The following is a 57671-nucleotide window of genomic DNA, read 5'->3' on the forward strand; positions in this document are numbered from 1 at the left end:
TAACTCAGTTTTGGGCTCAAAATAACTGCAAATGAAATAATAGCCGGGCTCAGATTATCTGCAATCACATTGACTCGCAATCCGTTTCCGTGAACTCGCTTTAATTGCAAATGAAAGTCAGAATAAGCTTTGAAAGACAGCGCAATGCTGAAACAGTTTAGCCTAGTCGGCTTTTGTCTTGGTTTTGGCCATCAGGTTTGGCGGCGGACCGATAGGATCGAAATTTTTCAGTAATGACACATCGTCTTTATTAACCCACAGCACATCCATCTTGTAAGAGTCTTGAGGTCTCCAACCGCCGAAGAATTTCTTGCCGTCCGGACTGATGTCCTGGGTCAGGCCCGGTTGCTGGTAACTGAAATAGATCAGATTGTCCAAGGCGATGATCGGGCAATGAATGCAAGCTCATTTGCATTTAATCTGAGTCGAACGGAATTTTCAGTTGCAATTAATTCAAGCCGAAATCGGCGATAAATGCGAGTCCGGCCGCTTTCAAATGCAAGCCGCTAAACTTAAGCCGACGCTTCAATGCATTCTTCCGAATCGTTCTTCGGACTGTTGACCTTCGTGCTCACTGGCCAGGCCGTCATTTCTTCGTCGGGATAGGGTTGCAGTAGATCCAGCAGACGGTCGGCATTGCTAAGGTGCGGCGCCAGCCAGATATTCCAGTCGTCCGGCGCCAGAATCACAGGCATGCGCTCGTGGATCGGCTGCATGAGGTTGTTCGCGGCGGTGACGATGATCGAGCAGGATTCCACTGCCCTGCCCTCCGGACTGTTCCAGCGCTCCCACAGGCCGGCGAAGGCCATGGGCTCCCGATTCCTGAGCGAGATGAACCACGGCTGCTTGGTTTTGGCGCCCGGAAGCGCCTGCCACTCGTAAAAGCCGTCCGCCGGAATCAGGCAGCGGCGCTGTTTGAACGAGGTGCGAAACGCCGGCTTTTCGGCCACCGTCTCGGCCCGGGCGTTGATCATGCTATAGCCGATCCTGGCGTCCTTGGCCCAGAACGGAATGAGGCCCCAGTGGGCCGTCGCGAAGCGGCGCCGGTCGCCTTCGGTCCGAATGATGAAAATGCTTTGAGAAGGCGCAATGTTATAGCGTGCCTCCATTCCCGGTATCGTATCGGTCCCGAAACGCCGGGCCAGCGTCGAAGGGAGGCTGAATAAAGCGAAGCGTCCGCACATGGGATTGACCTGTCGATAAGAAAATAGCCCGGCTACCAAGCCGAAGAATTCAGTTGTCACACCGGTTTTAAAAAATTGGACATTTACTTATTCTTAGGAATTCCGGCTTTTCAGAAATGGAATTATGAAATGATTCTCATGTCCTAATTTTGATTGTTTTTTGCATTGTAACGGAGAAGTCGAAATGAAAACATCAGTCATCGATAAAGTCATGGTCGGCGAAGCCCTGGTCGGAGAAGGCAAGGAAATGGCTCACATTGATCTATTGATGGGACCTCGCGGCAGCGCCGCGGAAATCGCCTTTTGTATTACCCTGACCAACCAGAAAAAAGGCGACAACGCCTTGCTGGCGCTGGTGGCTCCCAATCTGATGGCCAAACCCAACACCGTCCTGTTCAATAAAGTCGAAATCAAAAACGCGGAGCAGGTCAAGCAAATGTTTGGGCCGGCCGAGCGCGGCGTGGCCAAGGCCGTGGCCGACAGCGTCAAGGAAGGGGTCATACCGATTGCGGAAGCGAACGACGTATTCATTTGCGTCGGGGTTTATATTCACTGGGAGGCCAGGGATAACGATAAAATTCAGGACTGGAATTACGAAGCCACCAAGTTGGCGATCCGCCGGGCGGTCGAAGGCAAGCCGACGCCCGAAGAAGTCATCGCCCAGGAAGACGTATCGCATCATCCTCTGGCCGCGCACGATTAAGGCGCAGGATCCGGCCCGCTGCCCTTGCGGCAACCCGGCCCGCACAGCATGCTTCGACCCCCCGTCGCGGGAATGACCTGAATCTGCGTGCCGATTCTTTCTTTCAGTGCCGGCACGTGCGAAATGATGCCGATCAGCTTGCCGTCCTGCCGCAGGCCGGCCAGCGTTTCCAGCGCCGTCTCCAGGGCTTCTTCATCGAGCGTGCCGAAGCCTTCGTCCAGAAACAGGGAATCGACCCGGACGTTTTTGCTGGCCATTTGCGAAAGCCCCAGCGCCAGCGCCAGACTGACGATGAAACTTTCTCCGCCGGACAGATTTTTGGTCGAGCGAATCTCGCCTGCCTGATAATTGTCGACGACGTTGAGTTCCAGAGGCTGAGCCGCATCCCGGATCAACAGATAACGGTCGGTCATTTTCCGCAATTGCCGGTTGGCGTGTCCGACCATGAGGTCGAAGGTCAATCCTTGCGCGAAGTTACGGTATTTCTTGCCGTCGGCCGAGCCGATCAACTCGTGCAATAAATCCCACCGGGAACATTCCCGTTTTTGCGCCTCGACGGCCTCGGCGCGCTCCCGGTGCTTTTGCTTCAACTCCTCGTTGTCCTTGAGTTTCTGGCGAAGGCCGCCGATTTCCTGCTGAAGAGCCTTCTGTTCGGCAACCCGTGCGGACAGCTCTTCGGCAAGCTCGCCAAGGCCTTGCTGCGTAATTTCCTTCCGCTTTTCCTGTTCCAGTTGGACTGCTTTATCGCGCTCCCGAGTGATTAACCCCGTTTGTTCCTTATCCAGCGCCTCGGCCTGCTGCTGCAACGCTTTGCGTTCGTGCTCCTGCAGATTCGCGGCCGAGAAACCTTGTTCATCGGCAAAGCCCAGCCCTTGGAGGCGCGACTGAAAAACCGCTTCGTCGTTCTGCAATTGCCCGGCTCTGGCGGCCATCGACCGGACCAGTCCTTCCATTCGGGCGTTCAGGTTGTTCAGTTCCCGGCTCGATCGATGCCACGACTCTCGGAGCGTATCGAGAGCCTTTTCGGCAGTTTCAATCCTTTCGGCAAGGCGCGCTTCTTCTTCGTCCGGATCCAGATCGCCGAATAATTCCCGGCGCGTGCCGGTCAGGGTTTCCTGTTCGCCGAGCAGGTTTTTTTCAATGGCCCGCTGTTTTTCAAGGTCATTCCCGCAGGCCTGGATTTGTTCCGCCTGATGACGCGTCCGAAGCTCCAGTTCGGCGATCGCCCGTTCCAGATCCGATCTTGCCTGTTGTCTTTGCAGCCAGCCTTCGCGCCGGGTGGTCAACTCGGCCAGAACGGGATCGATCGCTCCGAATTCGACGCCATAGCCGGCAATCTCCTGGGTCAGGCCGCTCAACAATCGCAGTTTTTCGGACTCGATATCCTGCGCTTCCCTGGTCAGGCGTTCCAACAATTGAACGGACGCGTCTTTGTTATGAACGGCGGCCTGTGTTTCGCGCGATGCCTCTGCGGCCGTTTCCTTGATGCCGTCCAGCGACTCGCGCAGACCGGCCATTTCCTTTTCCAGGGCCTCGGCGGCCTGTACAATCCCTGCCTCCTGCGCCAGTTTTGTCACCGTCTCGTCCTGAAGCTGCCGGAGCCGTTCGCTCAAATCCCGGCCGTTACCGTCCAGGGACAGTTCCGAATACAACCGATCGAGCTCCGCCGCCAGGGCGGCGCCCTTCCCTCCATACTCCTCGCGGCTTCGGGTGATTTGTGCGAGATCCTTGTTCGCTTCGGCCAGCGCAATCTTCGAATCGTTCAATTGGTCGTTGGCCGATTTGACGTCCGCCCTCGCCTGCCGCAATGTCTTTGCCGTTTCGTCGGCCAACGGCAGATTTCCCTCTGCGAAAGGATGTTCCAGAGCCCCGCACAAAGGACAAGGCTCCCCGTCCCGAAGCTGATGGCGCGCTTCCTCGAAGCCCTGGATTTTTTTCAGCAGTATAAACTGGGTTTCGAGAAGGCCCGTCTCCCGCTCCAGCGAAGCGCATCGGGCGAATTGGCTTTCGATCCGCTCGGCAAGGGCCGTTTGCTCGGCGAGAAGATCGTCCGTCCGCTTTTCGAGCCCGGCCAGCGCATTTTTCGTCTCCGACAGGGAATGACTCGTTTCGACGGCCTGATCGAGCCTCGATTTTCTTTCGCCGAGGCTTGACCGGCTCTGCCGCCAGTCCGCCAGTTCCCTGCCTTCGAGCAGGCTGTTCAATTCGTTGCGCTTTTGGTTCAAGGCGTCCTGGCGGATTTGAAGTTCGCGTTGCCTGTTTTCCAGGTATTCCATCCGCTCTTGCCAAAGACGCAGGGATTCGGCCTGCTGCCGCTCGGCGGCTTTGAGTTCCGCCACTTTGGCGCTGTGCAGACCGTCGTGTTTCTTCAGGGCTTCGCCTCTTTCCCGAATGCCGGCCAGGTGTTCCACCAGACGTTCGTCGCCCCCGGTTTCGCCGATGGCTTTGAGTAGATCGTCCAGCGCTTGGGTTTGATTGCGAAGATGCGCCCCATTTTGCCGGTGTTCGGAATCGATCGATGCCAGCGATTTTTCCAGGTCGGCGATTTCGGCTGCTACTTTCTGGATGAGCTTCTCTTTTTCCCGTATCTGCAAGTCCAGTTCGCGCGTTTTGCGCAGGATCGGCAAGGTCTTTTTCTGCCCGCTTTTCTTCGCTTCGAGCTCCTCGACAGCCTGATGTACGGCGGTCTCGGCCGTTTGGACCTCGGTCTCGCGTTGCGGCAATTGTTCGAGGCATTGCCGATGGTTTTGCCGGTCCGTTTCCTGTTCGCGCCGGACGGATTCAAGCGCGGCATGGACGCCGGCCAGTTCCATAGCCTTCAGCCCTTGTTCGAGTTTTTCGCGTTCCGGGGCAAATGCTTCCTGACGTTTCTGCCAGTCTTCTTTCTGCAGCGCGATACTTTTCAATTCCTGCTCCAGCCTGGACATGCCTTCGAGCCATCCGACGGCCCGGTTTTTTTCTGCAACTTGCGCGGCCCATTCCGTGTCCTGTTGAATTTTTCGGGTCAAAGCGGCGTTCAGTTGCTCCTCTTCTTCCGGACTCAACAACTGCATGCCGGCCAGTTCGGACAGCAGCGACTCCAGCTTTTTGCGTTCCCAGGACCTGCGTTCGTGAACGCGCATCGAGATCCGGCTGTAAATATGGGTGCCGGTGATCTGTTCCAGAATCGGTGCCCTTTCGTCGGCCGAAGCCTGAAGGAACGCCGCAAAACCGCCCTGTGCCAGCAGCATGGAGCGGGTAAAGCGGTCGAAATCCATGCCGGTTGCGGCTTCAATCTGCTCGGCGACGCCACGCGCCTTGGTTTCGACGATCTGCCCGGAATCGGCGTGGGCGATTTCATGCCGGGGAGATTGCAGTTCACCATCCGGCTTTTTGTGCGCGCGGCGCTGGCTCCAGTGGCAGCGGTAGCGGCCGGCTTGGGTTTCAAAGGTCACTTCTGCGAAACATTCGCCGGTCTGGCGCGACATGATTTCGTTCCAGCCTTTGTTGACTTTGCTCAGGCGCGGCGTGCGTCCGTACAGCGCGAGACAGACGGCATCGAGCAGTGTGGTTTTGCCGGCGCCGGTCGGACCGGTGATGGCGAAAAGGCCGTCGGCCGCGAAAGCGGGATGAGTCAGATCGATCGTCCATTCGCCGGCCAGCGAGTTTAAATTCTTGAAGCGGATCTGGAGTATGCGCATCGGCGGTGCCCTGTTCTATTCCGCACGCAAATCGTCGTTATGAAGCGAGGCGAGAGTCTCCTGGTAGGCGAGCGTCAAGACCGCCCGCTGCTCTTCGGGAACTTCGTGAACCGCGAGGCATCGGGCGAATACGTCGTTCTCGTCGAGATCGTCCAGGGTTTCCTCCGGATGGCTCCGGCTCAAAAGGCGGTCAAAGAGCCGGTTGTTTTTAATCCGCAGGATTTCCAGTCCCGAACCGGCTGCGGCCGTTTCCAGGCGCTCGCGCAAATCGCCGATCACTTCGTCGCCTTCGTAGACCACTTCGAGCCAGGCATCGGACCGCATTGCCGAAAGCTCGAGAATTCGGGCGGCGAGTGTTGCCCAGTTGCCGGCGATGCGTTCCAGCTTCTGAAAGACCGGCACCCGGATCAACTTGACTTCGGCTACGGACCCGGCCATTTCGATTAAGCATACGCTTTTTTCCTGGGTCGCCTCGCCGAAGCCCATCGCCAATGGAGAGCCGCTGTAACGCATCCATTCCATTCCGTTCACTGTCTGCGCCACATGAAGATGGCCCAACGCCAGATAATTCAGATTGCTTGGAAAAATTCCGGCGGAAACATGGGCCAGGGAACCGACATACAGCTCCCGGACGCCGTCGCCGTCGACCGTTTGCCCGCCGGCGGTAAAAAGATGGCCCATGCCGATAATCGGAACGTCGCTGTTCAGCTCGCGGCGTTTCCGCTCCGCCAGATCGGCGGTCTCGGAATAATGCCGCCGGATGCCTTCGACGAGCTTCCGCTCTTTGTCCTCGATGCTCTCGCCGGCTTCGACAATGCGAATGTCGCGGTCCCGAAGATACGGAACGGCGCAGACGATGAGTTCCGGAGTACCGTCGGCCCGGACGAGAACCAGAACCTCATCTTCCCGCCGGTCCGAGACGGCGCCGATCACGTGCACGTCCAGGGCTTTGAGCAGTTCCCTGGGAGCATTCAGAAACGACGGCGAATCGTGATTGCCGGCGATCACCACAACGTGACGGCAGCAGGAGCCGGCGACCCGGCAGAGAAAACGATAGTACAGTTGCTGCGCGCGATGACTGGGCGCCGTGGTATCGAACACATCGCCCGCAATCAGGAGAACGTCGACCCGTTCCTGCCCGATCGTTGCTGCCAGCCAATCGAGAAAGGCTTCGAATTCCTCGTAACGCTTGCGACCGTAGAGGGTGCGTCCGATATGCCAGTCGGAGGTGTGAAGAATTTTCATGCCGGCCACGCCGCGCCGCCGAAAGACGCGGGGGACCGTTTACCGGCCTTTGCCGCCCAATGTTGTAAAAATAATTCTCGGTTCATCTTGGGTTCAAACGAAGGTCTTTCTATTTGTTATCGATTCGACGGGTGTCCGTTATTCCGGGCTGTGAGCGGCGTCTGGGCGCCGCTCCCGATGCGGAGTCGAAATTGTAAACCAATGTCCGGTCCGAGAAACAGCGTTTCGTTGTCAAAACGCCTGTAACGTAAGAAACGACGGCGTCGCAACCTTGATAACCTGGCTTCGCCGGCAGTCAGTCCACAGGATGCGCATGAATGGCAGAAAATACCGCGTCTCGTTGAACGCCGTATTGAAAAGGTGTGCGAGGCCGTTAAAATCTCGCAGATCGGTCCTGTTTTTCGTTTTTATTTAAACGTCGGAAAACTCAAACTCCGCAATGACCGGCGCATGATCCGACTCCGGAAATTTCACGTCGGTTCCGAAAGCGACCGATTCGTCGTGCAGCAATTCGTTGTGAATCTCCGATCCCAGATAATGTCTCAGAAGAGACCGGGAGACCAGCAAATGATCGATCATTTCGCCTCGCCCGTGATGAATCAGGGAGAATCGGGCCGGTTCGGGAATGGTGCGCTCGCAAGGCACCAGAACGCGCCCGGTCAGCCGATCGTTGCCGTTATTTTCCACGTCGCCCCGAATGGCCTCCACCGGAACCTCATCCAGATCGGCGTTGAAATCGCCGCACACCGCGATCAGAGCATTTTCATTTTCATCGAACAGCTTGTCGATCAGCATCCGCGTCTCCAGCGCCTGCCCGACCCGCTTGATTGAAGAAAGAAAGAAGCCTTCGGCCCAACCCGAAGGTGTTTTCCAGGTGAACGCATCCGATTTCTGGCCGACCACGTCCGACGGCAAGCGCGACTTCAGGTGGACATTGACGACGTCCAGAACCCGTGCATCGTCGATAGGAATTCTCGCGTGCAGGATCGGCCGTTCCCAGGTGACGGGCCTGGCTTCGGTTTCTTTCGGATGGGCGGTTACTTTTTGATAGCGCGGGGCGGCGGCGAAATCGTGCAGATATTGATGATGCTCGGCGATTTCGAAGCGGCTCAGGATAACCAGATTGCGCTCATCGTAAACTTGCAGGCTGTCTTTAGTCAGCGTGGAAACATGGTGGTATTCGGCGTAGGACGTGTTGGCCAGGAGTTTTTCCAGAGCCGAAAGAAGGCGAGGATGCCCTTCCCTCTCCTGTCCGTTGACTTCCTGCAGACAGAGAATGTCGGCATTCAGCCTCAGCAATTGCGGCTGCATCAGGGCGATGCGCTCGTCGAGCGACGGCTTTAGCCCCGGCTTGTCGTCCAGATTTTCCAGATTGAACGTGGCGATACGGATCTTGTGTGACATGGCTCGTTACCTCTTCAGATTTTCCGGAGTTCCAAAAAAACCTCATCCGATGGCAGGCATTGCTCCTGGCATAACTCGCACAACTATAAAACAGGCGACTTTCAAGCGTGTTCGGCATTCTCTGCTCCCGGATAAAGCCCCTTAGCCCGGAGCACAAGAATCGGGCTGCCCCGGAATCGTTCCGCTGGACGGCGTAAGCCGCTTGGTGCACCGCTGCTGTTCGAGAATCCGGGCGAGCCTCTGCTGTTGTTCCGTATGAACCCCGTCATTATAAAGATTATTCAGCTCCATGGGGTCGAGGCTCACGTTATACATCTCGAACTCCTCGGTAACGGGAGTATGTTTGACAGTGACCTGAAAGGGCACTTCGTATGTTCCGTCTTCCGTGGGCAGGGGCACTTTATTCAGAGAAACGACGTCGTCGACATTCGGATAATTGGGATCGTCGGGATCGTTGGGCGTTCCCGGCGTCGTCCAGAACTGCGGATTGTCGAAATAGCGGGAGTATTTCCAGATTTCTCCGTTCAGCCTTGCAATCACCGTTTCGATATGGTTCGGTTGAATAACCGAGTTATATTCGATGCCTGTCCAGTTGTTTTGATTCAGGCCGCGACTGGGGTCGTCGTCGGTCATGAAATACAAAGGGTCGTTGACGCTGCGGGGATCGGCGCTGCCCAGGATTAACGAACTAAGGTCCCGCCCCACCAGCGGCAGCGCGTCGGAATGGGTTTCGGCCAGGCTTGCGCGAACCGGTTCCTGCGCAATGCCGGCAAGTCCCAGCAGAGTCGGCAGCATATCGATATGACTCGTCAACGTCCTGATCGAACGGGGGGCGGAAATCTGCCCTCCGTGCCAGACGATCAAGGGCACGCGGATCGCTTCGTCGTAGGCCGTATACCACTTCTGGTGCATATTGTGATGCGAGCCAAGAAAGTCGCCGTGATCGGAAAGGAAAACGACATACGTATTATCCTTGAACCTGGAAGCCAGCAGAGCCTGCAACACCGTGCCCATCTGCTCGTCGACGTTTTTGTGGAGCTGATAATAATAGCGGTAATAGCGTTCCAGAGTAGCCGGGTCATCGAGGATCGGCTGCATCCATTTGGCATAGCTGGTCTGGTAGCTGGCCTGAGCGCTCGGTTTCGTGCCGAGATCGTCGTTCATGGTCCGGTTGAACAGGACGGGATCGAACAACTCAAGCGGTACGACATCTTCCTCGATGTCGAACTCGAATCCCAGGTTTGCAACGTTGGTGTACAAGCCCCACAAAGTGATGTCGTGCGGATTCACAAACGAAGAGACGATGAGCCACGGACTGGCGCTATTGTCGTGATCGAGCTGCCGGATAAGACTCTGAGCTTGTTGGGCAAAGCCTACGTCCCGGCCTTGCTGCCCTGCCGGAACCGAGGACCCGCTGTTGAGCGGCGCTCTTCCGTGCGGTTCGGGGCCTATCCAGCCGGAAAAGCCGAAGCCGCCCAGCCGGTCGGCGCTCTGATACAAAGCTTCTTTGACAGGATCCGGATTACCGTCCTCATCGTAACTGACCAACTGGCTTTTGGTGCCGGGAATGATCATGTCGGCATCGGACGCATGCCATTTGCCCCGCCAATAAGTCGAATAGCCGGCGGCGCGAAAATAGTCGCCCATCGTCGGCACGCTGTTCGGATCGAGCCAGAACACGTCGGGGTCGAAAGCGTCCTTGGCGGCGCCGGTAGTTTGAGTAACGCCGTGCAGCGAAGGGTATTGACCGGTATAAAGCGACGCACGGCTCGGCGAACAGGCCACCGAGGCCGCGTAATGGCGATGGAATTCCACCCCGTTCCGACGCAGGAAATTTTGCGTTTTCAAATACTGACGCCGGAATGCCTTGGTCGACGCCGACTCGTAGAAGGGCGGATAACGCATTTCATCGCACATCAGAATCAGAAAATTCGGCCGATTCCGTCCGTCCCCCGGAACGGCGGCAGATTGCGGCGAATCGGTCAGGCCGGCTTGAGGCAAGCCCAAAAGGCCTGCCGCGGACAGCGCCGCGCTCTCCTGCAAAAAACGCCGCCGGCTCGGATTCATCCCCTCATCGCCGGCTTCTCTGGATTCGGATACAGGATTGTCGTCGCGATTTTTCATCTTGTCATTCTCCGGTTAAGCACCCGTTTTCGCCAGCGTTTCAGAGCCTTAGCCCTAACACAAAAGCGGCCGTACAACCCGAAAATATCATTTCGCCGACCAATTGTCACTCTTAATTTCCAGACCAGGGCACGTTCGAAACGATAAAAATCAGAGAGATAAGCCGGCCTGCCCTGCCTTGTTTATTTTCACTACCGGGAGTAGTCGCAGAAATTTAGACGGGAACCATGTCCTGGCTGAACAGAGTGCTGCCTTCGAGGTCTTTTAACGTGACCGTCAACACCCGGCTATCGCCGTCAATGTCGACCTGACCGAACGACTGCATTCCGAACAGCGGCGACAGATTCGGCACGGACGAAGCCTTTTGAAAAATCACCTGCGGGCCGAACGTGTCGTCGAGCTCATGCGGGCCGAAGCTGCCCGCATGCAGAGGCCCTGCAATAAACTCCCAAAACGGTTCGAACTCCTTGAACCGGGCTTTTGAGGGATCGTAAAAATGCGCCGCTGCGTAATGCACGTCCGCCGTGAGCCAGACGGTGTTGCCGATGCCTTCCCGTTTGCTGAAGGCCAGCAATTCGGCCAGCTCGAATTCACGCCCGGAGACCGGGCCGTCGCCGTTGGCGCAACTTTCGAATTGCGGGCGATTCCACCGGTCGGCGCCGTCCAGAGATTGCAGGCCCAGCGGCATGTCGGCCGCAATCACTTTCCAGACCGCCGCCGAATTTTTCAGCCCGGCCTTCAGCCAGGCCAATTGCTCGCTTCCCAAATAAGCGGTCGCTTCGCCCCGTTGGGTCTGACGATTGTGGTTGTTGCCGCTTCGGTACGAGCGCATGTCGAGAACGAACAGATCGAGCAGCGGCCCGTAAGGGATGCGCCGGTAGACCCGCCCTGCTCCGTCGGCGGCTTTGAGGCGCATCGGTGCGTATTCGAACGCGGCTTTTCTGCCGTGGGCGACCAGCCGGGCGATCGATTTTTCCCGGTAGCGGGCATCCTTTTCCAGATCTATCGACGGCGACCAGTTATTGGTGATTTCATGATCGTCCCAAAGCCATACGGTCGGCACTTCCGCGTTGAAGCGGCGCAGATTGGGATCGAGCAGATTGTATTGGTAACGTCCCCGAAACTCGTCCAGCGTTTCGGCCACTTTGGCCACTGCCGGCGTGACCCAATTGCGCCAGACTTCTCGGGTCTGCGGCACGACTTCGAACTCCCGAATCGGACTGTCGGCGTAAATGCTGTCGCCGCAATGGATGAAAAAATCGGGCTCGGACCGGCGCATCGTTTCGAAGATGCGAAGGCCGCCGACGTCTGGATTGATGCCCCAGCCCTGGCCGCAGGTATCGCCCGACCAGAGAAACCGGAGGCTCCGCCCTTCTGCGGGGGCGGTGCGGAAACGGCCGTAGCTCGGCCGGCTCAGATATCTGGCGTTGTCCAGATCCTGGAACCGTACCCGGACGTGGATGGCCTGCCCCGCCGGCAGGGCCGTCAAATCGATGCGCGCGGTGTAATCCGTATCGGCCAGAGCGACAGGCCCCGCCACCGTGCGGGCGTCGGAAAAATCCGGTCTGGCACCGTACTCGACGATCATTCGGGCCGGGCGGTCGGCGCGGCTCCAGACGACGGCACGATCCGACTGCACGTCGCCGAATTGAATGCCTTGCCGCAACTGCGGCGCAGCGAAAGGCTCGTTGAACCCGCCGGCTCCGGCCACAAGGCCGTGCCCTGCCGGATTCGGTACCAGACCCGCTCCCAACGCCAGCCCCGCCGTCTTGAGAAAACGGCGCCGTCCCAATTGAACTTCGTTCGACATCCTACCCACACGTTCGTTGAACATACTCCTATTATCGAAACAAAGTGGTTACAGGGTCATGACGGAACCGTGAAGATACAATAAAAACCGCACGTCCAAATGAATGGCCTTGCTGCAGGCCTTTTGTTTACCCTCTTCCCCTGAATTTCATCATTTCGTAACAGTCGCTTCTTACAATTCCTGCCAGGTTAAATAACAACGATGCGACTTGATGAAATTTGCCCTGGCTTGTATGCAGGCCGTTCTTCTGACGGCAGGTCTGCTTTTATCGTATTCTCAAGCGCCGGGTCTGGCGTTCGGCAGCGAATCTCGAACGGTTTCCCTGACACCGCTCTTTCCGGCTCCGACTCTGCCTCCCGTTCTATTCGATCAAACGATACTGGCGTCCCCCCTGCTCGACTTTTCGCAAGGCAAGCCGCTGATCGTCGTTGCGGCCTCCGACGGCGAGATCGCGATGCTGGATGCCGAAACCGGCGTTCCGGACTGGAAGCTTCGGGCACCGGCTCCCGAAGGCCAACAAGTCGAACTGGTTGCCACGCCGGCCATCGCCGGCGACAAGCTGATCATTGTCTATCAATGCCTCGATCATGGCGTACGAGTCAGCCACCGCCTGGCGGTGATCGATCTGGCGAACAAAAAGCTGGACGAGGCCTTTCCGGTGCTCGAACTTCAGGCCGAAAAACCGGGCGCGGGCGGACGATCGACCGTCAGGTTCAATCCGCCGACCGCCTATTCGCACGCCGCCTTGCAGCATGCGGCGAAAAAAGAAGGCGGCCTGGGCGTCATATATGCGGCCTTCGGCAATGCCGGAGATACGCAGCCTTTCCACGGCTGGCTGTTTGAAATCGACCTGGACGCCTGGCGGCAACGCGGCGTCAGGGAAGCGGTCACCGCCGCCTTGCTGACGACGCCCGAAGCCGACTGCCCGGTCACGGTAGAATACGGTACTCAGGAAATGATCTGCGGCGGCGGCATCTGGACGCCTCCCGGCCCCCAAATTTATCCTGCGGGCGACAGTTACGAGCTGCTCGTGCCCACCGGCAACGGACAGATCGATTTGAAACGGGGCGATTACGCGAACACGCTGATGCGCCTGAAGCCCGGCCTGGCCTTCGATCCCGGCTGCGATGAAGCATTGTGCGCCGCGTTCGATCCTGTCAATCCCGATTCGGCCTGCATGGCCTCCTGTAAGAACCTGTTCATACCGCGCCTGGCCGACGGCAATGCGCCCTTGCGGCCGGCGAGCGGCGACTGCGACGATAAAAGCTACAGCGAATGCCTGGCCTGGATGGATTACGATCTCGGCGCCAATGCCCCGGTCCGGGCGACGTTGCAAAACGGCCGACCGGTGCTGATTCAGGCGGGCAAGGACGGCGGCGTATCCTTATTGGATGCGGATCATCTCGGCCGACAGTTCGACCGCCTGCAGATCGCCGATCTTTGCGGCGCGCCGCAAGATCCCTGCGACCGGTCCTGGGCAGGCATGATCGTCACCAAACCGGCGCTGAGCTTTGTGGACGGCGCACCGGTGGTGATGATTCCGACGTTCATTCCGGACCACACCCACTCGGCCGGACTGGTGGCGTTGAAGATCGTGACGGAGCAAGGCACTCCGAAATTCCGGCGCTTCTGGCAATATCCGGAACCCGGCAGCGTCAAGGCCCGGCAGATCTTCCGGTCGCATCCTTCGCTGCCGTTCGTGTCGAAACTCGGCAAAACGGGCGAGGACGTGGTCTGGATCGTCGATATCGGCATGCAGGGAACGATTTACGGCATCCGGGTCCGGGACGGCAAACTGCTGGTCGAAACGGCCATGCAGGGAACCGGACGTCAATTGTCCGCCCCGCTCATTTATAACGATACCCTCTATGCGGCGTCTTCTCTGCCCGCCACCCATCAGGCGATGCTGGAAGCCTTCAGGATCGAGGTTGAGCCCTAGTTCACGAGATTATGGATAAAAATAACTATAGAACCATCTGGATTTCGGATCTTCACCTGGGCTCCGCGCAGTGTCAGGCGGACGTGCTGCTCGACTTTTTGAAACACAACGAGAGCGAAAAACTTTATCTGGTCGGCGACATCATCGATTTCTGGTCGCTTTCGAAAAAAATGTACTGGCCGCGAGAGCACAACACCGTGATCCAGAAAGTGCTCCGGAAAGCGCGTCACGGCACCCGGATCATCTATGTGCCCGGCAATCACGATGAAAACGTCAGGGACTACAACAATTACGTGTTCGGCGACATCATCATCAAAAACACCGACGTGCACGTGACCCCGGAAGGCAGGCAATTGCTGGTCGTGCACGGCGACGAATACGACACGATCGCCCAATACCACCAATGGATCGCCAGGCTCGGCAGCGTCGGTTACGACTTTTTGCTGTGGCTCAACCGTATCCTGCGGCCTGTCCGGCGATCGCTCGGGATTCATTCGAATTTTTCTCTGGCGGCGTTCGTGAAATTCAAGGTCAAGAACATCGTTCAGTTCATTTCCGACTACGAAAAAAGCATCGTCGCCACGCTCCGCGACAAAGGCCTCGACGGCGTCATCTGCGGCCACATCCACCATGCCGAAATCAAGGAGATGGAAGGATTTTTATACGTCAATACCGGCGATTTCGTTGAAAGCTGCACCGCCATCGTCGAGCATTTCAACGGCGCTCTGGAATTGGTGCGTTGGCGCAAGCAGGAAGAAACCGTGATCAAGACCAATAAACGCCGCGAGGTCAATGCGCATGAATAGAAACATCGATAACCTGTATAAATCCTCGAATCCTTTCGCCGCGGCCAATCCCATCGGCGTTGCCGAGCCGGAGGCCGACCGTGCGACGATGCGCGGCTTCTACACCATTCTGGCGGCACAGTTTTTTTCGTCGCTCGCAGACAACGCCCTCTTGTTCGCCGCGATCGCCCTGCTCGAATCGACCGGCGCGCCGGCCTGGCAAATCCCGGTGCTGCAACAGTCCTTTGTCTTTGCGTTCATATTATTGGCCCCGTTCGTCGGAGCCTACTCGGATGCCCTGCCGAAAGGCCAAGTCATGTTCATCAGCAACAGCATCAAAATCATGGGCTGCCTGGGCATGCTGACGGGACTGCACCCGTTGATCGCGTACGGCTTGGTCGGCCTGGGCGCCGCCCTGTATTCTCCGGCCAAATACGGCATCCTGACCGAATACCTGCCGGTCGAAAAGCTGGTCTGGGCAAACGGCTGGATGGAAGGATTGACCGTCGCGGCGATCATCCTGGGCGCCATATGCGGCGGGCAACTGATCGGTCAGAATATCGAAGTCAACGTCGTACGGCATCTGAGTGCGCTGCCTTTCAACGGGAGCATCGACACCGCGCCCGAATTCGCGATTCTGGCGATATTGGGAATTTATCTGATCGCGGCCGCGCTGAACTGCTACATTCCCAAACTGGCGGTCGAGCATGCGCTGACTCATCGCGATCCGGTGTCGTTGATCAGGGAGTTTTGGCAGGGCCTGACGACGCTCTGGCAGGATCCTCTGGGCCAGGTATCGCTGGCGGTCACCTCGCTGTTCTGGGGTGCCGGCACCAGCCTGCGTTTCATCATTCTTGCCTGGGCCGCGGTTTCGCTGCAATTGAACCTGGAGCAGGCCACGCAATTGACCGCCGTGGTGGCGGTCGGCCTTGCCATCGGTTCGGCGATCGCAGCCAGATCGGTGCCGGTCGCACACGCGGTGAAAGTGCTGCCGCTGGGCATAGCGATGGGAGTGGTGGTCATGGCGATGGCGTGGGTGAGTCATTTGGGGCTGGCCACGCTGCTGTTGATTCTGATCGGCATGCTGGCCGGCTCTTTTCTGATTCCGATGAACGCTCTGCTCCAGCACCGTGGCCATTTGCTGATGGGGTCCGGACACTCCATCGCGGTGCAAAACTTCAATGAAAATTTGAGCATTCTGTTGCTGCTGGGCGCCTATTCGTTGATGATCCGGGCCGATTTTTCGATCCACACCGTCGTGATCGTCTTCGGCTTGTTTATAGCGGTCTGCATGGGCGCGATCCAAAAGATCCACGGGCACGACCAGGACTCGAATCCGTAAGCCGGCGGATGAAGGATCGGACTGTCGCGACATTTGCCCGCTTTCCCGATTTTTCTTTCCTGCACAAGCCGGGTCGAGTACCGGCTTGAATTGGATTTCCTTGTAACACAGCAAAAGGTAATAAAGCCGAATGAAACTATTTTATGGCGTGCAGGGCACCGGCAACGGTCACATCACGCGGGCCAGAGAAATGGCCAAAGCCCTGGCCGAAGCCGGCGTCGAGGTCACCTATATGTTCAGCGGACGGGATGCGGCCAACTACTTCGACATGGGCATATTCAACGATTATCAGGTCAGGAAAGGACTGACCTTTCATACTGAAAACGGCAACGTCAGCTATCTGAAAACCGCCTTCGACGCCCGCCCGATCGATTTCATCCAGGAGGTGAAGAGGCTGGATTTGCAAGGCTATGATCTGGTGCTTTGCGACTTCGAGCCGGTGACCGCCTGGGCGGCCAGATTCAAGAAACAAAAATCCCTCGGCATCGGCCATCAATACGCGTTCAATTACGCCATTCCCCGCGAGGGCGACGATTTCATCGCGAAACGGGTGATGAAATATTTTGCGCCGACTCACCGCAGCGTCGGCCTGCATTGGCATCATTTCGGCCAGCCGATCCTGCCGCCGATCATCGCTCCCCTACCCCGGCCGTTGCCGCATTACTCGGCAAACAAGATTGTCGTGTATCTGCCGTTCGAAAACTCCGAAGAGGTGGTCAAGCTGCTCGCTCCGTTCAAAGACCACGATTTTTTTGTTTATACGTCCGCAGCCGTTGTCTCGTCGTTGGCACACGTCAAGATCCGGCCTTTATCGCGCGACGGTTTCCAGCACGACCTCAGGGACTGCGCCGCCATCATCAGCAATGCCGGATTTGAATTGATCAGCGAAGCGCTGCAACTCGGCAAGAAAATCCTGGTCAAGCCGCTGCATTCGCAACTGGAACAAATCTCGAACGCCGCCGCTCTGAAACAGCTCGGCTACGGACGCATCATGTACGATCTCGACGCCAGGGTCATTGCCGATTGGCTGAATAATCCCCACCGGGTTCAGGTCACTTATCCGAACGTCGCAAAAATACTGGTGAACTGGATGCTGAACGGCATGCCGCCGATCGATGACGATTTCCTCGACGCGTGCTGGAGCACGGTCAGCGTTTATCGGTGGAGCGATTAAATCGGCTCGGCGGGGCTTGAGACGGCACCCCCGCCTTTTTTGCGGCTAAATGAAAAGCTCCACCACCACGTTGAGCAACGTCAGCACCAGGCTCCCCACCAGTGCGGTCCAGAATCCCTGAATCCGGATGCCCGGCACCAGGGCCGCCACCAGCCAGAGCATGAGTGCGTTGACTACCAGCAGAAAGAGCCCAAACGTGATCAAGGTAAAAGGAAACGTCAGAAAAACCATGACCGGCCGTATCACGGCATTGACGAAGCCCATCACCAGCGCGCCGATCAGCGCCGCCCCCCAGCCTTCGACGTAAAACCCTCGAACGAGGCTGGCCGCAAGAAGCAGCAAGCCCGCGGTGACAATCCAATGGACGAAAAACGACAGCATAACCTTCTCCTGAATGAGTTATCCCCTCGGCATTATTTTTTATTTTCAAAGCGAATATGAAAAATAGACTGTCTTTCGCGCAATCAAATTCAGACTTTTCCGGACAACTTCTGTTCGGCATAATCCGGAAACGGTTACAGGAAAGCCAAACCCAGCATCGGGCTGATCGGACGATGATCCATGGAATCCATAGATGGCCCAAGTTCTTGTTATATCGCCGCCCGCTCAATTCGGGCTTAATCCGGAATTGAAAATCAGGCGATTGACAAATAAAATATCCGGTCAATCCTTTGATCCGGCTTCCGGTAATCAATACGCAGAGCCGGAATTGCCAAAATCGCACCTTCGGAATCAAGTCAAGAGCGCGAAGCACGGCGTCGCGGGCAAACAATACACCATGAGCAATAAACTTCTGCATCGATGCCACTGGAGCCTTTTATCGGCGCTGCTTTCAGCGTGCGACCCCGGCGGTCTGCTGACGACGGTCGGCCCCGATTACCGGACTCAGCCAATGCCGGCTGCGGCGCGCTGGCAGGCGCCTCAGCCCGCCGACAGTCTCCCGCCCATGGCGCACCGGGGCGTTCCGGCGAACTTGAGCCGGTGGTGGGAGCGGTTCAATGATCCGGTACTCAGCCGTTTTTTGGAAAAAGCGGAACAAGCCAGCGGCTCCGTCGCCGATGCCAAAGCGCGCATTGAGCAAGCCAGAGCCGGCTTGGTCGGCGCGGATTCCGCCCTGCTGCCCAAACTGGACTTCAGCACGGGCGCCTCACATTCGTCGTCGTCCTTTGGCGGGCAACCTTTCGTCTGGAATCAATTTCCGTTCGGACTGCAATCCAGTTGGGAAGTCGATTTGTTCGGTGGTCTGGCGCGCCAAAAGGAAGCGGCCGTCAGCCAACTGGCATCGAGAAACGCCGCGTGGCACGACGCCCGAGTCGCCGTGGCGGTGGAAGTCGCTAATGCTTATCTGGAGTATCGTTACTGTGAAAGCCAGGTGCAAATAGTGCAAGCCGACACCGAATCGCGACGGGAATCCGCCCGGCTCGCCGAAATCGCCGGCAAGGCCGGATTCCGAGCGCCGGGTGATATCGCCCTGGCCAATGCCAGCGCCGCCGAAGGCAATAGAATGTTGCTGCGACAACAAGCGCAATGCGAACGTGCGATAAAAGGCCTGGTCGCCCTGACCGGCCTTGAGGAAGCGGAAGTTCGAAAATTACTTACCGGAACGCCGGACCGGACGGCAAAACTGCCCGAGCCGCCGGCATTTCGGGTGGATGCTCTGCCGGCGCGGGTATTGCTGCAACGGCCCGACCTGGCGGCCGCCGAACGCGACGTCGCGGAGGCCAGCGCCCGAATCGGCGTCGAACAGGCCAAACGCTTTCCGAAGCTGAGCTTGTCCGGAAACATCACGCCGACCTTGCAGAACATGAATGGCGCCGCCTTTTTTCTTGCCGAGACCTGGTCGATCGGCCCGACGCTGAGCTTGCCGCTGTTCGATGCGGGAAAGCGGGCGGCCGATGTGGAAGCGGCCAAAGCCCGGTATCAGGCGGCCGAAAGCGTGTTCCGCAGCAAAGTGCGCACGGCGGTGAAGGAAGTGGAAGACGCTCTGGTGCGCCTGGATAGCGCCGGCCGGCGTTTGCCCGAAGCGCAAACGGCCGTTTCCGGATACCGCTCGCATTTTCAGGCCGTCCAGCAGCTTTACCGAGTGGGTTTAGGTAATTTGCTCGACGTCGAAACCTCCCGGCGGAACGTACTGTCCGCGGAAGTGGCTCTGAAAGAACTGGAGCAGGAGCAGGTAAGCGCCTGGATCGCTCTTTACCGCGCGGCCGGCGGCAGTTGGGAAGATTCCGAAGACGTCGAAACCGCCGGCGCCGCATCCTCTTCGGCCGCGGGCACCGGAAAGTCCGCAAAACCGGACCGTTTTATCAATCATCCCATCGACTTAACCGAAGGAAAATCATGACCAAAGGAAAAACAGGCGCGCTGCCGACCGTCTTATGCGCATTGATCGCTACCGGCATGATCGCAGGATGCGGCCAACAACCCGAAGCCGCAGACAACGCTTCGGCGCCCAGGCCGGCGCTCAGCGTTACGGTCGTACAGCCCGCTCTGCAGGACATTCATGTGACGCTGACCGCCAACGGTTCGATTACGGCATGGCAGGAAGCGGTGATCGGCTCCGAAATCAGCGATCTGCGTTTGACCGCGGTGAACGTGCAAGTGGGAGACAGCGTAAAGAAAGGACAGGTATTGGCGGTGTTTTCCGATGAAAGCGTCCTGACCGATGTAGCCCAAAGCCGGGCAATCCTGGCCGAGGCCGAGGCGAATCTGGCCGATGCGCGGGATAACGCGGAACGGGCCAGGCAGATATCGGCTTCCGGAGCCCTGAGCCTCCAGCAAGTCAATCAGTACATTACCGCGGAGAAAACCGCAAAAGCCAAGGTGAAAACGGCCAGAGCACAACTGGAATCGCAGTTGTTGCGCCTTAAATACACCCTAGTTCGGGCCAGCGACGACGGTGTCGTTTCTTCCCGCAGCGCCACGCTGGGGGCCGTCGCCGCCAAAGGACAGGAACTGTTCCGGATTATCCGGCAAAACCGGCTTGAATGGCGCGGCGAAGTGACGGCCGCCGAAATGGCGCAGCTCAAGCCCGGCATGACGGTCAACGTCGAAGTGCCCAACGTCGGCGGTCTCAAGGGCGAGATCCGCACGCTGGCTCCGACCCTGGATGAAAAAAGCCGCAACGGCCTGATTTACGTGGATCTGCCCGAAGCGGCGCAACACGGGTTTCGCGCGGGAATGTTCGCCCGCGGTGAATTCGACGTCGGCATCAAGAGCGCGCACACGGTGCCTCAGACGGCGCTCTCTCTGCGGGAAGGCTTCAGCTACGTGTTCAAGCTGAGCGAGCAATCCGGCGATCTGGCCCGAGTCTCCCAGGTCAAGGTGCAGTTGGGCCAGAGAAGCGGCGATCGTTTCGAGATTCTCTCGGGACTCACGGCGGGCGACCGCCTGGTCTCCGGAGGCGCTTCCTTTCTGGCCGACGGCGACACGGTGCGGGTAGTGCGGCAATGAACGTTTCCGCCTGGTGCATACGCAATCCCATTCCGGCAATGATGCTGTTCGTGCTGCTGAGTTTCGGAGGAATGTCGAGCTTTCTGTCGATGAAGATCCAGAATTTTCCCGACCTGGATCTGCCCACGGTGACGGTCTCGGCCTCTCTGCCCGGCGCCTCGCCTTCGCAACTGGAAACCGAAGTCGCACGCAAAATCGAAAATTCCATAGCCACCCTGCAGGGTCTGAAGCACATCACCACGAAAGTGCAGGACGGGAGCGTCGCCGTCACGGTGGAATTTCAGTTGGAAAAACCGGTGCAGGAAGCGGTGGACGACGTTCGTTCCGCCGTTGCCAAAGTGCGCTCCGACCTTCCGAACGATCTTCGCGACCCCGTCGTCAACAAGCTGGATCTGGCCGGATCCCCGATTCTGGCGTTTACTGTCGCCTCCGATCGGCGCGACGACGAAGCGCTGTCCTGGTTTGTGGATGATACGGTCGCCAAAAAATTGTTGACGGTGCGCGGCGTCGGCCAGGTCAACCGCGTCGGCGGCGTCAGCCGGGAGGTGACCATTGCTCTGGATCCGGTCAAACTGCAATCGCTGGGCGCCACGGCCGCCGACATTTCCCGGCAGTTGCGCGAGATACAACGAGAAAGCGCCGGCGGCCGCATCAATCTGGGCAGCGGCGAGCAGCCCGTGCGCACTCTGGCCAACGTGGCTTCGGTCGAGGAGTTCCGGCTGCTGCAGTTGTCTTTGCCGGACGGCCGCCGCATTCGGCTCGATCAGGTCGCCACGATCGACGATACCGTGGCGGAGCCCAGATCGCTGGCCTTACTCAACGGCAAGCCGGTGGTCGGATTTGAAGTCACGCGCAGCCGGGGCGCCAGCGACGTGGACGTCGGCATGGGCGTGCAGAAAGCCCTGGCGGAATTACGTTCTTCCAATCCGGACATGGAATTTACCGAAGCGTTCAATTTTGTCACGCCGGTGCTGGAAGAATTCCAGGGCTCCATGTCCATGCTTTATGAAGGCGCCTTGCTGGCCGTGCTGGTGGTATGGTTGTTTTTGAAAGACTGGCGGGCGACTTTCATTTCGTCGGTGGCGCTGCCGTTGTCGATCATTCCGGCTTTTTGGGGCATGGACCATCTGGGGTTTTCCCTGAACGGCATCACCTTGCTGGCGTTGTCCCTGGTGGTCGGCATTCTGGTAGACGATGCCATCGTCGAGGTGGAAAACATCGTGCGCCATTTACGCATGGGCAAGACGCCCTATCAGGCGGCCATGCAGGCCGCAGACGAAATCGGTCTGGCGGTGGTCGCGACGACGTTTGCCCTGGTTGCGGTATTTCTTCCCACCGCCTTCATGAGCGGGATAGCCGGGCGCTTCTTCAAGCAATTCGGCTGGACCGCCGCTCTGGCCGTCCTGGCCTCACTGGTGGTTGCACGGATGTTGACCCCGATGATGGCGGCCTACATGCTGAAAGATACGCACCCCTCCGAGCTGCCGGAGGGGCGCGTCATGAAACTTTACATGAAGCTGGCGGCCTGGTGCCTGAAGCACCGTCTGGCCACGATGGCGGCTGCGGCGGCGTTTTTCTTGGGCTCCCTGTTGCTGATTCCGCTATTGCCTACCGGCTTCATTCCGCCGGACGACAATCCGCAGACCCAGGTTTTTGTCGAATTATCGCCCGGCGCCACCCTCGCCCAGACCAGAGCTTCGGCGGAAGCCGCCCGGCAACTGATGGCAGGCGTGCCTTACGTCAAATCGGTTTATACGACCATCGGCGGCGGTGCGGCCGGAAGCGATCCCTTTGCCGGCTCTCAGGGCGGCGAAGTGCGCAAGGCCACGCTGACGATTCTGCTGGCGAATCGGCAGGACCGGCCCGTGCGCAAGCAAGTCGTCGAGCAGGACATCCGGCAGGCGCTGCAAGCTCTGCCCGGCGTGCGCACCAAGGTCGGCCTCGGCGGTTCCGGCGAAAAATACGTCCTGGTGCTCAGCGGCGACGATCCCCAGGCATTAAGCACCGCAGCCCGCAACGTGGAACACGATCTTCGAACCATCCCCGGCCTCGGCAGCATCGCTTCCAGCGCGGCGCTGGTAAGGCCCGAAATTGCGGTACGAACCGATTTTGCCCGCGCCGCCGATCTGGGCGTCACCACTGCAGCCATTGCGGAAACGCTGCGCATCGCCACCCTGGGCGATTACGACTGGTCCTTGCCCAAGCTGAATCTTGCTCAGCGTCAGGTGCCGGTCGTGGTGAAATTGACCGCCGATGCGCGGAGCGATCTTTCGGTGCTGGAACGGCTCGCGGTGCCCTCGGGCAAAGCCGGAGCAAGCTCGGTGACGGTGCGTCAGGTAGCCAATCTGGAGCTGTCCAGCGGTCCTGCGGTGATCGACCGTTACGATCGTTCACGCAATGTCAATTTTGAAGTCGAACTCTCCGGATTGCCTTTGGGAGACGTCGCCAATGCCGTGCAAAACCTGCCGAGCATTCGCAATCTGCCTGCCGGGGTCAAACAGGTCAATATTGGCGATGCCGAAATGATGGCCGAGCTTTTCGCCAATTTCGGCCTGGCCATGCTCACCGGCGTGCTCTGCATATTCATCGTGCTGGTGCTGCTGTTCAAGGAGTTTTTGCAGCCGGTGACCATTCTGGCCGCGCTGCCGCTTTCCTTCGGCGGCGGTTTTGTGGCGCTGCTGCTGGCGGGCAAAGCGTTCTCGATGCCGTCGCTGATCGGGTTGATCATGCTGATGGGCATTGCCACCAAGAATTCCATATTGCTGGTCGAGTACGCCATCGTGGCCCGCCGGGATCACGGCATGTCCCGCGCCGATGCCCTGCTGGACGCCTGCCGGAAACGGGCCCGCCCGATCGTCATGACCACCATCGCCATGGGCGCAGGCATGCTGCCGATTGCGGTCGGCTCAGGAGACTGGGACGCCTCTTTCCGCAGTCCGATGGCGATCGCAGTCATCGGCGGCCTGGTGACTTCCACCTTGCTCAGCCTGCTGGTCATTCCCGTCACGTATACCTATCTGGATGATCTCAATGCCTGGCTTAGGTCGATCTGGCAGCGCCATGCCACGGCGAAGGCATCCGGCGTATCGGCGGGGGCTTCAAGCCGGTTTCCGAATTGACCCCCCTGTGGACTGAATCCGTGTTCGGGATCAGCCGGTAAATTGAAAAAGATTTTTCTGTACCGTGAAATCGACGTTCAACATTTCCGGGATTTTGTCGGCGGAAACGGCCTGGCTGAAAAAGAAACCCTGCATGATGTGACAGCCCAGGCCGTGCATGACCAGGACCTGCTCTCTGGTTTCGACGCCTTCGGCAACCAGGGAATAATCGAAGGCATTGGCCAGACTGATGATGGTGCCGATAAGCAACGACGTCTGCGGATTGTTGAGTACGTCGTCAACGAAAACTTTATCGATTTTTAAACAATCGAGCGGCAATTGATTGAGCGAAGCCAGACAGGAATAACCGGTGCCGAAATCGTCGATGGCAATTTTGACGCCGAGCTTTCTGAGCTTGTTGAAAACGTCCAGATGACCTTCGGTTTGCATGGCGCTTTCGGTGACTTCCAGTTCGATGAATTCGGCCGGTACCCGGGTGGATTCCAACAACTCTTGAACGTTCCTTAACAAGGAGTCGTCCTTGAAATGATAAGGAGAGATGTTTACGGCGACCCGGATATAAGGCAAACCTTTCTTTTTCCATTGGACGATCTGATGGAATGCTTCCCGAAGCACCCAGTTGCCCAAATCCACGATCAAGCCAAGCTGTTCCGCCAGCTTGATAAATTCGCCCGGCAAGACAAGATCTTTTTCCGGATGCCGCCAGCGCACCAACGCCTCTACGCCGACGATCCGGCCGGTGCTCATGGAGATTTGAGGCTGGTAATTCAGAATGAATTGTTCCTGTTCAAACGCCGCCCGCAACAATTGTTCCCTTTTTAAGCGCTCGATCGCCTGACTGGTCATGTCGCTGGAATAAAATACGAAGCGCTGCTTTCCTGCATGTTTTGCCGAATACATGGCGGTATCGGCGGCTTTGATCAGTTCGGTTTCATTGCCGCCGTCCCTCGGAAAAAGGGCGATGCCGATACTGACTCTGGGGATGATCTGATGATTGTCCACGGATAACGGCTGATTAATTTTCTGCAGACAGCGGGTGGCCACTTCGGCTACGCTGTCCATGTCCGCTATGTTGGTCAGGATGATGCAGAATTCGTCGCCGCCCATGCGGGCGGCAAAATCCACGTCGCGGATCACCTGTTTGATTCGTTGCGCGATGAATTTTAAAAACTGATCGCCGACGTTATGACCGAAGCTGTCGTTGATGTCTTTAAAGCCGTCCAGATCCAGGAACAGAAAGGCAAACTGCTCATCCCGGCGGGTAGCGGTTTTAATGATGTCCTCGATCCGCTCCTGATAATAGGAACGGCTGGCGAGGCCGGTCAGACTGTCGAAATACGCCAGACGATGGATTTGCTTTTCCGTTTGTTTTTTATGGGTAATATCCTGAACGGTGCCGGTAATGATGAAATCGTTTTGATCGGTAATCGCTTCAATTTCCTGATGGACGAAAACCGTGGCCGACGACGGCATGGCCAGTCGGTACTCAAGATGCTGAACCGTTTTGTTTTGCCTGGCGGACAGGATGACGTCCTTAACGAAGCTGCGGTCCTCGGGATGAACAAGATCAAGAAAATCCTCCAGCGTCCCACCGAAGTCTTCCGCTCTGATTTCACACAACTCCGCCAACTGCTCCGACAGGCAAAATTCGTTGTGCTGGGTGTCCCAGGTCCAATAGCCGAGGCGTGCGATGCGCTGAGCCGCGGCAAGTTGCAGTTTTTTGCTTCTGAGTTCGGCGGTATTCTGGCTTGCTCTCAGAGTGAAATACAATCGATGGATCAGGATCGGAAAGTTCAACGGCTTGACGATAAAGTCGGTCGCGCCCGCGGCAAAGGCTTTATTGATGGACTCGGTGTCGCCCAATCCGGTCGACATGATGATGGGCACGTCCGCCAGCGCCGGATTCGCTCTAATTGAACGGCACGTGGCAAAACCGTCGACCCCTTCCATGACGGCGTCCAGCAGGATCAGATCGGGCTGATGCAGCCGGATTTTTTCGATGGCTTCGGCGCTGCCGGCCGCCTCGTCGACAGAAAAATTCGCCGCGCGTAAAACTTCGGAAGTGATCAAGCGAAAATTCGCATCGTCGTCCACCAGCAAGATGCGATTGTTCGGTATGGGCGCCGGCTCGTTCCGGTCTGAAACCGGAACCGGGGAAATTTTGACTTTTAATTCGGCCAGCACCTCCTCAAGATCCTTTTCCATGACCGTGAGCAGCTCATCGATACCGTTTAATTGCTTTTTATTAGCCAGCATCTGAACCGAATTGGAAAGCTCGGCCAGCGAGTCGGCGCCGAGGTTGGCGCAACTGGACTTGAAGCTGTGCGCGACTCTGACCAGTTCGGCGACGTCTTCATTGGTCAAGGCCACTCTCATTTTTTCTATGTCTCCGGCCGCCGAATCGACAAACAGCTCAACGGCCTTGTTCAGCAAGCTAAAAGCCTTCAAATTATGAATGGCCTCGGCATTGATGCGCGGCTCTTCCGCAAGTTTCGGCATCTGCTCGTCCGGTTGACCGGTCTTGATCGGCAATAAATCGTAAGACGTGGCGGGCAACCATTGTTGAATGACTTCCTGAAGTTCTTTCCTGCTGAAAGGTTTACTGACGTAATCGTCCATTCCTGCGGCATGGCATTGCTCTGCGATCCCTTTCTGCACGTCCGCGGTCAACGCGATGATGGGTATGCGGGATTTGCGATTCTGTGCCTTTTCATATTCCCGTATTTTCACCGTTGCCTGAAACCCATCCATGACCGGCATGTGGCAATCCATCAGAATCAGATCGTAATGCTCTTTCGCATAGGCCTTGACCGCTTTCAATCCGTCATGGGCCACGTAGACTTTGCAGCCCAGGGAGCGGATGATGCCTACCCCGACTTCCTGGTTGATCAGGTTGTCCTCGGCCAGCAGGATTTTTTTATTCATCGGCTTGATGGAACTGCTTAAAACCGGTTCCCGCTGGGTTTTTCTCTTGCTGTCCAATACCCCGATCAATTCGAACAGGCAATCCAGCAGCTTTTGCCGGGTCACCGGTTTATTCAAAAAGAATCGGATCAATTGCCGGTCCTCTTCACTGATGTTCCACAAGACATGGTCCGAACTTAACAGAATGATCGACGGTGCGGGAATGAGCGGCTCGGAATAGATCGCCCGGATCAGCGTCAAACCGTCCATTTCGGGCATCTTCCCATCCACAATCGCCACTTGGTAAGGCTTTCCGAGACAAGCCGCTTCAATCAAGTCATTCAGCGCCTGTTCGCCGTTGGCGGCAGAGTCGCAGTTCACTCCCCAGTAACAAAGCTCGTCCTGCAGGACGGAACGATTGGCCGCATTGTCGTCGACGATCAATACCGGAATGTCCTGCAATGCCGAGGCGTCCACCTTGGGAATCGTTGCGCACGGGCTGTGCTCGAAGCAGAGGGCAAAATAAAAACAGGAACCTTTGCCCGGCGTGCTCGACAATTCCAGGCTGCCGCCCATCAACGCGACCAATTGTCTGGAGATGGTCAGGCCTAACCCGGTGCCCCCGTAGCGCCGGGTAATCGATCCATCCACCTGGGTGAAACTCTCGAAGATTTGCTGTTGCTGCTCGGACGCGATGCCGGGTCCGGTATCGGTTACTTCAAACAGCAGCTTGACCGGTTTTCCGGATTCCGGGCGGTCGATCCAGCCGACCTTAAGCTGTATTTCCCCGCGTTCGGTAAATTTGAAGGCATTGCCTAACAGGTTGATCAACACCTGACGCAGCCTTTCGGGATCGCCTTTAACGGTCAGGTCCAGATCATGGGGCAGATCCAGAATGAATTCCAGACCTTTGTTGTGCACCTGCGTCGCCAGAAATTCCGCTATTTCTTCCAGGAAATGACGCAAGTCGAACTCCTTGGTCAATAAAACGAATTTGCCCGATTCAATCTTGGAAAAATCCAGAATATTGTTGATGACCCCCAGCAAGGACTCCGCCGAACGAAACGCCGTATCCGCCAGGCGTTTCTGGCGCCAATCCAGATGGGTATCCAGCAGCAGCTCGATCATGCCGAGCACGCCGTTCATCGGCGTTCTAATTTCATGACTCATCGTCGCCAGAAATTCGCTTTTCGCCTTATTGGCGGCTTCCGCCTTGGTAGCGAGCTGGTAGGCCTCGTCCGTTTTTTTCTGAAGATCGCGGGTACGTTGCGCAACCTGCCGTTCGAGCGTATCGCGATGGGATAATACTTCCTGTTTAAAGGCCAGCAAATCCTGCGACATGTCGTTAAAAGAGCTCGCCAGCTCTCCGAGTTCCCCCGTCGTATTGAATTGAATTTTCTTGCCGAAATGTCCTTCCGAAATATCCTTGGTCGCCAGGACCAGTTTTTTGATGGGCAATATGATGCGCCGGGTTTGCCAGAGGGTCAGCAGAATGCCCAGAATCACGACAAAGCTGGCAATCTCGATCGTTTGGAACAAAAATTTCTTGGAATCCTGAAAAATCCGATCCTGGCTGATGCCCAACTGGACGAAACCGATGATTTCCGATTTACCCTGATCCGGATCGGGAAAATCCATTAACGGATCCGACTCGGCCGTGCCGGCTCTTATGTAGACGGGGGTAATGACATTGATGTAATTTTTATTATCTTTGGGATCGACGTAGTAATCTTCGAGCCACTTCGCAAGGCTAAAATCCACGTCGTTCCGGCCGGCATTCCTGATGTCGGGTATTTTTGAGACGCCGCGAAAATTCCTTTCCGCCAATATTTTGAAATCCTTGTTGGAAATCGTCAGATAAGCGATGTCCGGATTTTGTTTCAGGCCTTTCAGGGCGTGTTCGATTTCCTGCTGATTCTCGGTGTAAACGCCGTATTCGATGTTTTTAGCCAGCATGACGGCGATTTCTTCGCCGTGTTGGGAGAAATTTCTGAAGGTATTGAGCTGATGCAGCCATATCAAATAACCTCCCACCAGGAAAGCCGTCAATGTAATCAGGAAAATGGTCAACAGATTGAATTTGGCCGCGATCGATTTCATTTTACTACCGGCATGATTAATTAAAGATCAGCTTTGCATTTTTTAATAAAGCCTGAGATATTTCGATGTTCATATGCTCGGCTATCTTTGCGTTGATGGAATAGGCGGTTTTACGCGGATATTCGACGGGGACGTTTTGTATGGGGATGCCTTTGATCAGTGTATCCGACTGAATGGCGCATTGTCTACCCAGGTCCTCGTAATCCCAGGACAACGAGTAAAAAGCACCGGACTTGACCCAATTATCAGACAGCCCCACCAAAGGAACCCGATTTCTAAAAGAGGCCAGAAGCACTTCCTTGGCTGTTTTTGAGGACATGGCGACTTCATCCGGAATCGCCAGCAGGATTTCCACATTGCTTTTCAGTTGGTCGAGCGCGTAAGGAAGCTCCCTGGGCGTTTCGACCGGGATGGGAATAAGATCCAGCCCTTGCTGACCGGCTATTTGTCTAGCCTCCCGGATGGTTCCGGTATTTTCTTCCGGATTAAAGAAAATGGCGATTTTTTTCTGTTCCGGGAAAAATTTCTTCAACCACTCAAACTGGATCGTCAGGGGATAATTCAAATAGACGCCGGTAATGTTACTCGCGTGCTTGTACGAAAACCTTTTCAGAATCATGGTGGCGACAATCGGAATGGTCGAAGTGTTCCGAAGTGAGGCTTCCGTTGCTTCCCCGCCCAGGCTGTAAATCAAATCCGGCGGGTTATTCCGGATTTCCGCCGAAAGCAGCGAATCCGGGTCATCGGCCTGGACAAGATAGCGCTCGGTGAATTTGACGGTTTGCGTCGACGACAATTGCTTCTTGTAACCGTCGATGGCCTGTCGATACGGTTCGTCCATCGAATTGGCCACGATCAACACTTGCCGGACCTTGGCCGCCCATAAGGGAGCGGACCACATCGATAATATCAACAGCAAGAGCGGGATCAGCCTGAACGCTGATAGATGCAATTTCATAAGCTCTTAGAAATCGATGCTGGCCTTGATTCTGAACTGAAGACCGTCCTGCTCTATCGCGTTTTGTTTGTGTGCATCGGACGCCGGATCAAAATACTGTTCGTCAAAAAGATTATAGACGCCCGCGGAGAGTTCGAGCCCTTTCACCCAGTTTTGGGTGAATACCGTCAGATTGCTGATTACGTAATCGCCGACCTGCCCGCCCAACACGGTTTTCCTGCCGCTCATGTATTGCAGTTCGTACCCGAGGAACACCTTGTCCGTCCACAACGGCGCGATCAGATTGAGTTTGACCATGTGTTCCGGGGAATTGCTCAGGCGTTGATGAGTGACTTCGTCCTTGTTTTCCTGCCAGGAATAGCTGACCCGTCCTTGAAAGCCGTTATAGAAAAGTTGTTCCAGTTGAATTTCGAGCCCATTGGACTCGATGTTGCCTACGTTTTGATGCTGGAGATCGCCGTTAGCGAGCGTCGTCAAATAAATGATGTTGCTGATGTCGGTATGAAACAGGTTGAATTCCGCGCGCAGTTGCGGCGTGAAATAATGTTCCAGGATCAATTCGGTGGTTTCCAGTTTTTCCGGTTGTAAATTCGAACTGGCGATAATCCCCGCGCCGATAAAATTCAGCTCGAACTGGTTGGGCGCCCTGAAGGCCGTGCCGTAGAGCAATTTAACGGTGGAATTCTGGAAAAAATTGTAAATCAGGCCGAGCCTGGGATTGACCGTCGAGCCGAAAATGCTGAAATAATCGTAACGGACTCCGGCATTGAAGGTCAGCGATTCCGTGATGCTGTAATCGTCCTGGACAAACAACGCCCACTGATAAGTGCTTGCATCCGAGCTGACGTAGGTGGCGACGTCGTAACTGGTCTGGAATTGATGAAAGTTATCCTGGTATTGCCCGCCCAGAGTGACGTGGTGATCCTGCCAGAATACCTTGGAGGCCTCCAGCTCGGCGCGCCACCATTGGCCGTCGGAAAGTTCCTTGTTGATGCCGAGAAAGGGAACCCGGTCGGCCGAGTGATCGACGGGGTAATTCCCGCTATAGCGATACCAATTGTAGGAGAGTCTTGACTGTACGTTCAGTTGATTGTCGAAGGTATGATCGTATTTCAGCTCGTAAAAAGCCGCCTCGTCGGTGGTATTTTCGGCCTGGCTATTGAATATCGTATCATAGGAGGCGGTAGGAACGTCCTTGCGGCGGTTGACGTACAGTCCCTGGAGCGAGAAATCGCCGAACGCGATTTTGGTCATCAGTTTTCTCGCCAGTTCTTCATCGCTGTTGACGGCAATGCCGTTATTGGTCTGCGGCGTGTCGAATTCCTTGTAATAAAGGCGGTTGTAGCCGGCGCTATCGTAGTAAGTGCCGGTTACGAAGGCTTCCAGACCGTTACTGAAACGGTTGCCGTAACTGAAACTGGTTTTATAGGCATCGTTGGTGCCGTATGAAGCCTTGACGTTGGCGCCGTTCTGATCCCGCCCGCGTTTGGTAATGACGTTGATGATGCCGAAAACCGCATTGGTGCCGTAGAGTGAAGAACTGGGGCCTCTTACCACTTCGATCCGTTCGATCACGTCAATGTCAACCGGAAACCCTGCGTCCGTATAAAACGAATCATAGATGACGTCGTTGTAACGGTGGCCGTCGATGAGCAACAGCAAACGGCTGTTGTAATCGCCCGGCAGACCGAACCCCCTTACTCCGACATAGCCGTAGTTTCGATCGCTGGTGCTGTAAAATCCCTTCAGGCTGGCTAAAATGGCGCCGAAATTGCGATAGCCGTATTTTTTGATTTCATCCGCGGTGACGATACTGATGGACGCCGGAGCTTTCGTGACTTTTTGTTCATATTTCGATGCGCTATAAACGGAAGGGATGTCTTCAAACAGAACATCGCTGCTGCCAAAGTGCGGCTCCGGCCCGGAAAACTCGTCTGCTGCCAGGGCCGGATTCGTTTGCGGCAGAGCCATCGTACTGAAGATCAGACAGTTTATGGCGATTGAATTACAGATTTTCATACCCATCATTGGATTGGCGGCTAGAGAGTAAAATGATTATTTTTCCGGTCAGGCATAAGGATCGGCAACTCGTCGATTCGATAACGGCCGACGTTCCGGCATAGCCATTCGACCGGTTAACGATCGAATACCGGAAAGCGGGCCATTCCTGGCGGAGTCTTTCGGGTTATGTCCGTGTTGGGATGAAACGCTAGAGACGGTGGAAACGGCATGATTGCGATTGATCTTGACTTGCCTGGTAATCAGGATTTCTTCTTGAGATTCAGATTAAGCACCTTAGAATATTTGAAATTAATCTTTTTTTCAAAAATATCCGAAGCCTTTCAGTCCGCCGGATCTCTAACGAATATATGATCTGCCCAAGGCGCCACAGGGTTCTGCCGCCGATCTCGAGTCTATAGCCTTCATAGAAGGATTATAGTTGCAATTGTTTGATTTTAAAAAAAATCGATTTTTCGATCGTGAATTTGTCCGAAGATGGAGGAATTATACGGAAGAATAAACGACAATTATTCATTTATTCCATAAAAATAGGATTTGATCGAAGGGAATCCGTTAAACTCGACCGAAGCGTAGCTGGAAGTATAAGCACCGGTCGACAGCCAGTACAGCCGTTGGCCCGAACAGGCGCTCAACGGCAATTTATATCGGGCTTTTTCGTACATGATGTCCACGCTGTCGCAGGTAGGTCCCGCCAATATTACCTCGCCTACCCGCTTTTTTTCATTTTCCTCGGCCATGACCACCGGATATTTCGTCCCTTCGTCCATGGTTTCGATCAAACCGTTGAATTTTCCGGTGTCCAGAAAAACCCAGCGATGACTGTCCGAACGGCTTTTCTTGGAAATGGTAATAATTTCGCTGACCAGAATGCCGGCATTGCCGACCAGCGATCGTCCGGGTTCCAGTATGATTTTAGGCCGGCGGCTGCCGAAATGATTGCTAAGATATCGATTGATTTCAGTGGCGTATTCCTTGATGCTGTGGGTTTTATTGATGTAGTTGGCCGGAAAACCGCCTCCCATGTCGATCGTTTGCAAATGTATCCCTTGCTCCGCGGCCATTGCAAAAATGGCCGCCACCGAGATCAGCGCCTCGTTCCATTGCCATACCGCACGTTGCTGCGAACCTACGTGAAAAGAGACCCCCTGCGGTTTCAGGCCCAGTTTGATGGCCTTTTCCATCAACGATACGGCGCTCATCGGATGGCAACCGAATTTTCTCGTTAACGGCCAATCGGCGGTTTCTCCGCCTTGCACCAGAATCCGGACCAGAATATCCGACCCCGGCGCATGAGCAGCGATTTTTTCGATGTCGTCCAGGCAATCGGTCGCATAAAGTCTGATGCCTTTTTTATAGGCGTACTCGATGTCGCTGGCCTTTTTAATGGTGTTCCCATAAAGGATTTTTTCCGGAGGTACGCCCAGCGATAATATTTTGTCCATTTCGTATATGGACGCGATGTCGAAATTGCTGCCCAAGCGATGCAACAGCGTGATAATTTCGGCGGCAGGATTCGCCTTGACCGGATAATGAATGAAACTGTCCGGAAAATAACCGGCGAGTTCCTCGTATTGTTTTTTCACTCTATCAAGATTGATGACAATGAACGGCGTGGGTAACGGATCGGTGAATTCAAGCATTTTTTGCCACTCGTCGTCCGAGTAAAAATTTTTTCTTTTCATGGAAGGGGCGTAATCAAAAGCGGAAAGTACAGGATCAAAAAAACTTTAATTTTCCATTCTAGTAGAAAAGCCGGCTAAAGTCAGAATTTCGGACAGGATTCATGCGTCGGCATTCCGGTTCCGTTAACTCCGGCCCGCGCGAAGCCCGGCAGAGCGGACAAGCAAAGCGCACTCCGTTAACAAGCTTGCCAAAGTAAGCTACAATGCCGCCTCGGGGGCAAAATACAAAAGGAGGTGTAACTAAAATGAACAATCCACTGACGATGCCCGATCTTCCCTTTTCCGTTTTCCGGTTCAATTTCCACAGCAACAACCCGATCCGATTGCCGCCGTATCCGGGTTCCGCATGGCGCGGAGCCTTCGGGCACGCTCTCAAGAAAACCGTTTGTGTGGTCAGAAACACTCCTTGCGCTGAATGCCTGCTGAAAAGCTCGTGCGCCTATTCTTATCTGTTCGAAACGCCGCCCCCGGCGAATTCCGAAAAAATGCGCAAATACACCGCGGCGCCGCATCCCTTTGTTCTGCAGATGCCGCTTGCGGAGCAGCAGGACACGCGCTATCCGTTGCAAATCGTTGTTTTCGGCCACGGCCAGCGGTTTTTTCCGTATCTCGTCCATGCTCTGAACACGGCCGGGAATGACGGTCTGGGCGGACGCCGTCAAGTCCTGCAATTGGAAACCGTCGAGCAACTGTTTCCTGCATCGGCGCCTCAGCCGGTTTACCGCGAGGGCCAACTGGACGTCCTCAGCCCGCCGGCCATGCCGGCAATTCCGCCCATGCCCGGCCGCATACGCCTGTCGATCCACACGCCCCTACGGATCAAGCAGGACAGTAAAAACGTTAACGGCGCTCATTTTCACTTTGCCCCGTTCTTCGGCAGTCTGCTGCGCCGGATATCCATGCTGACCTATTTTCATACCGACACGCCGCTGACAACCGATTTCGCCGCGCTCATGCGCCAAGCCGGGACCGTCGAATTTGCCGATAAAAAACTGCGCTGGCACGACTGGACCCGCTACTCTTCAAGGCAACAAACCGAAATGCAACTGGGCGGCGTTCTGGGGTCGCTGGAACTCGATCCTGAAGGGCTCGAAGACTTTTGGCCCTATCTCTGGCTGGGTCAATGGGTGCATGCCGGCAAGGCCACCAGCATGGGCCTAGGCCGCTATACGATCGAAGCCGATGATGTCGATTGAACAAACCGTAGGAGCGACGCCAGTCGCGAAGGCATCCCGCAGGAGCCCCCGTAGGAGCGACACACAGTCGCGAAGGCATCCCGCAGGAGTCCTCGTAGGAGCGACGCCAGTCGCGACAAGCTTGTCAACCCTAACAATCGACAGAAAACCAAGGCAAAATCACCGTCATGAAACACGACACGAACCATCGACACATTCTGCTTTGCGTCACCGGTCTGACGCCCCAGGTCGTCACCGAAACCCTGTATGCCTTGCACCAGGAAGGCCGTACCCTGCCGGAAGAAATTCGAATCCTGACCACCCGGGAAGGCGCCGAACGCGCCCGGCTGACCCTGATCAACGACCACTGGCTAAGCCGCTTTTATCAGGATTATCGATTGCCGTCCGTTCCGTTCGACAGCGGCTGCATCCATGTTCTGCAGGACCGCTTTGGGGAGCCGTTACAGGACATTCGCAGCGGCGAGGATAACCAGACCGTGGCCGACGGCATCACCGAAACGATCCGGGCGCTCACCGCCGACCCGGAGGCCGCCCTGCACGTCTCGATCGCCGGCGGCCGCAAGACCATGGGTTTCTATGCGGGCTATGCCCTGTCCCTGTACGGGCGGCCTCAGGACCGGCTCAGCCATGTCCTGGTCTCGGCGGACTACGAATCGCATCCGCAGTTTTATTATCCGACGCCGCATTCGCAAGTGATCTACGGCAACGACCCCAGCCGCAAGCCGCTCGATACTCGTCACGCCGCCGTCATCCTGGCCGACATCGCCTTCGTGCGGCTCCGGCACGGTCTGGACCGGGCGCTGCTCGACGGTAAAAGCAGCTTCAGCAGGACTGTAGCCAATGCGCAGGCCGCGCTGGGGCCGGCGCAACTTGCAATCGACCCGGACAGGCGCCTGCTCGTTGCCCAAGGCACGCCGATTAAATTGAGCCCGGCCGATCTGGCCTTCTACCTTTGGCTGTTGCAGCGCCGGACCGACAGTGGGGATGCGCCGCAATGCCCCAGCGACGGCGCGCCGGAGGCAGTCTACGGCGCGGAGTATTTACGTCATTACCGCCGGATCAACGGGAAACTGGGCGGAGCAGACCGCACCGAGGCCGCCTTGCGAGACGGCATGACTAAAGCGTTTTTCGAACAGCGTAAATCGCGGATCAACAAAGTGCTCGGCCAGGCTTTGCAACAGGCTGCAAGTGCTTACTTGATTCAGGCGATAGGGAAAAGGCCAAGGACGCGCTATCGGATAGGCCTCAAAAAAGAACAGATTCAATACATCGTTCAACCGGAAAATTGATATGAAACCATACGATCACGCCGTTTTGGGGTGTTTACTGCATGACATCGGCAAGTTTTTTGAAAGGGCTGAAATGCTAGGGCATTACCGAGATGATACCGAAAAATGCCAGAGTTATTGCCCTAAAAATGCGGAAAAAGGCTATTACTCACATCGGCATGTTTTACATACCTTGGCGTTTTGCGAACTCCTTGCTGAAAAAGTGCCGCAAATACGGCCCGAGGAGCATCAGACGATAGCCACGGCCGATCAGAACTGGGTGAATTTGGCCTCATTTCACCATAATCCTTCGAGCAAGGAAGATAACCACTTGGAAAAACTCGTCCAGGCTGCCGATCATTTTGCGAGTGCCGAACGGGAGCAGGGCAACTTTTACCAACAAGGCATCAATAAAAAAACCAGGCTGGAATCCTTATTAGGCCGGGTAAAAATTGGGGAAATCGCAAGAGACAACGATTCATTTTTACCCTTGTCCCAGTGTGACTTATCAAAGAGTCATATTTTTCCAAAGCGGGCCTCTTTGTCGGGCATGGAAAAAAACGATAAAACCTGGTTATCTCAACAAAGCCTGGCTGCCGATTATCGAAGCATCGCAGAAAAATTCATTGCCGAGCTGGACGGCTTACAAAGTTTCACTGCCAACGTTGCCAAAGAAAAATTAGCGAGGTCGACGATGCGAAGTCTGTTGAGTCTGATGGAGCATTATTTGAGCCAAGTCCCGGCCGCGACTAATGTAATTCATCCCGATATTTCGTTGTTCGACCATTTGCGGATTACGTCATCGATTGGCGAAGGCTTGTACTTATATCACCAACAAATTACCGAGCCTGCGCGCTTTAAAGACGAAAAGACTCCTAAATGGCAATTGGTCTGCGGCGACTTTTCCGGCATCCAAAAATTCATTTACAAAATCACCGGCAAAGGCGCCGCTAAAGGTTTGCGAGGACGTTCATTTTTTATCCAGTTGCTTTGCGATGCCGTGTCCGAGCAAATCATTCGTTCTCTCGGCCTATATCCAACCGCGAGAATCTATTCATCCGGCGGCAAGTTTTATTTGCTGGTACCGTCGCATTTGAAAACTCAGGTGCATAGCATCGCCGATTCTGTCAATAAAGCGTTGCTCGATGAATTTCAGGGCGAAGTCTTTTTAGGCTTGGGTTTTACGGATATATGTGGCGGCGATTTTAAAGAAGGCAACATGGGCAAGCGTTGGAAAGAAGTCAACGAAGACTTGCAGAAACAGCGCTTGCAGCCTTTCAAAGCGCAAGCGAGCGAAGACATCGAATGTTTCGCAGGGCAAGCACAGCACGAATATGGCGCTTGCAGGATTTGCGGACGAGACGATGCGAAGGCCGACATAAACAGCGGGCAAAATTGCAGGCAATGCCAAAATCTGGAAGACATGGGCCAGAAGTTAGCGGACGCTCGCTATTTGTTTTGGGTTTGGGGTGAAAACCGGCCTACTGTAACCAATAAATTTCAAGGCCGTTTTTTTAAGATGCCTTTGCCCGGCACCGATTGTGACTTGTACTTATTGGAGCGAGAGCCGGAATTTAGCGAACTTACCGATTTGACGGAATCGCATTTGGAAGTGCTAAATGAATGGACAGGGTTCAATGCGAACCCGCAAGGTTATTCGCAAGGCATTCGCTATGTCGGCAAGTGGCAGAGTGAGAAAGATAACGGGAGTCGCGATTTCAAGGATTTTGCCGATAGTGCCAAAGGCATAAGCCGTATGGGTATATTGCGCATGGACGTGGACAACCTGGGCGAAATATTCATACGCGGCTTGAACTTCGGCAAAAATAACGAAAGCATGGGCTCCTTATCTCGCGTAGCGACCGTGTCGCGCCAACTGCATTTGTTCTTTGCAGGCTATTTACATCGTATTCTTGATGAGTTTAAACGCAGCCAGATCATTTATGCGGGCGGCGACGACGTCTTCATCATCGGCAGTTGGGACGAATTGCCGTTGGTCGCGCAAAAAATCCGGGATGAATTTAGCCAATACTGCGCCAACAACCCGTGCTTTACGTTATCCGGCGGCATCGCAACAGTCGGAGGCAGATACCCGATTTCACGGGCGGCCGATTTGGCGGGCGAAACCGAAGAACAAGCCAAGCACCTGCAACGAGGGGAGAAGCACAAAGACGCGTTAAGCTTTTTGGAAACTACAATCGGTTGGGAAAGTTTTAATGATGCAGTCCGCTTGCGCGACACTCTGCTGGAAATCGTCAAAAAAACCAACAGCCAGGCCATCATCGACCGCTTGCGGCAAGTCGTGATAGCAGTCGATGAAATCAAAGCCAGGGAAAAGACAGGTAAATTTGAAGAAATGATTTATTGGGACAAATGGCGCTGGCGGCTGGTTTACAACCTGAAGCGCATGGCAAAGCGTTATCCCGAAGTGGAGATCCAACTGGAAGGTTTACAACAGCAATTGATTACCCCGCAAACTCTGGCTAACAGGCAGCCGGTCATGGAATGGCTGCAATTGCCGGTACGTTGGGCCGAATTCTTAATGAGGAGCAAAACGAATGACTGAAGAAATCAAATCGTTCATCCAGCGTGATGACACCGCTAAGCAAATGGTTTCGTTTGCTGCAAACTTGGCGAAAAACATTGCTCGTGATGTAAGCACATCTCAAATCCGTAACGCCTATGGAACTGTCAAAAAACTGGAAATGCAAAGCGTATTCACTGACAAGGCGCATCGCGAGCTATTGCTATTAAAACCAAAGCTTGCCTATGCGCGTGGCCGTGCACAAAAAAAAGACGCGTTCAAAATGCTGGAAGATGCTTTAGGCGCGGCCATCGACGCTGTCGACGTCAAACAACCCGAAACCTTCAAGCGTTTTTGCAATTTTTTCGAGGCAATACTTGCTTATCACAAAGCCAACGGCGGCAAATAATCAAGGGACACTACCATGAGCGAACAAACCAATCCAAAACTCAAAAGCAAAATCTTTATCCGCGGCACAATCAAAGCTTTGACCGGCTTGCACATCGGCGGCAACTCCATCGGTATGGCGATTGGCGGTGCGGATAAAGTCGTGGTCAGAAATCCGCTGACCAATGAACCTTATATTCCGGGATCGTCTTTGCGCGGAAAAATGCGCTCTTTATTGGAAAGGGCGCGAGGCGATGAAAAACATAATCCCAAGGAAGGCGGCTTCAGTTTTAAAGAAGGCAAGCTTGAAGCTTCAGCAGGTATCAATCCTGAATCCATGCTCGGTAAATTGTTCGGTGTATCCGCCGACAAAAACAACGGCCAACCCACCCGTCTGATGGTCCGCGATGCCCATTTGACTCCTGCCAGCAAAAAGCAACTGGAAAACGCTCCCAATACCGACATGCCGATGACCGAGGTTAAAACCGAGGTCAACATCGACCGTATTACTTCGGCGGCCATTCCTCGCCAATTCGAGCGGGTGCCGGCCGGTGCGGAATTTAATTTCGAACTGGTGTTGACCTTGCTCGAAGGCGACGACGAAACCCAATTTTTGAATTTGATTCGCGAAGGGCTTGAGTTGGTGCAGCATGACAGCCTGGGTGGTCACGGTTCGCGCGGCTACGGCGCGGTCGAGTTTGTCGTGCAAAAGTTGCAGGAACGCACTATGCAGCATTATCAAAAAGGCGAAGCGGCAGCCGATGTCAACGAAACCTTGATGGCTTTATTCGCCGGTTTACAGCCCAAGTCCGAAGTAGCGGCAGGAGCCTGAAATGCGCTGCTATCGGCTCACTTTCGAGGCTCCGTTTCACGTCGATAGTCGCGGCAATGACTTTTACGAGGAAAGCAACAGCTTTATCCATTCCGACACATTGAGCGCGGCGATTTTGGCGACTTGGGCATTGATTTGGCCCGAACAAATCGCCAAACAAGCGCAACATCCGTCGTTTCGGATTAGCTCGGCGTTTCCGTTTTACCGGAATTGTTATTTTTTACCGCGTGTGTTGAGTAGTCTGGCTACCTCTCCAAAGCAATCAAAAGATGCCAAAAAACTGAAAAAAATTCAATGGCTGGACAGCAACCTCTGGCATGAATCCTTGACCGATCCGGATTGGGCGGAACGGATCGACTTGAAAAATGATGTGTGTCAAAGCGTTCTGGCGAGCACGTCTACCAAGCTGCCAGAAAAACTTTGGGTGGAAGAGGAACGGCCCCGCTTGGCGATCGACCGCATCGACAACCAAGCGGCGGAAAGCCTCATCTTCAACTTCAGCCGGATATGGTTCGATAAAAAGGGCGGCCTGTACTTTTTGGCAGTCTTCAATGATGAATCCAGCCGCCGGCAATTTGAAACCGCGCTGCACATACTCGGCGACAGCGGCATTGGCGCTGACCGTACCAGCGGCAACGGCTGCTTTACCTGGACAGCCGGTCAAGTACCCGATTTACAACTGGCTGAACAGGGCGAATCGGTAACGCTGTCATTGGTGAATCCCGATCCCGGCGATTGCCAAACCGGCTGGCTGGAAGGATCGGCATACAAACTGGTTTCGCGTGGCGGTTGGATCGGCAACACGGGTTTGCGTAAAAAAAGGCTGCGGATGTTCAGCGAAGGCAGCGTATTTTCAAGGCCATTGCAAGGTCGCGTTGTCGATGTATCGACTAACGCAACACAAAGTGTTTTTCGTGACGGCCGCGGTTTTTTCGTCCAACCACGGTAAGACTTGTTTTGTAGGAGCGACGCGAGTCGCGATTTGACGGTATTGGGTCGCGACTCGCGTCGCTCCTACAGCAATAACAATAGGGTCATCAAGATGAAAGGTATCAATCAGTCGGTTAGATTAGGGCTGGAAATTTTAACGCCCACGCAAGCGGGTTCGGGCGCGGAACTATTCAAAGAACTGGACTATATCGACCGCGGCGGCATGGCTTTTGTCGTCGATCAGCAAGCCAGTTTCAATGCGGTGGCCTCCGGCAATTTGGCGTTGGATGCCGATGCCAAGCTATTGTCCGGCGCTCATCTGAGTGATTTGGTCAATGCGGCGGGCCAGGATTTCGGTTACCGCTTACCGTGGCTGGCAACCGCGCAAAAAGTGCCGGACAAATTTCGCGAGCATTTGAAAGATACAATGAATCGTCCGTATTTGCCCGGTTCGGCGATCAAAGGCGCGATTCGTACGGCACTGATTGCGGAATGGTTGCGTTCCGTTAGAGAAACGCCGAGTTTGTCGTTGCAAATTCAAGAGTTATTACCAAAGAGAGATAGAAAAGGTAATGCTCCAAGAGCTAAAGCTGCCGATGACAGGTTATTGGCAGCCTTGCTCGGCAACGATGCCAAACAAGATATTTTTCGCGTGTTCAAAGTCAAAGATACGTTATTTGCGGATACGGATTTACGCTTGGCCGATATTCGCTGGCTCAATGAAAAGCGTTGGCGCAGCATGAGTAAGCGAAATAGTCTCGACAATTGGCAGCAAGCCGATGGAATTTATGCCGAAGTACTGCAATCCGGCGCACTGGGTCTAGTAACCCTGCAATGGGACGGTTTTTTGTTGAGCGATATCAGCAGTTGGCAACAGAACGGTGCGGTTTCATCCATCGCGCCGAAAGATTTTGGCGACCTCAAACAACGTCTTAACCAACACGCAAAATATCGTCTGCAAAAGGAAATCCAGTTTTATAAAGATCAAGGCAAGTCAGCACCGGAACAGGAATGCCACCGGCTTCTGAAAATGATCGAAACAGACCAACAGGCGGCTTACCTGCAAATGTCCTGGGGCAGCGGCTGGCGCGGCATGACCGGCGACTGGGCCTCTCAAGAATTAGTTGAAAAATTTAGAGAACTTTACCCTAAAGACATGGGAAGGCCAGGAAAAATTTTTCCTAAAACTAGGCGCTTGGTTGTTTCCGGCGAACCTAAATTCCCCTTAGGTTGGGTCAGATTGTTATCGTATGACTTGGTAGCCGATAAATTGGAAAAGCAGCAAATCGATCAACAGGCAGTTGCATCTCAATCAGCCTGGGTCAATCAAAAACTCGCACAAATCGCGCAACAAAACCGCAGTTCGAAAAAAGAGGCATTACGCGGCAAAGCCTTGGCCCAAGCGTGGCAAGAGATGCCGGACGGCGAAGAAAAACAAGCAGCTTTGTCGGACATCAAACGCCGTTGGCAGAATGAAAACTGGTGGGACGAGCCCAATGGAAAAGCCGCCAAACAAGCAAAAACGATATACGAACAAAGTTGATTCAACGATCATCAGGACAAAACAACATGCCCCAAATCCTTCTCAGCACCGTCGGCGGCAGCCATCAGCCCATCGTCAGCGCGATCAACGAATTGCGCCCCGATTTTGTCGTTTTCATTTGCACCGGTAAAGACCCGGCTACCGGCCGCACGGGATCCGACAGCCAGATCGAAGGCAGGGGCAATTGCATCAAGGCACATCCTCACGACGACAAGCCCACGCTGCCGAGCATTCCCAATCAAACCGGCCTTTTGCCCGAGCAATACCAGGTCGTGTTGACCCTGTCCGACGATCTCGACCGGATTTATCTCGATTGCCATCGAACCATCGAAGAAATCTCTCAACGCTTTCCCGATGCACGAATAGTTGCCGATTTTACCGGCGGCACCAAATCGATGAGCGCCGGCCTGATCATGGCCGCCCTGGAACACCCGGACGTCGACTTGCAGCTTGTCACCGGCAGCCGCGCCGACTTGGTCAAGGTGCAGGACGGTTCGCAATTTGCCGCCCTAGCCAACAGCGAGCAAATCCGCTTTCAGAGGCTGATTGCGCCGTATAAACAGGCCTGGAGCCGATTCGCCTACAGCGAAGCCGAAGCCGGGCTCAAACAACTCAAGCCGCCAAGCAATTCAGAGCTGCGCGGCCAATACACCCGCTTTCGCGAACTCAGCCGCGCCTTTGCCGAATGGGACAACTTCAATCATCATCTTGCTTTCAACATTTTGCAAACCTATGCTAACAAGGAATTGTCGCCTTACCTGACCATTGCCAGAACGCTCAACGACAGCAATTCCGCCCGATGCGATGCCGCCCGCCTGTTCGATCTCTACTGCAACGCCGAACGCCGCGCCGAGCAAGGCCGCTACGACGACGCGGTTGCCCGCGTTTACCGCCTGATCGAATGGACCGCCCAGTGGCTGCTAAAGATTCACTGCGGGCTTGATACATCCGATGTCAAGGAAACGGAAATACCCGAGGGAATCAAGTTGACTCAAAATCAGCAAAACCAATGGCAAGCCGGATTATTCAATGCCTGGCAATTGGTCAGGCTTAAAACCCAGGGCGCAGCGGCACAATTCATTCAAAGAGAAGAAAACAGACTGCTTGATCACCTCAAGATCCGCAATCATTCGATTCTGGCGCACGGCTTTGAGCCGGTCAAACAAAGCGACTGGCAGACATTGCAAATCTGGATGAAGCAGCGATTCATGCCGATGCTGCTGGCGGAGGGGAAAAGGGTTGGCCTAAAAGAAATTCCGATGCAGCTACCTTCCAAATATTGACGTGGTCGAAGTTTTTAGTCGCGACTGTGCGTCGCTCCTACAAGAAATGCTCATCCTGAATGCCGGTAGGAGCGACGCCCAGTCGCGACGACAAGAAATGCCCATTCTGCATGCCGGTAGGAGCGACGCCCAGTCGCGACGACAAGAAATGCCCATCCTGCATGCCGGTAGGAGCGACGCCCAGTCGCGACCCAAAATATCACAGCCTCCTCACGGCAGCGCGTTGCGCAAAGGCCGGCATTCGATTCCCAATCAAATCTATCTCGTTACGACGGTGACGCAAAACCGCCTGCCGGTGTTCGCCGATTTTCACTCCGCGCGGATTTTGGTCAAGGTTCTGAAAACCGAACATCAGTTGCACAGAGCCGAAACCCTTGCTTTTGTCGTCATGCCTGACCATTTGCACTGGCTGATGCAATTGGGCTCTGTTCGCGTGTTGTCTCGGGTGGTCCAAAGCGTCAAGGCCGCGTCCGCGCAAAAAATTGGCAAGCCCATCTGGCAAGCCGGCTATCATGACCATGCTTTGCGCCGGGAAGAAGATTTGCCGGCGGTTGCGCGCTATCTTGTCGCCAATCCGCTGCGCGCCGGTTTGGTTTCACGGATCGGCGATTATCCGCATTGGGATGCGACATGGTTGTGATGGTCTTTCAAATCTTTCAAGTCGCGACTGGGCGTCGCTCCTACTGGCATTGTGATTGCTCACATAGGCATGGTAGGAGCGACGCCCAGTCGCGACCAAAACCCGTTAAATTATTAAAACCATGAGCAAAAACATACTCCTTTGTACGCTCGGCACCAGTTGGGCGGTCATTCCCGAAGCCTACGCTTTTCTGGCTCCTGAGCGTTTGCCTCTGTTTGAAAACCACCCTGAACGGCCCAAACTGCTCGACCTAAAAAATAGTTACAATCTTCAGGCTCCGGATGAAATATGGGTCTGCACCACGCAGGGCACGCAAGACAGTCTGCAATGCTTAATGGACTGGATCAGTCAATGCGCAAATCCACCCGTGCTGCGCGTATGGCAGACCGAACAGACCGATCAGCTCGCCAGCCAGGAAGAATGCGCAAGGATCAAGGAGTTGATCGCCAGAGCCTGCCTCAAGGCCCATCAGTATGCGGCCGAAAACCGCGGCGCCGGCCGACGCGACCAAGTCGTCCTGTCTCTCGCCGGCGGCCGCAAGACCATGAGCGCCGATCTGCAATGGGCCGGGTCTCTGTTCGGCTGCGAGGCGCTGCTGCACGTGATCAGTGCGGACAAACTGCCGGTTGAACTGTATAAGGCGAAACCGGAGCTAATGACCCAAGCCTTGCCCGATGATCTGGCTCGGCTGATTACGCCGCTGGTCGCCGGACAAACGGCGCGCAGCGACTTGCTCGACATTCGAGTCGATCAAGCGGGACCGATTTGCAGCGAAGACTATCCTCTCCGTTTGCCGAATGCCAATCAAACGATCATCTTTCAAAGCCGTCCGCCTTCGCTGGTCGACGAGCTCAACCAGCGCGAACGGGCCAGCAGCCGCCTGTTCGGGAATTTTCTTCAGGATTTGAGCCGCGGCGAACGGCACGAAAACTGGCGCAGCCTCTACCGGTTGCCGCCGAGGATCATCCAGACGCTGCGGGAAACCCGCATTAATGACAGCCACAGAGACTGGCTCGTCCAGCTTCCCAAAGCCGATCTGCACCGGCATCTGGGCGGCTGTCTCGAACTGAACGCACAGCGACGAGTGGGCCTGGCGATCTGGCAGTCATTGACGCCGAAACAACAAAAGGAAGCTCTCGATCGATGCGCCCCATTGCTGAAATGCGTCCGATGGGACTGGAATTGGCCCAAAATAGTGAACAATGCTTCAGGCGAACGAAGCCATAATACGGCCGCCTTACTGGTGGAAGCTTCCGACGAACAACTGAACTCGAACCTCTGGCAAAGCACCCTGCCCCGCCTGGCCTTGAAGCAAAGTGGCCATGGTTTCGCCGCTTATGAACGCCCCGGCGAACTGACCGGCTCGGCGGTGCTGTCGCATCCCGCCGCCATTGAGCCTTATGCGGAAACGATCGTGCAACAGGCCGTCGGCGAAGGCCTGGCTTATGTCGAACTGCGAGGAAGTCCCCAGAAATACAACAATACCAACGGACTGGAATTTTTAAGGCAGTTCCATCGGGCGTTGACCCGTGCGGCGGCAAGCTTGCCGATTACGCAAAAACCTCAATTCCGCTTTATCATCATCGTCGACCGCCGCCACGATGCGGCCCAAGTCGAGGCCACGTTAAAAATGGCTGTCGAAGCAAAACAAGAGTGGCCGGATTTCGTGGTCGGACTGGATATGGCCGGCGATGAAAAACACGCCCGGCCGGAAGCCATCGCGCATCTGTTCACGCCCGTTTTCGAACAGTGCATGCCGCTGACCATCCACGCCGGCGAGGGCGAAGACGCCGAATCGATCTGGCAGGCGGCTTATCATCTGCACGCCGACCGCATCGGCCACGGCCTGACCATTAACGACAACGCCAAACTGGCTCGGCGTTTTCGCGACCGTAACATCTGTCTGGAACTTTGCCCGACCTCCAACCGGGAAGTCGTCGGCTATCGCGATTCACGCTATCCGGAAAGCGGCGATTATCCTTTGTATCCGCTGCTGGAACTGTGGCAAAAGGGACTGCCGCTGACGCTGTGCACCGACAATCCGGGCATCAGCCGCACCAGCCTGGCCGACGAATATCTGGCGGCGGCCAGAATGACGGACGGAAAACTGAGTCAATGGGATGCGCTGGCAATGATCAAGCAGGGTTTCGTCCATGGTTTTATGAACGGAGACGATAAAGAAACGTTGTTGAAACAAGTCGATGCCGAGCTTTATCAACAGTTATCGACTCAAAAATAAACAGCGATCAAGCTTTTTAACGCAAACCAACACGGCACCGCCATTAACCGATTCAATCAATACGGAAAATGACCATCTATTTCATCTCCCGGCATCCGGGCGCCATTGCCTGGGCTGAACGGCAAAATATCAAAGTCGACTGTCAACTTGCGCATCTGGACATTGCCTTGATCCAGGCCGGCGATACGGTCATCGGCAGCCTGCCGGTCAATCTGGCCGCCGAGGTTTGCGCTAAAAATGCCCGGTATATTCATTTGTCCCTGGATTTGCCTTTTAACGCCCGCGGAGTCGAACTGGACGCGGACGCCATGCAACTTTACGGTGCCAAGGTCGAAGAATATCTGATAACCAGGGCAACCCCCTGATCTTCGTTCAACCCCAGCCATTCTACGGAGCCTGCACGATTATGAACAGACCCATCCATCTCCTCCTCGTTTCCGCCCAAGCCGTGCCGAACATCACGCCGGTGCTGGACGACAGCTTCAAACCCGGCAAAGTGATCATGCTGGTCAGCTCCGACATGCGCCAACGGGCCGACTGGCTGGAAACCGTCATCAAAAAAAGGAATGTCGGCACCGAGCGCTGGCCCATTGACGATCCGTGGGACATCGAGCACATACGCGATCGCGTCTTCGAACTGCTGGGCCGGCAACCGGCCGATTCGATGGCGCTGAACGCCACCGGCGGCACCAAGCCGATGAGCATCGCCGCCTATGAGACTTTTCGCCTGTTCGAACAACCGATCTACTACGTCCACCCGGAACAGGACCGGATCATCTGGATGTATCCGCCCAATCAGCCCGGACTGAAATTGGCCGACCGCATCAAGTTGCCCGAATTCCTCCAGGCCTATGGCGCCGCCGTCATCCGGCAAGGCAGCAAACTCGGCGTTCCCAGGCATTACCGTGATCTGACCGAAACGCTCATACGAGACATCGACATTTACGAAAAGCCGTTGAGGACCCTGAATTTTCATGCCGCCCGGGCCGAAAACCGGCTGACGGCGGAACTTGCCGAGTATGAAACGAAGGACCGGCACGTGCGAAATCTGATTCAACTGTTTGCCGAGACCGGACTCCTGTCGCTGTCGAACGGCAAGCTTGCCTTTGCCGACGAAGAGGCGCGCTTTTTCGTTAACGGCGGCTGGCTGGAACAACATGTTTACGGACTTTGCCTTAATCTGAAACTTGCCCATGGCATTCAGGACATCGGCAGAAGCATCCAGGTGGAGCGGCTGCAAAACGATCCGGTAAAAAACGAGCTCGACGTAGCCTTCCTCAAGGAAAACCGTCTTTATCTGATCGAATGTAAAACCAAAGTATTCAGCGGCAACGATCCCGCGCATGGCGACGGTGCGCAAACGCTGTACAAACTGGACACGCTAAAAGACCTGGGCGGTTTGCAAGCCCGAACAATGCTGGTAAGCTTTACCCGCCCAAGACCGCACGACCTGCAACGCGCCGGCGACCTCGGCATTAGGGTCTGCTGTCATCGGGATTTGCATCACCTGAAAGATCATTTACAGGCATGGATCAAATGAAACCGGTTAACTTTGAAAAAGCGCAAAAACTCCTCAACCCCATCCGTAATCCATTGAATAAAAAAGGAGAATGCCGCCGAGCCATTTAAATACCAGACCTTATAAAGAAGGGATTAAGACTTAGCCTCGCTGCCAGACGTTCGGCGCGGCGTTATTTAAATACCAGACCTTATAAAGAAGGGATTAAGACCGCCGCTACTTGGCGCTCAACCTGCCGAGTCTCCATTTAAATACCAGACCTTATAAAGAAGGGATTAAGACCTATTGCCTGAACCGAATGCGCCGAGCCATCTATTTAAATACCAGACCTTATAAAGAAGGGATTAAGACCTCCTGTTTATCCACGCACATCAATAACTTCGAAAATTTAAATACCAGACCTTATAAAGAAGGGATTAAGACGTCGGTAAATCTCACCTGTTTCCTGTGGCTCCATTTAAATACCAGACCTTATAAAGAAGGGATTAAGACAACCGTGAGCAGTCGAGACAGCAGACCATCAAAAATTTAAATACCAGACCTTATAAAGAAGGGATTAAGACCCTCTGCTCTCCGGTTAGTTGTAATCCGTCTCTAATTTAAATACCAGACCTTATAAAGAAGGGATTAAGACCCATACTCAGTTTGAAATCGCCGCCGCATACCATTTAAATACCAGACCTTATAAAGAAGGGATTAAGACTGGAGGCATTTTTGGCTTGCTCGAACAGGTTTCTATTTAAATACCAGACCTTATAAAGAAGGGATTAAGACCATGGCCGACGTTTTTATCTACGCTCAGATCCGAATTTAAATACCAGACCTTATAAAGAAGGGATTAAGACGGATTTTTCTTTTTCTCATTGCACCCCAATAGATTTAAATACCAGACCTTATAAAGAAGGGATTAAGACCTTTTTGCAGGGCTTCGTTCGAAATATCTTATTTAAATACCAGACCTTATAAAGAAGGGATTAAGACAAGGCCCTTCGGGGCCTTTAGTCACACTCCACATTTAAATACCAGACCTTATAAAGAAGGGATTAAGACCTGATATTTGGTTTGTACCCGGTCATGGCGGTTGATTTAAATACCAGACCTTATAAAGAAGGGATTAAGACAAAGCAGCCTCGATCATTACCGCTCGGCTTTCATATTTAAATACCAGACCTTATAAAGAAGGGATTAAGACTCTGCAATGACCATCATTGTTTCTGTGTTGTATAATTTAAATACCAGACCTTATAAAGAAGGGATTAAGACTGTGTTGTATACGTATGCTTTCATCTCTGCTCTCCATTTAAATACCAGACCTTATAAAGAAGGGATTAAGACTAATCTTTCGTCAATAATTGCAAAAAGAGGAATTTAAATACCAGACCTTATAAAGAAGGGATTAAGACTTGCTGGTTGAGAAAATGTAGTCATTTCTGCTATTTAAATACCAGACCTTATAAAGAAGGGATTAAGACGCAACTCGTTGTCCCACTGTGCGCCCTGCCATATTTAAATACCAGACCTTATAAAGAAGGGATTAAGACGGTTCCAAAAATTGATAAACTTCTGCCAATTCAGAATTTAAATACCAGACCTTATAAAGAAGGGATTAAGACGAAACGGAAGTTGTGATGTTTTGAGTAGTCATGGATTTAAATACCAGACCTTATAAAGAAGGGATTAAGACGGAGTAAAATTTTCCCGTTTCAGATTGTGCCACTATTTAAATACCAGACCTTATAAAGAAGGGATTAAGACCGTGACAAACGCGGTCTTGTTTTTTCAATTGCGTTGATTTAAATACCAGACCTTATAAAGAAGGGATTAAGACCTTCGGGGCTTTCTTTTTGTCCGTCGGTTCGCATTTAAATACCAGACCTTATAAAGAAGGGATTAAGACTACCGCGCAAAGTGTATAACGCGGTATTGTTTTTGATTTAAATACCAGACCTTATAAAGAAGGGATTAAGACTTACCTATATAAGAGATAGGTAGGGGAACTTTATTTAAATACCAGACCTTATAAAGAAGGGATTAAGACAACCATTCCAGCCAAAAGAACGGGAATAATATTTATTTAAATACCAGACCTTATAAAGAAGGGATTAAGACCCACATAATAACCTTCAATCATGATACTCTCCTATTTAAATACCAGACCTTATAAAGAAGGGATTAAGACGAAAGCTTCAAGCGCTTTCAGCGATGAACTCGATTTAAATACCAGACCTTATAAAGAAGGGATTAAGACATAATTTCCCCACCAACATCCTGAAGCATTACATTTAAATACCAGACCTTATAAAGAAGGGATTAAGACGGTTATTACCAACATATCCAATCGCAAAAAGACCATTTAAATACCAGACCTTATAAAGAAGGGATTAAGACGGTAGGTACACACAAAGGAGCTATCTTTGTTCGTATTTAAATACCAGACCTTATAAAGAAGGGATTAAGACTTTTTTTACTCCGTTATTATGAATACAGCCGGAAATTTAAATACCAGACCTTATAAAGAAGGGATTAAGACATGAACTCGATTGCGTTTGTGAGCTTTCGGCCATTTAAATACCAGACCTTATAAAGAAGGGATTAAGACGGCTCTTCTAATTTATATTCCCCAAGCCCAACTACATTTAAATACCAGACCTTATAAAGAAGGGATTAAGACAACGTATTTGGAATACAACGAATTAATGGCAAATTATTTAAATACCAGACCTTATAAAGAAGGGATTAAGACTCAGAAAAATCTTCATAAGGATATGTTATTGTTGGATTTAAATACCAGACCTTATAAAGAAGGGATTAAGACGTTTTTTCATGGATGTAGTGGTTACCGTCATAGATTTAAATACCAGACCTTATAAAGAAGGGATTAAGACGCTTTCTTTGTTTATACATTTCGTCATACCGCGGGATTTAAATACCAGACCTTATAAAGAAGGGATTAAGACTTTTAGGCAAAATCCATTTGCCAGAAATTTTTTAATTTAAATACCAGACCTTATAAAGAAGGGATTAAGACGTCTATCTGCATATCTGGTATAGCATAAGTTGCTTCATTTAAATACCAGACCTTATAAAGAAGGGATTAAGACAAAAGAAAAATTAATCTATTACGCTAAATTCGTAATTTAAATACCAGACCTTATAAAGAAGGGATTAAGACCCTCGATCGAAGAAGCATGTTTTTTTGCTTCTTATTTAAATACCAGACCTTATAAAGAAGGGATTAAGACACACTACAAAGATGTTCAAAGGCATTGTCAATCATTTAAATACCAGACCTTATAAAGAAGGGATTAAGACAGAAAGATAAGCGAGATTTTAAGATAAAGGTTTCTATTTAAATACCAGACCTTATAAAGAAGGGATTAAGACCATTGACTAGCGCGGTCATTTCCGCTGTTGTTAATTTAAATACCAGACCTTATAAAGAAGGGATTAAGACACATCGAAATGATCAAACTCATAAGTACCATCCATTTAAATACCAGACCTTATAAAGAAGGGATTAAGACTATTCTTTTAAGCCAGGTTTCGGCCTCGTCCTGATTTAAATACCAGACCTTATAAAGAAGGGATTAAGACTTAAAGTTATTGATTGTTTCAAGTTTTTCAAAAAATTTAAATACCAGACCTTATAAAGAAGGGATTAAAATTCATAAGAAGCCTTGAATTGATTTCATCAGCAGCAAGGACGCCGCTCCTCACATCGATCAGTCACGCATCCCGACAAGCTTGTCAAACGCCCCACTCTCCGCTTGTTGCCTTATGCTGACCGCATGAGTCAGAGACAACTTTACATCGCCGCGTACGACATCCGGGACAGCAAGCGATTGCGCAATGCCTTGAAGGTCGTGCGCGCTTATGCGTCCGGCGGGCAAAAATCGGTTTATGAATGTTTTTTGACTCCGAACGAGAAATCGGCATTGCTGCTGGAAGTCGATCAGGTGATTGATTCCGCCGAAGACCGTTTCTTTCTGCTGAAGCTGGAGGCCCGAGGCCGGGTCTATACGCTGGGCAAAGCGGTGCCGCCTCAGGACGGCGCTTTTTATTACATAGGGTGAACGATGAGTACGTTATATCTCGACCGCAAGAACCTCGCCATCAAGCTGGACGGCGAAGCCATGGCCTTATATGAAAACGGCGAGCGGCGCGGCACGGTGCCGCTGCACATGCTGGAGCGAATCGTGACCAGGGGCAATGTCGAATTTGAAAGCCGAGTGTTCGGCGCCTTGAGCGAACGCAAGATAGCCATGCTGTTTCTGTCCGGACGCACTCACCGCGGCAACGCCACGTCGTTCAATTATTCCCATGGCGACGTGAGCCGGCGGCTGGCTCAATATCATGCTTATTTTCAACCGGATCACCGCTTTGCGCTGGCTCGTAATCTGGTGCAAGCCAAGCTGCACAATCAGTACAGCGCTTTGCAGGAGGCGCTCGCTGCGAGGCCCGACTTGCGGAGACCCTTGTTTTCCGCGTCGGAAACCATCCAGTCCATCCGGCAAAAGCTCGAAGGCCTGCATTCCGGCGGCTCGTCGCTCGATCAGTTGCGGGGCTTCGAAGGCAGTGCATCGGCCGCCTATTTTGCCGCTTATACCCAGCTTTTTCCGGCGTCGCTGGGATTTACCAAAAGGATGAAAAGACCGCCGACCGACCCGGTCAATGCCTGTCTGTCGCTGGGCTATACGCTGCTGCATTTCGAGGCGGTCGGCGCCTGTCTTCTGACCGGACTGGAGCCGCTGCTCGGCTTTTATCACGAGCCGGCTTTCGGCAGAGAATCGATGGCTTGCGATTTAATCGAGCCGGTCCGGCCCCGTCTGGATGGTCTCGTCTGGGATCTGTTCCGGGAACGCCGGCTAAGCAGTGACCATTTCGTTACGGACAAGGGCCGCTGCCTGCTCAACAAGACCGGCCGCAAGCATTTTTATGCCCGGTACGAAACCTTCGCCGGTCCGGTCCGGCGTCTGCTGCGCCTTTATGGCCACCGGTTGGCCAAAGACTACTTGCAAACCGATTGGGACAGGCCGTTATGAAGCCTTTATATATCGACGGCGCGGCCGGCATACAGGTCGATTACGACGAGCCGGCGCTGGTGGTGACGGCCGCCGGCAAGACCCGGCAATTATTTCCCTTGGCCAGAATTTCGCGCATTATAGTGACCGGACCGGTCGACTGGAGCATGCCCGCTCTGTTCGCCTGCGCCGATGCCGGCATCGCCGTGGTATTTTTGCTGTCCAGCGGAGAAGTGCGCTGCCGCTGGCTGGGATGTTTTCCGCACCGGCAAAATCTGGTGCAGTTGTTTGCCGATTTCTGGCAGCGCGCCGACGCGTTGGACCGCTATCGGGACTGGCTGGCGGGAATGGAGCGCATGGCGGTGCGCAGTTCGGCCCGGCGGTTCGGCTTCGCCGACTGGCAGGAAGCCGATGCGGCAGGACTGCGTGCATGGATCGAGCAATCACTGACTTGTTCCTGGCTAACGCTGCCCCGGCAGGTATCGGGTTTTTTGCTGGCCACGGTATTGCACACTCTGGGCCAAACCGGACTGGACGCCCGAGCCGATTGCTTGCACGACGACCGGTTCGATCTGGCCGCCGACTTGAGCGGACTGCTTCTCTGGGATTTCTATCCGGCTTTGATCGCCTGGAACAAGCAATCCCCTGCCCTTCCCGAGCATCAGGCCCTGGCCGGCTTTTATGAAAAAAGGATGCCGCGCACCGAGAATCTGCTGAGAGGGCTATTGAACAAATGGCATCGTTATTTGCTGGAGCTGTCCTGATGGCCAGGCAAAGAAAAAAACAGTACCTGATCTCGTATGACATCGCTCATCCCAAACGTCTGGGCCGGACGCACCGGATTTTAAAAAAAGCGGGGTTGCCGTTGCAGTATTCGGTATTCACCGTGGTGTTGAGCCAAACCCGGCTGGAGCGCCTTTTGGCGGCCATCGAAAAAATCATCGATCCGCGCGAAGACGACGTCCGCTGCTACGCCCTGCCCGTTAAAATCGATTGTAAAAGTCTGGGCCGACAGTCGTTTCCGGGAGACGTGATGCTGTTCAGCAACGGCGTCAATCGATTGCTGGGTTAAGGCAGTCGGCGTGATTTGCCTTGGCTGCGAGGATAGCCACGTCAGATCTATAAGGTTATTGAAACCTCGCAGGTCAGGCTAATCCAGGCTATAGTTGTAAGCGCCACGTCATTCCGACAAAGATTTCTCAATGCTTGCCAATGACCCAGTCAGCCGGACAACCCCTCATTGCCGCCTGTAGGCCCTCCTCCATGTTGAAAAGGACGGTCATGGCCGCTCACGGCCTCGCCTTGGCCGCATGCCTGGCCAATGCCTTGCCGGTTTTGTACAAAATGATGCTGTCGATTGCCGTCGCCGGGCATCTGTACCATGCACTGAAGCGGCAAAATGCCGGCCTTCTTTCCCTGAAGTACAGCGATGCAGGCGGATGGCAAATCGCCCACGGCGATGAATTCGAACCGGTCGCTATCATGAAGTCGACGGTGGTCACCCCTGTCGCCGTCTGGCTGCACGTCCAGAGCCGCCCGAAAACGGGATTTTTCGCTCGGAGCGATCGGGCATTCCTCGTCCCGTACGACTGCCTGGACGAGGACGGCTATCGGCGTTTGGTCGTCACTCTGAAAACCACCCTGGCTGAAAAAAGATAAACTTTTAGCTTTTTTCAGGACCGACGAAACTTGTATAATAGCCGGTTTGTTTCGGCAAGCCCGTCTTGCCGCTTCTGTCTGTTACCGCACGCATCAAGAGAACCTAATGGCACTGTACTGTGGAATCGTGGGCCTGCCCAATGTCGGCAAATCGACCTTATTCAATGCATTAACCCGGGCGAAAATCGCAGCCGAAAATTATCCGTTCTGTACGATCGATCCCAACGTCGGCGTCGTGCCGGTGCCGGACGGCCGCATGGACAAGCTGGCGGAAATCGTCAAGCCGGAACGCGTGGTGCCGACCACGATCGAATTCGTCGACATCGCGGGCCTCGTCGCCGGCGCTTCCAAAGGCGAAGGGCTGGGCAACCAGTTTCTCGGCAACATCCGCGAGACCGATGCGATCGCGCACGTGGTGCGCTGTTTTCATGACGATAACGTCGTGCACGTGGCCGGTAAAATCGATCCGATCTCGGACATCGAAGTCATCAACACCGAGCTGGCCCTGGCCGACATGGCGACCGTCGAAAAAGCTCTGCTGCGCACGGCCAAGGCCGCCAAATCCGGCAACAAGGACGAGCTGGCGAAAAAACAGGTGCTGGAGCGGGTGCTCAAGCAACTGAACGAAGGCGAACCGGTCCGGGCGCTGGGCCTGTCGGACGAGGAAAAGGCCTTGATCAGGGAACTCTGCCTGCTGACCGTCAAGCCGACCATGTACATCGCCAACGTTCAGGACGACGGCTTCGAGAACAACCCGTTGCTGGATAAAGTGCGGGCGCTGGCCGACAAGGAAGGCGCGCAGGTGGTGCCGATCTGTGCCGCCATCGAAGCCGAAATCGCTCTTTTGGACGATGAAGAAAAAAAGGAATTTCTCGACGATCTGGGACTGGAAGAGCCGGGCTTGAATCGGGTCGTCCGGGCCGGCTACGCCCTGCTCAATCTGGCCACCTATTTCACCGCCGGAGTCAAGGAGGTCAGAGCCTGGACCATTCCGGTCGGCGCTTCCGCGCCGCAGGCCGCGGGCGTGATCCACAGCGATTTCGAACGAGGTTTCATTCGCGCCGAAGTGATCGCCTACGAAGACTTTATCGCCTACAAAGGCGAGCAAGGCGCCAAGGATGCCGGAAAATGGCGACTTGAAGGCAAGGATTACGTCGTCAAGGACGGCGACGTCGTTCATTTTCGCTTCAATGTTTGACAAGAATTTCGGTAATATTTATAATTTCCGTTCTTTACAGACCTATCACATAGGGCGATGTAGCTCAGCCGGTTAGAGCGTGGGATTCATAACCCCAAGGCCGGTGGTTCGATCCCACCCATCGCCACCAAAGAATTCAAGGGCTTAGGTAATTTACCAAGCCCTTTTTTATTGCCTGCGGGACACTGGCGGCAACACATCACAACAATTTAGCCACGGTTTCCGTTGTTCTATTCGCTGCCCTTGATGCCGGATGTTTCTCTGGTCAGCTCTTCGTCCCGACCCGCCATCGAGACAAAATAATCTCGTATCCCAAAATGTTGACCCGCAAAATTTCGCTTCCTTTCCCGATAAACTCGGGCCAAATGAATCGCACTCTTGCCTTTGATATAACCAATCACTTGTGATACCGCGTACTTCGGTGGAATCGATATCAGCATGTGCACGTGATCCGGCAGCCAATGCCCTTCTTCAATTCGGCTTTCCTTCTGGCTGGCCAGCTTACGGAAAACTTCTCTCAAATACGGACGCAACTGCTTATATCAGGACCGGCGGCGACACTTGGGGATAAACGCCACATCATATTCACTCCCACTTGGAGTGGCTTAAACTTTCAGACTCGTTCATCCGGTTTCGCCTCTGTCGTGTGCTTGGCGGCTCACGACGGGAGTTTCCTGATGAACTCCACTGAATGTCAAACTTTTGCTGTCTCCCCGGTAGAGCCTGAGGATTTCTTATTTTTGGTTAAAAATACGTAACTATTCAGCGGAAATCACTGGCTTGTTTATAAGTGGTTTCAAAGTAAGGAAAACCAACTGTAGGAGCGACGCCAGTCGCGATAATCACCGCCCAAATCGCGACTGGCGTCGCTCCTACGAATACCGCTGAATAGTTACAAAAATACAAATAATACAATAGCTTTGTTTTTTATTAAAAGAATTGAGAACGCACCGTAGACTATTGCACAGTTATTCAACGGATTTTTTAAGTTCACGCATGGCGCATCAGCTCGGCAAGGTGGCTGATGGCTTCATCTATCTGTTCTGTTCTGTCCTGATCATGCCCAAGCCAAAAGCAAAGCCATTCTGCCCGTTTCCGGCAATCGGATACCGGTTCAGTGAATAAAGCCCGATGCCTATTGCTTCTGCTTGAGCAGCAATCGTTGCCGCCATTAAATTACCCTTAACCAATGCGCTTAGGTGCATGCCGCAATCGACCGGGATAGGTTCCAAGAGATCACAGCAATGGTTCGCGATGGCTTTTGTCAAAGCAGTACGTCGTTCCCCATAAACCTTGCGCATCTTGCGGATATGGCGAACCAAATGGCCTTCCGCAATAAAAGCGGCCAACGTTTCCTGTTCGAGAATGGGGCTATGACAAGAAACGCCTTCATGGCTTCGAATTTCTGTCGGGATTCAACGGCATGCCGTCGAAAATTTTTAACCGGCGTGTCGATTCGACTAACAGCCGTTCGACTAACAGTGAAAGAAATTTTTTCACTACTTCAATCTTAAAATAGGAGAACAATCATGGCTACTAAAACCAAACCCATCCCAGATGGCCACCACACTTTAAGCCCCTACCTGACAGTCCGGGGCGCGTCCGATGCGCTTGAGTTCTACAAAAAAGCATTTGGCGCTACCGAACTGTGCCGGCTCAATATGCCCGACGGAAAAATCGCCCACGGCGAGTTCAAAATCGGTGACTCGATCTTCATGATCTCGGACGAAAACCCAGGATGCAGCTCCACTTCCCCTGAAGCGCTCGGTGGCAGTCCGGTCACACTGCATCTCTACGTAACCGATGC

The 57671-nt window shown here is 54.1% G+C and carries 40 protein-coding genes, 1 tRNA gene, 1 pseudogene and 1 CRISPR repeat array (1 of these 43 only partly in view); of the genes and pseudogenes, 28 read left to right on the plus strand and 14 right to left on the minus strand.

The window, feature by feature from the left end; all coding sequences use genetic code 11:
* Window positions 1–162: 162 nt before the first annotated feature.
* Entirely contained in the window at window positions 163–378 is a 216-nt protein-coding gene (locus A3OW_RS0104450) for a hypothetical protein (protein WP_020562223.1), read from the minus strand.
* A 134-nt stretch (window positions 379–512) separates the two neighbouring features.
* Window positions 513–1244 carry an SOS response-associated peptidase gene (locus A3OW_RS0104455; RefSeq protein WP_232422330.1) on the minus strand — a complete coding sequence of 244 codons (732 nt, stop codon included), beginning with the start codon at window positions 1242–1244 and terminating at the stop codon, window positions 513–515.
* Window positions 1245–1368: 124 nt separating this feature from the next.
* Here A3OW_RS0104455 and fae point away from each other — a divergent pair, with 124 nt between their 5' ends.
* Window positions 1369–1887, plus strand: coding sequence for a formaldehyde-activating enzyme (gene fae, locus A3OW_RS0104460; RefSeq protein WP_020562225.1), 519 nt, complete (start codon window positions 1369–1371; stop codon window positions 1885–1887).
* Here fae and A3OW_RS0104465 read toward each other — a convergent pair.
* The 5 genes from A3OW_RS0104465 to A3OW_RS0104485 all read right to left on the minus strand — a co-directional run bounded on the left by A3OW_RS0104465 (window position 1884) and on the right by A3OW_RS0104485 (window position 12150).
* Complete coding sequence (locus A3OW_RS0104465) at window positions 1884–5567, minus strand: AAA family ATPase (RefSeq protein ID WP_020562226.1); 3684 nt, start codon at window positions 5565–5567, stop codon at window positions 1884–1886. The two genes, fae and A3OW_RS0104465, sit on opposite strands and share 4 nt — an antisense overlap.
* Window positions 5568–5582: 15 nt before the next feature.
* Window positions 5583–6812 carry an exonuclease SbcCD subunit D C-terminal domain-containing protein gene (locus tag A3OW_RS0104470; RefSeq protein ID WP_026223328.1) on the minus strand — a complete coding sequence of 410 codons (1230 nt, stop codon included), beginning with the start codon at window positions 6810–6812 and terminating at the stop codon, window positions 5583–5585.
* A gap of 411 nt (window positions 6813–7223) precedes the next feature.
* Window positions 7224–8216 (minus strand): endonuclease/exonuclease/phosphatase family protein, encoded by a 993-nt coding sequence (locus A3OW_RS0104475; RefSeq protein ID WP_020562228.1) that lies wholly within the window; start codon window positions 8214–8216, stop codon window positions 7224–7226.
* A gap of 141 nt (window positions 8217–8357) precedes the next feature.
* Window positions 8358–10340, minus strand: coding sequence for a sulfatase-like hydrolase/transferase (locus A3OW_RS0104480; RefSeq protein WP_020562229.1), 1983 nt, complete (start codon window positions 10338–10340; stop codon window positions 8358–8360).
* Window positions 10341–10554: 214 nt separating this feature from the next.
* Complete coding sequence (locus A3OW_RS0104485; RefSeq protein WP_020562230.1) at window positions 10555–12150, minus strand: alkaline phosphatase D family protein; 1596 nt, start codon at window positions 12148–12150, stop codon at window positions 10555–10557.
* 211 nt (window positions 12151–12361) lie between these two features.
* On the opposite strand from A3OW_RS0104485, the gene A3OW_RS0104490 reads away from it, so the two are divergent.
* From A3OW_RS0104490 to A3OW_RS0104505, 4 genes are all read left to right on the plus strand, one after another.
* Window positions 12362–14089, plus strand: coding sequence for an outer membrane protein assembly factor BamB family protein (locus A3OW_RS0104490; protein ID WP_020562231.1), 1728 nt, complete (start codon window positions 12362–12364; stop codon window positions 14087–14089).
* Between the two features lie 11 nt (window positions 14090–14100).
* Complete coding sequence (locus tag A3OW_RS24040; protein ID WP_020562232.1) at window positions 14101–14895, plus strand: UDP-2,3-diacylglucosamine diphosphatase; 795 nt, start codon at window positions 14101–14103, stop codon at window positions 14893–14895.
* Window positions 14888–16216, plus strand: coding sequence for a lysophospholipid transporter LplT (gene lplT / locus A3OW_RS0104500; RefSeq protein ID WP_232422331.1), 1329 nt, complete (start codon window positions 14888–14890; stop codon window positions 16214–16216). Before A3OW_RS24040 ends, lplT begins: the two co-directional genes overlap by 8 nt.
* A gap of 130 nt (window positions 16217–16346) precedes the next feature.
* Entirely contained in the window at window positions 16347–17390 is a 1044-nt protein-coding gene (locus A3OW_RS0104505; protein WP_020562234.1) for an MJ1255/VC2487 family glycosyltransferase, read from the plus strand.
* 45 nt (window positions 17391–17435) lie between these two features.
* Here A3OW_RS0104505 and A3OW_RS0104510 read toward each other — a convergent pair whose 3' ends face one another.
* On the minus strand, window positions 17436–17771 hold the full coding sequence (locus A3OW_RS0104510; protein WP_020562235.1) for a phage holin family protein: 336 nt from the start codon (window positions 17769–17771) through the stop codon (window positions 17436–17438).
* Between the two features lie 397 nt (window positions 17772–18168).
* Here A3OW_RS0104510 and A3OW_RS24045 point away from each other — a divergent pair, with 397 nt between their 5' ends.
* Genes A3OW_RS24045 through A3OW_RS0104525 form a run of 3 tightly spaced genes read left to right on the plus strand, consistent with a single transcriptional unit; the run spans window position 18169 to window position 23959 of the window.
* Complete coding sequence (locus A3OW_RS24045; protein WP_051091846.1) at window positions 18169–19731, plus strand: efflux transporter outer membrane subunit; 1563 nt, start codon at window positions 18169–18171, stop codon at window positions 19729–19731.
* The gene (locus tag A3OW_RS0104520; protein WP_020562237.1) at window positions 19728–20840 is read left to right on the plus strand and encodes an efflux RND transporter periplasmic adaptor subunit; all 1113 of its coding nucleotides are present in this window, start codon (window positions 19728–19730) and stop codon (window positions 20838–20840) included. Before A3OW_RS24045 ends, A3OW_RS0104520 begins: the two co-directional genes overlap by 4 nt.
* The gene (locus A3OW_RS0104525; protein WP_020562238.1) at window positions 20837–23959 is read left to right on the plus strand and encodes an efflux RND transporter permease subunit; all 3123 of its coding nucleotides are present in this window, start codon (window positions 20837–20839) and stop codon (window positions 23957–23959) included. Before A3OW_RS0104520 ends, A3OW_RS0104525 begins: the two co-directional genes overlap by 4 nt.
* Before the next feature lie 30 nt (window positions 23960–23989).
* Here A3OW_RS0104525 and A3OW_RS0104530 read toward each other — a convergent pair whose 3' ends face one another.
* The 4 genes from A3OW_RS0104530 to A3OW_RS0104545 form a co-directional block, all read right to left on the minus strand.
* Entirely contained in the window at window positions 23990–28963 is a 4974-nt protein-coding gene (locus tag A3OW_RS0104530; protein WP_020562239.1) for an EAL domain-containing protein, read from the minus strand.
* A gap of 16 nt (window positions 28964–28979) precedes the next feature.
* Entirely contained in the window at window positions 28980–29921 is a 942-nt protein-coding gene (locus A3OW_RS0104535; protein ID WP_020562240.1) for an ABC transporter substrate-binding protein, read from the minus strand.
* A gap of 6 nt (window positions 29922–29927) precedes the next feature.
* Complete coding sequence (locus tag A3OW_RS24050) at window positions 29928–31940, minus strand: TonB-dependent receptor plug domain-containing protein (RefSeq protein ID WP_198291285.1); 2013 nt, start codon at window positions 31938–31940, stop codon at window positions 29928–29930.
* A gap of 509 nt (window positions 31941–32449) precedes the next feature.
* The gene (locus A3OW_RS0104545) at window positions 32450–33625 is read right to left on the minus strand and encodes a type III PLP-dependent enzyme (protein WP_020562242.1); all 1176 of its coding nucleotides are present in this window, start codon (window positions 33623–33625) and stop codon (window positions 32450–32452) included.
* A 245-nt stretch (window positions 33626–33870) separates the two neighbouring features.
* Here A3OW_RS0104545 and cas6 point away from each other — a divergent pair, with 245 nt between their 5' ends.
* The 19 genes from cas6 (at window position 33871) to A3OW_RS0104640 (ending at window position 55994) form a co-directional block, all read left to right on the plus strand.
* Window positions 33871–34821 carry a CRISPR system precrRNA processing endoribonuclease RAMP protein Cas6 gene (gene cas6 / locus A3OW_RS0104550; RefSeq protein WP_020562243.1) on the plus strand — a complete coding sequence of 317 codons (951 nt, stop codon included), beginning with the start codon at window positions 33871–33873 and terminating at the stop codon, window positions 34819–34821.
* Window positions 34822–34988: 167 nt separating this feature from the next.
* Window positions 34989–36110: a CRISPR-associated ring nuclease Csm6 gene (gene csm6, locus A3OW_RS0104555; protein WP_020562244.1), complete on the plus strand. Its 1122-nt coding sequence runs from the start codon at window positions 34989–34991 to the stop codon at window positions 36108–36110.
* 1 nt (window position 36111) lies between these two features.
* Window positions 36112–38655, plus strand: coding sequence for a type III-A CRISPR-associated protein Cas10/Csm1 (cas10, locus tag A3OW_RS0104560; RefSeq protein ID WP_020562245.1), 2544 nt, complete (start codon window positions 36112–36114; stop codon window positions 38653–38655).
* On the plus strand, window positions 38648–39022 hold the full coding sequence (csm2, locus tag A3OW_RS0104565) for a type III-A CRISPR-associated protein Csm2 (RefSeq protein WP_020562246.1): 375 nt from the start codon (window positions 38648–38650) through the stop codon (window positions 39020–39022). Before cas10 ends, csm2 begins: the two co-directional genes overlap by 8 nt.
* 15 nt (window positions 39023–39037) lie before the next feature.
* Window positions 39038–39832, plus strand: a complete 795-nt coding sequence (csm3, locus tag A3OW_RS0104570; protein ID WP_020562247.1) for a type III-A CRISPR-associated RAMP protein Csm3 — start codon at window positions 39038–39040, stop codon at window positions 39830–39832.
* Window position 39833: 1 nt separating this feature from the next.
* Window positions 39834–40781: a type III-A CRISPR-associated RAMP protein Csm4 gene (csm4, locus tag A3OW_RS0104575; protein WP_020562248.1), complete on the plus strand. Its 948-nt coding sequence runs from the start codon at window positions 39834–39836 to the stop codon at window positions 40779–40781.
* A gap of 93 nt (window positions 40782–40874) precedes the next feature.
* Window positions 40875–42305, plus strand: a complete 1431-nt coding sequence (gene csm5, locus A3OW_RS0104580; RefSeq protein WP_020562249.1) for a type III-A CRISPR-associated RAMP protein Csm5 — start codon at window positions 40875–40877, stop codon at window positions 42303–42305.
* Between the two features lie 26 nt (window positions 42306–42331).
* Entirely contained in the window at window positions 42332–43588 is a 1257-nt protein-coding gene (locus A3OW_RS0104585; RefSeq protein WP_020562250.1) for a TIGR02710 family CRISPR-associated CARF protein, read from the plus strand.
* Between the two features lie 97 nt (window positions 43589–43685).
* The gene (locus A3OW_RS0104590; RefSeq protein ID WP_232422332.1) at window positions 43686–44228 is read left to right on the plus strand and encodes an REP-associated tyrosine transposase; all 543 of its coding nucleotides are present in this window, start codon (window positions 43686–43688) and stop codon (window positions 44226–44228) included.
* Window positions 44229–44349: 121 nt separating this feature from the next.
* The gene (locus A3OW_RS0104595) at window positions 44350–46467 is read left to right on the plus strand and encodes a CRISPR-associated ring nuclease (protein ID WP_020562252.1); all 2118 of its coding nucleotides are present in this window, start codon (window positions 44350–44352) and stop codon (window positions 46465–46467) included.
* A gap of 68 nt (window positions 46468–46535) precedes the next feature.
* A complete protein-coding gene (gene csx16 / locus A3OW_RS0104600; protein WP_020562253.1) occupies window positions 46536–46832 on the plus strand; it encodes a CRISPR-associated protein Csx16 in 297 nt (98 codons plus the stop codon).
* A gap of 41 nt (window positions 46833–46873) precedes the next feature.
* On the plus strand, window positions 46874–48007 hold the full coding sequence (locus A3OW_RS0104605) for a Card1-like endonuclease domain-containing protein (RefSeq protein ID WP_020562254.1): 1134 nt from the start codon (window positions 46874–46876) through the stop codon (window positions 48005–48007).
* A gap of 83 nt (window positions 48008–48090) precedes the next feature.
* Window positions 48091–51651: direct repeats of the CRISPR family, unit length 37 nt; unit sequence ATTTAAATACCAGACCTTATAAAGAAGGGATTAAGAC.
* Between the two features lie 123 nt (window positions 51652–51774).
* Window positions 51775–52059, plus strand: a complete 285-nt coding sequence (gene cas2, locus A3OW_RS0104610) for a CRISPR-associated endonuclease Cas2 (RefSeq protein WP_026223332.1) — start codon at window positions 51775–51777, stop codon at window positions 52057–52059.
* A 3-nt stretch (window positions 52060–52062) separates the two neighbouring features.
* A complete protein-coding gene (cas1, locus tag A3OW_RS0104615) occupies window positions 52063–53028 on the plus strand; it encodes a CRISPR-associated endonuclease Cas1 (RefSeq protein ID WP_020562256.1) in 966 nt (321 codons plus the stop codon).
* Entirely contained in the window at window positions 53025–53771 is a 747-nt protein-coding gene (locus tag A3OW_RS0104620) for a CRISPR-associated endonuclease Cas1 (protein WP_020562257.1), read from the plus strand. The genes cas1 and A3OW_RS0104620 overlap by 4 nt, the downstream gene beginning before the upstream one ends.
* Window positions 53771–54079, plus strand: coding sequence for a CRISPR-associated endonuclease Cas2 (gene cas2, locus A3OW_RS0104625; RefSeq protein WP_020562258.1), 309 nt, complete (start codon window positions 53771–53773; stop codon window positions 54077–54079). The genes A3OW_RS0104620 and cas2 (A3OW_RS0104625) overlap by 1 nt, the downstream gene beginning before the upstream one ends.
* Window positions 54080–54219: 140 nt before the next feature.
* Window positions 54220–54666, plus strand: a complete 447-nt coding sequence (locus A3OW_RS0104630) for a protein YgfX (protein WP_332309797.1) — start codon at window positions 54220–54222, stop codon at window positions 54664–54666.
* Between the two features lie 106 nt (window positions 54667–54772).
* Window positions 54773–55864, plus strand: coding sequence for a redox-regulated ATPase YchF (gene ychF, locus A3OW_RS0104635; protein ID WP_026223333.1), 1092 nt, complete (start codon window positions 54773–54775; stop codon window positions 55862–55864).
* A 53-nt stretch (window positions 55865–55917) separates the two neighbouring features.
* A tRNA-Met gene (locus tag A3OW_RS0104640) sits at window positions 55918–55994 on the plus strand.
* Window positions 55995–56032: 38 nt separating this feature from the next.
* On the opposite strand, the pseudogene tnpA reads toward A3OW_RS0104640, so the two are convergent.
* A pseudogene (gene tnpA / locus A3OW_RS25865) lies at window positions 56033–56491 on the minus strand (IS200/IS605 family transposase).
* A gap of 407 nt (window positions 56492–56898) precedes the next feature.
* Window positions 56899–57213: an aminotransferase-like domain-containing protein gene (locus A3OW_RS0104650; protein ID WP_020562263.1), complete on the minus strand. Its 315-nt coding sequence runs from the start codon at window positions 57211–57213 to the stop codon at window positions 56899–56901.
* A gap of 180 nt (window positions 57214–57393) precedes the next feature.
* On the opposite strand from A3OW_RS0104650, the gene A3OW_RS0104655 reads away from it, so the two are divergent.
* Window positions 57394–57671, plus strand: the 5' portion of a protein-coding gene (locus tag A3OW_RS0104655; RefSeq protein ID WP_026223334.1) for a VOC family protein. Its footprint extends 199 nt past the window's final position; 278 of the gene's 477 nt are visible here — the first part of the coding sequence; the start codon lies at window positions 57394–57396; its stop codon lies beyond the right edge, outside the window.

Source organism: Methylosarcina fibrata AML-C10 (assembly GCF_000372865.1).
Taxonomy (GTDB): domain Bacteria; phylum Pseudomonadota; class Gammaproteobacteria; order Methylococcales; family Methylomonadaceae; genus Methylosarcina; species Methylosarcina fibrata.

Coding starts and splice junctions, on each gene's coding strand:
- fae (WP_020562225.1), top strand. CDS start 1,369: ATGAAAACATCAGTCATCGATAAAGTCATGGTCGGCGAAGCCCTGGTC.
- A3OW_RS0104465 (WP_020562226.1), bottom strand. CDS start 5,567: ATGCGCATACTCCAGATCCGCTTCAAGAATTTAAACTCGCTGGCCGGC.
- A3OW_RS0104470 (WP_026223328.1), bottom strand. CDS start 6,812: ATGAAAATTCTTCACACCTCCGACTGGCATATCGGACGCACCCTCTAC.
- A3OW_RS0104475 (WP_020562228.1), bottom strand. CDS start 8,216: ATGTCACACAAGATCCGTATCGCCACGTTCAATCTGGAAAATCTGGAC.
- A3OW_RS0104480 (WP_020562229.1), bottom strand. CDS start 10,340: ATGAAAAATCGCGACGACAATCCTGTATCCGAATCCAGAGAAGCCGGC.
- A3OW_RS0104485 (WP_020562230.1), bottom strand. CDS start 12,150: ATGTCGAACGAAGTTCAATTGGGACGGCGCCGTTTTCTCAAGACGGCG.
- A3OW_RS0104490 (WP_020562231.1), top strand. CDS start 12,362: ATGAAATTTGCCCTGGCTTGTATGCAGGCCGTTCTTCTGACGGCAGGT.
- A3OW_RS24040 (WP_020562232.1), top strand. CDS start 14,101: ATGGATAAAAATAACTATAGAACCATCTGGATTTCGGATCTTCACCTG.
- lplT (WP_232422331.1), top strand. CDS start 14,888: ATGAATAGAAACATCGATAACCTGTATAAATCCTCGAATCCTTTCGCC.
- A3OW_RS0104505 (WP_020562234.1), top strand. CDS start 16,347: ATGAAACTATTTTATGGCGTGCAGGGCACCGGCAACGGTCACATCACG.
- A3OW_RS0104510 (WP_020562235.1), bottom strand. CDS start 17,771: ATGCTGTCGTTTTTCGTCCATTGGATTGTCACCGCGGGCTTGCTGCTT.
- A3OW_RS24045 (WP_051091846.1), top strand. CDS start 18,169: ATGAGCAATAAACTTCTGCATCGATGCCACTGGAGCCTTTTATCGGCG.
- A3OW_RS0104520 (WP_020562237.1), top strand. CDS start 19,728: ATGACCAAAGGAAAAACAGGCGCGCTGCCGACCGTCTTATGCGCATTG.
- A3OW_RS0104525 (WP_020562238.1), top strand. CDS start 20,837: ATGAACGTTTCCGCCTGGTGCATACGCAATCCCATTCCGGCAATGATG.
- A3OW_RS0104530 (WP_020562239.1), bottom strand. CDS start 28,963: ATGAAATCGATCGCGGCCAAATTCAATCTGTTGACCATTTTCCTGATT.
- A3OW_RS0104535 (WP_020562240.1), bottom strand. CDS start 29,921: ATGAAATTGCATCTATCAGCGTTCAGGCTGATCCCGCTCTTGCTGTTG.
- A3OW_RS24050 (WP_198291285.1), bottom strand. CDS start 31,940: ATGAAAATCTGTAATTCAATCGCCATAAACTGTCTGATCTTCAGTACG.
- A3OW_RS0104545 (WP_020562242.1), bottom strand. CDS start 33,625: ATGAAAAGAAAAAATTTTTACTCGGACGACGAGTGGCAAAAAATGCTT.
- cas6 (WP_020562243.1), top strand. CDS start 33,871: ATGAACAATCCACTGACGATGCCCGATCTTCCCTTTTCCGTTTTCCGG.
- csm6 (WP_020562244.1), top strand. CDS start 34,989: ATGAAACACGACACGAACCATCGACACATTCTGCTTTGCGTCACCGGT.
- cas10 (WP_020562245.1), top strand. CDS start 36,112: ATGAAACCATACGATCACGCCGTTTTGGGGTGTTTACTGCATGACATC.
- csm2 (WP_020562246.1), top strand. CDS start 38,648: ATGACTGAAGAAATCAAATCGTTCATCCAGCGTGATGACACCGCTAAG.
- csm3 (WP_020562247.1), top strand. CDS start 39,038: ATGAGCGAACAAACCAATCCAAAACTCAAAAGCAAAATCTTTATCCGC.
- csm4 (WP_020562248.1), top strand. CDS start 39,834: ATGCGCTGCTATCGGCTCACTTTCGAGGCTCCGTTTCACGTCGATAGT.
- csm5 (WP_020562249.1), top strand. CDS start 40,875: ATGAAAGGTATCAATCAGTCGGTTAGATTAGGGCTGGAAATTTTAACG.
- A3OW_RS0104585 (WP_020562250.1), top strand. CDS start 42,332: ATGCCCCAAATCCTTCTCAGCACCGTCGGCGGCAGCCATCAGCCCATC.
- A3OW_RS0104590 (WP_232422332.1), top strand. CDS start 43,686: ATGCCCATTCTGCATGCCGGTAGGAGCGACGCCCAGTCGCGACGACAA.
- A3OW_RS0104595 (WP_020562252.1), top strand. CDS start 44,350: ATGAGCAAAAACATACTCCTTTGTACGCTCGGCACCAGTTGGGCGGTC.
- csx16 (WP_020562253.1), top strand. CDS start 46,536: ATGACCATCTATTTCATCTCCCGGCATCCGGGCGCCATTGCCTGGGCT.
- A3OW_RS0104605 (WP_020562254.1), top strand. CDS start 46,874: ATGAACAGACCCATCCATCTCCTCCTCGTTTCCGCCCAAGCCGTGCCG.
- cas2 (WP_026223332.1), top strand. CDS start 51,775: ATGAGTCAGAGACAACTTTACATCGCCGCGTACGACATCCGGGACAGC.
- cas1 (WP_020562256.1), top strand. CDS start 52,063: ATGAGTACGTTATATCTCGACCGCAAGAACCTCGCCATCAAGCTGGAC.
- A3OW_RS0104620 (WP_020562257.1), top strand. CDS start 53,025: ATGAAGCCTTTATATATCGACGGCGCGGCCGGCATACAGGTCGATTAC.
- cas2 (WP_020562258.1), top strand. CDS start 53,771: ATGGCCAGGCAAAGAAAAAAACAGTACCTGATCTCGTATGACATCGCT.
- A3OW_RS0104630 (WP_332309797.1), top strand. CDS start 54,220: ATGACCCAGTCAGCCGGACAACCCCTCATTGCCGCCTGTAGGCCCTCC.
- ychF (WP_026223333.1), top strand. CDS start 54,773: ATGGCACTGTACTGTGGAATCGTGGGCCTGCCCAATGTCGGCAAATCG.